51 protein-coding genes and 2 tRNA genes (2 of these 53 running past the window's edge) are annotated in these 57,671 nt (G+C 58.4%); 47 read left to right on the plus strand and 6 right to left on the minus strand.

Features of this window, described 5'->3' with window-relative positions; all coding sequences use genetic code 11:
* Both DW823_RS03865 and DW823_RS03870 read left to right on the plus strand, forming a co-directional pair.
* Positions 1-252: the end of a molecular chaperone Tir gene (locus tag DW823_RS03865; protein ID WP_118080478.1), read on the plus strand. The gene continues 264 nt to the left of window position 1, outside the view; only the last 252 of its 516 coding nucleotides appear in the window; its start codon lies beyond the left edge, outside the window; it ends in the stop codon at positions 250-252.
* A 340-nt stretch (positions 253-592) separates the two neighbouring features.
* Entirely contained in the window at positions 593-1,645 is a 1,053-nt protein-coding gene (locus tag DW823_RS03870; protein ID WP_158567261.1) for an AbiH family protein, read from the plus strand.
* Positions 1,646-1,796: 151 nt separating this feature from the next.
* On the opposite strand, the gene DW823_RS09785 is transcribed toward DW823_RS03870, so the two are convergent.
* Positions 1,797-2,315: a hypothetical protein gene (locus DW823_RS09785; RefSeq protein WP_158567262.1), complete on the minus strand. Its 519-nt coding sequence runs from the start codon at positions 2,313-2,315 to the stop codon at positions 1,797-1,799.
* 25 nt (positions 2,316-2,340) lie between these two features.
* Between DW823_RS09785 and DW823_RS03880 the strand changes: the two genes are divergently transcribed.
* On the plus strand, positions 2,341-4,071 hold the full coding sequence (locus DW823_RS03880; protein ID WP_118080483.1) for an ATP-dependent endonuclease: 1,731 nt from the start codon (positions 2,341-2,343) through the stop codon (positions 4,069-4,071).
* Positions 4,065-5,882 carry a UvrD-helicase domain-containing protein gene (locus DW823_RS03885; protein WP_118080485.1) on the plus strand — a complete coding sequence of 606 codons (1,818 nt, stop codon included), beginning with the start codon at positions 4,065-4,067 and terminating at the stop codon, positions 5,880-5,882. The genes DW823_RS03880 and DW823_RS03885 overlap by 7 nt, the downstream gene beginning before the upstream one ends.
* Positions 5,883-5,967: 85 nt before the next feature.
* Here DW823_RS03885 and DW823_RS03890 read toward each other — a convergent pair whose 3' ends face one another.
* Both DW823_RS03890 and DW823_RS03895 read right to left on the minus strand, forming a co-directional pair.
* A complete protein-coding gene (locus DW823_RS03890) occupies positions 5,968-7,554 on the minus strand; it encodes a DUF4435 domain-containing protein (RefSeq protein WP_147350649.1) in 1,587 nt (528 codons plus the stop codon).
* A gap of 356 nt (positions 7,555-7,910) precedes the next feature.
* Positions 7,911-8,111 (minus strand): hypothetical protein, encoded by a 201-nt coding sequence (locus tag DW823_RS03895; RefSeq protein WP_118080489.1) that lies wholly within the window; start codon positions 8,109-8,111, stop codon positions 7,911-7,913.
* 114 nt (positions 8,112-8,225) lie between these two features.
* On the opposite strand from DW823_RS03895, the gene DW823_RS03900 reads away from it, so the two are divergent.
* From DW823_RS03900 to DW823_RS03955, 12 genes are all read left to right on the plus strand, one after another.
* Positions 8,226-9,314, plus strand: coding sequence for an ATP/GTP-binding protein (locus DW823_RS03900; RefSeq protein WP_158567263.1), 1,089 nt, complete (start codon positions 8,226-8,228; stop codon positions 9,312-9,314).
* A gap of 53 nt (positions 9,315-9,367) precedes the next feature.
* On the plus strand, positions 9,368-9,934 hold the full coding sequence (locus DW823_RS03905; protein WP_118080493.1) for a hypothetical protein: 567 nt from the start codon (positions 9,368-9,370) through the stop codon (positions 9,932-9,934).
* A gap of 589 nt (positions 9,935-10,523) precedes the next feature.
* On the plus strand, positions 10,524-12,149 hold the full coding sequence (locus DW823_RS03915; protein ID WP_118080495.1) for a reverse transcriptase domain-containing protein: 1,626 nt from the start codon (positions 10,524-10,526) through the stop codon (positions 12,147-12,149).
* 369 nt (positions 12,150-12,518) lie between these two features.
* Positions 12,519-12,608 (plus strand): SEC-C metal-binding domain-containing protein, encoded by a 90-nt coding sequence (locus DW823_RS10035; RefSeq protein ID WP_369831698.1) that lies wholly within the window; start codon positions 12,519-12,521, stop codon positions 12,606-12,608.
* Positions 12,609-13,040: 432 nt separating this feature from the next.
* A complete protein-coding gene (locus tag DW823_RS03920; RefSeq protein ID WP_147350650.1) occupies positions 13,041-13,604 on the plus strand; it encodes a hypothetical protein in 564 nt (187 codons plus the stop codon).
* Positions 13,605-13,720: 116 nt separating this feature from the next.
* Entirely contained in the window at positions 13,721-14,128 is a 408-nt protein-coding gene (locus tag DW823_RS03925) for a hypothetical protein (RefSeq protein ID WP_118080499.1), read from the plus strand.
* Between the two features lie 39 nt (positions 14,129-14,167).
* Positions 14,168-14,560 (plus strand): helix-turn-helix transcriptional regulator, encoded by a 393-nt coding sequence (locus DW823_RS03930; protein WP_118080501.1) that lies wholly within the window; start codon positions 14,168-14,170, stop codon positions 14,558-14,560.
* On the plus strand, positions 14,557-15,006 hold the full coding sequence (locus tag DW823_RS03935; RefSeq protein ID WP_118080503.1) for a hypothetical protein: 450 nt from the start codon (positions 14,557-14,559) through the stop codon (positions 15,004-15,006). Before DW823_RS03930 ends, DW823_RS03935 begins: the two co-directional genes overlap by 4 nt.
* A 230-nt stretch (positions 15,007-15,236) precedes the next feature.
* Positions 15,237-16,208 carry a LacI family DNA-binding transcriptional regulator gene (locus DW823_RS03940; protein WP_233542987.1) on the plus strand — a complete coding sequence of 324 codons (972 nt, stop codon included), beginning with the start codon at positions 15,237-15,239 and terminating at the stop codon, positions 16,206-16,208.
* A gap of 184 nt (positions 16,209-16,392) precedes the next feature.
* Complete coding sequence (locus DW823_RS03945) at positions 16,393-17,793, plus strand: PTS transporter subunit EIIC (RefSeq protein WP_118080507.1); 1,401 nt, start codon at positions 16,393-16,395, stop codon at positions 17,791-17,793.
* Between the two features lie 106 nt (positions 17,794-17,899).
* Positions 17,900-19,438, plus strand: a complete 1,539-nt coding sequence (locus DW823_RS03950) for a glycoside hydrolase family 32 protein (protein WP_118080509.1) — start codon at positions 17,900-17,902, stop codon at positions 19,436-19,438.
* Between the two features lie 96 nt (positions 19,439-19,534).
* Positions 19,535-20,527, plus strand: a complete 993-nt coding sequence (locus tag DW823_RS03955; RefSeq protein ID WP_158567264.1) for a PLP-dependent transferase — start codon at positions 19,535-19,537, stop codon at positions 20,525-20,527.
* A gap of 134 nt (positions 20,528-20,661) precedes the next feature.
* On the opposite strand, the gene DW823_RS03960 is transcribed toward DW823_RS03955, so the two are convergent.
* Entirely contained in the window at positions 20,662-21,006 is a 345-nt protein-coding gene (locus DW823_RS03960; RefSeq protein WP_118080513.1) for a winged helix-turn-helix domain-containing protein, read from the minus strand.
* Between the two features lie 193 nt (positions 21,007-21,199).
* Here DW823_RS03960 and DW823_RS03965 point away from each other — a divergent pair, with 193 nt between their 5' ends.
* Both DW823_RS03965 and leuS read left to right on the plus strand, forming a co-directional pair.
* Positions 21,200-22,711, plus strand: a complete 1,512-nt coding sequence (locus tag DW823_RS03965) for an IMP dehydrogenase (protein ID WP_055251158.1) — start codon at positions 21,200-21,202, stop codon at positions 22,709-22,711.
* Between the two features lie 370 nt (positions 22,712-23,081).
* Positions 23,082-25,658 carry a leucine--tRNA ligase gene (gene leuS, locus DW823_RS03970; protein WP_118080515.1) on the plus strand — a complete coding sequence of 859 codons (2,577 nt, stop codon included), beginning with the start codon at positions 23,082-23,084 and terminating at the stop codon, positions 25,656-25,658.
* A gap of 104 nt (positions 25,659-25,762) precedes the next feature.
* Here leuS and DW823_RS03975 read toward each other — a convergent pair whose 3' ends face one another.
* On the minus strand, positions 25,763-26,335 hold the full coding sequence (locus DW823_RS03975; RefSeq protein ID WP_118080518.1) for a hypothetical protein: 573 nt from the start codon (positions 26,333-26,335) through the stop codon (positions 25,763-25,765).
* Between the two features lie 368 nt (positions 26,336-26,703).
* On the opposite strand from DW823_RS03975, the gene rimP reads away from it, so the two are divergent.
* The 25 genes from rimP to ffh all read left to right on the plus strand — a co-directional run bounded on the left by rimP (position 26,704) and on the right by ffh (position 53,637).
* A complete protein-coding gene (gene rimP, locus DW823_RS03980; RefSeq protein WP_118080520.1) occupies positions 26,704-27,198 on the plus strand; it encodes a ribosome maturation factor RimP in 495 nt (164 codons plus the stop codon).
* Position 27,199: 1 nt separating this feature from the next.
* Complete coding sequence (gene nusA, locus DW823_RS03985; RefSeq protein ID WP_118080522.1) at positions 27,200-28,447, plus strand: transcription termination factor NusA; 1,248 nt, start codon at positions 27,200-27,202, stop codon at positions 28,445-28,447.
* Positions 28,448-28,538: 91 nt separating this feature from the next.
* Positions 28,539-31,253, plus strand: coding sequence for a translation initiation factor IF-2 (infB, locus tag DW823_RS03990; protein WP_118080524.1), 2,715 nt, complete (start codon positions 28,539-28,541; stop codon positions 31,251-31,253).
* A gap of 11 nt (positions 31,254-31,264) precedes the next feature.
* Positions 31,265-31,675 carry a 30S ribosome-binding factor RbfA gene (gene rbfA / locus DW823_RS03995; RefSeq protein WP_117799341.1) on the plus strand — a complete coding sequence of 137 codons (411 nt, stop codon included), beginning with the start codon at positions 31,265-31,267 and terminating at the stop codon, positions 31,673-31,675.
* Positions 31,668-32,711 (plus strand): bifunctional oligoribonuclease/PAP phosphatase NrnA, encoded by a 1,044-nt coding sequence (locus tag DW823_RS04000; RefSeq protein ID WP_118080526.1) that lies wholly within the window; start codon positions 31,668-31,670, stop codon positions 32,709-32,711. The genes rbfA and DW823_RS04000 overlap by 8 nt, the downstream gene beginning before the upstream one ends.
* 15 nt (positions 32,712-32,726) lie before the next feature.
* Complete coding sequence (truB, locus tag DW823_RS04005) at positions 32,727-33,659, plus strand: tRNA pseudouridine(55) synthase TruB (protein ID WP_118080528.1); 933 nt, start codon at positions 32,727-32,729, stop codon at positions 33,657-33,659.
* A complete protein-coding gene (gene ribF / locus DW823_RS04010) occupies positions 33,656-34,663 on the plus strand; it encodes a riboflavin biosynthesis protein RibF (protein WP_233542981.1) in 1,008 nt (335 codons plus the stop codon). Before truB ends, ribF begins: the two co-directional genes overlap by 4 nt.
* The gene (gene dnaG, locus DW823_RS04015; RefSeq protein ID WP_118080530.1) at positions 34,656-36,770 is read left to right on the plus strand and encodes a DNA primase; all 2,115 of its coding nucleotides are present in this window, start codon (positions 34,656-34,658) and stop codon (positions 36,768-36,770) included. Before ribF ends, dnaG begins: the two co-directional genes overlap by 8 nt.
* 110 nt (positions 36,771-36,880) lie before the next feature.
* On the plus strand, positions 36,881-38,227 hold the full coding sequence (gene rpoD, locus DW823_RS04020; RefSeq protein ID WP_118080532.1) for an RNA polymerase sigma factor RpoD: 1,347 nt from the start codon (positions 36,881-36,883) through the stop codon (positions 38,225-38,227).
* A 161-nt stretch (positions 38,228-38,388) separates the two neighbouring features.
* Positions 38,389-38,463: transfer RNA gene (locus tag DW823_RS04025), tRNA-Asn, on the plus strand.
* A gap of 32 nt (positions 38,464-38,495) precedes the next feature.
* Positions 38,496-38,570: transfer RNA gene (locus DW823_RS04030), tRNA-Asn, on the plus strand.
* Between the two features lie 161 nt (positions 38,571-38,731).
* Positions 38,732-39,121 (plus strand): Asp23/Gls24 family envelope stress response protein, encoded by a 390-nt coding sequence (locus DW823_RS04035; RefSeq protein ID WP_187361832.1) that lies wholly within the window; start codon positions 38,732-38,734, stop codon positions 39,119-39,121.
* A gap of 27 nt (positions 39,122-39,148) precedes the next feature.
* Positions 39,149-40,810: a DAK2 domain-containing protein gene (locus DW823_RS04040; RefSeq protein ID WP_006234030.1), complete on the plus strand. Its 1,662-nt coding sequence runs from the start codon at positions 39,149-39,151 to the stop codon at positions 40,808-40,810.
* A gap of 10 nt (positions 40,811-40,820) precedes the next feature.
* Complete coding sequence (gene recG, locus DW823_RS04045) at positions 40,821-42,998, plus strand: ATP-dependent DNA helicase RecG (protein ID WP_118080534.1); 2,178 nt, start codon at positions 40,821-40,823, stop codon at positions 42,996-42,998.
* The gene (gene rsmD / locus DW823_RS04050; protein ID WP_229057877.1) at positions 42,995-43,639 is read left to right on the plus strand and encodes a 16S rRNA (guanine(966)-N(2))-methyltransferase RsmD; all 645 of its coding nucleotides are present in this window, start codon (positions 42,995-42,997) and stop codon (positions 43,637-43,639) included. Before recG ends, rsmD begins: the two co-directional genes overlap by 4 nt.
* Positions 43,632-44,129 carry a pantetheine-phosphate adenylyltransferase gene (coaD, locus tag DW823_RS04055; protein ID WP_118080536.1) on the plus strand — a complete coding sequence of 166 codons (498 nt, stop codon included), beginning with the start codon at positions 43,632-43,634 and terminating at the stop codon, positions 44,127-44,129. Before rsmD ends, coaD begins: the two co-directional genes overlap by 8 nt.
* Positions 44,130-44,197: 68 nt before the next feature.
* The gene (locus tag DW823_RS04060; protein WP_022094019.1) at positions 44,198-44,695 is read left to right on the plus strand and encodes a hypothetical protein; all 498 of its coding nucleotides are present in this window, start codon (positions 44,198-44,200) and stop codon (positions 44,693-44,695) included.
* Positions 44,695-45,249 carry a DUF177 domain-containing protein gene (locus DW823_RS04065; protein WP_118080538.1) on the plus strand — a complete coding sequence of 185 codons (555 nt, stop codon included), beginning with the start codon at positions 44,695-44,697 and terminating at the stop codon, positions 45,247-45,249. Before DW823_RS04060 ends, DW823_RS04065 begins: the two co-directional genes overlap by 1 nt.
* Before the next feature lie 64 nt (positions 45,250-45,313).
* The gene (rpmF, locus tag DW823_RS04070; RefSeq protein ID WP_118080541.1) at positions 45,314-45,493 is read left to right on the plus strand and encodes a 50S ribosomal protein L32; all 180 of its coding nucleotides are present in this window, start codon (positions 45,314-45,316) and stop codon (positions 45,491-45,493) included.
* An 88-nt stretch (positions 45,494-45,581) separates the two neighbouring features.
* A complete protein-coding gene (gene plsX, locus DW823_RS04075) occupies positions 45,582-46,601 on the plus strand; it encodes a phosphate acyltransferase PlsX (protein WP_118080543.1) in 1,020 nt (339 codons plus the stop codon).
* 114 nt (positions 46,602-46,715) lie between these two features.
* Entirely contained in the window at positions 46,716-46,958 is a 243-nt protein-coding gene (locus DW823_RS04080) for an acyl carrier protein (RefSeq protein ID WP_035138134.1), read from the plus strand.
* A 3-nt stretch (positions 46,959-46,961) separates the two neighbouring features.
* A complete protein-coding gene (gene rnc / locus DW823_RS04085) occupies positions 46,962-47,687 on the plus strand; it encodes a ribonuclease III (RefSeq protein ID WP_117629289.1) in 726 nt (241 codons plus the stop codon).
* A gap of 10 nt (positions 47,688-47,697) precedes the next feature.
* On the plus strand, positions 47,698-51,234 hold the full coding sequence (gene smc / locus DW823_RS04090) for a chromosome segregation protein SMC (protein WP_118080545.1): 3,537 nt from the start codon (positions 47,698-47,700) through the stop codon (positions 51,232-51,234).
* On the plus strand, positions 51,234-52,151 hold the full coding sequence (gene ftsY, locus DW823_RS04095; RefSeq protein ID WP_055251124.1) for a signal recognition particle-docking protein FtsY: 918 nt from the start codon (positions 51,234-51,236) through the stop codon (positions 52,149-52,151). Before smc ends, ftsY begins: the two co-directional genes overlap by 1 nt.
* A gap of 10 nt (positions 52,152-52,161) precedes the next feature.
* Positions 52,162-53,637: a signal recognition particle protein gene (ffh, locus tag DW823_RS04100; RefSeq protein ID WP_055251122.1), complete on the plus strand. Its 1,476-nt coding sequence runs from the start codon at positions 52,162-52,164 to the stop codon at positions 53,635-53,637.
* A gap of 120 nt (positions 53,638-53,757) precedes the next feature.
* Here ffh and DW823_RS04105 read toward each other — a convergent pair whose 3' ends face one another.
* Entirely contained in the window at positions 53,758-54,522 is a 765-nt protein-coding gene (locus DW823_RS04105; protein ID WP_118080547.1) for a DUF134 domain-containing protein, read from the minus strand.
* 166 nt (positions 54,523-54,688) lie between these two features.
* Between DW823_RS04105 and thyA the strand changes: the two genes are divergently transcribed.
* From thyA to DW823_RS04125, 4 genes are all read left to right on the plus strand, one after another.
* A complete protein-coding gene (thyA, locus tag DW823_RS04110) occupies positions 54,689-55,537 on the plus strand; it encodes a thymidylate synthase (RefSeq protein WP_055251117.1) in 849 nt (282 codons plus the stop codon).
* A gap of 9 nt (positions 55,538-55,546) precedes the next feature.
* Positions 55,547-56,065: a dihydrofolate reductase gene (locus tag DW823_RS04115; RefSeq protein WP_118080549.1), complete on the plus strand. Its 519-nt coding sequence runs from the start codon at positions 55,547-55,549 to the stop codon at positions 56,063-56,065.
* 115 nt (positions 56,066-56,180) lie between these two features.
* Complete coding sequence (locus DW823_RS04120; protein WP_118080551.1) at positions 56,181-57,095, plus strand: RNA methyltransferase; 915 nt, start codon at positions 56,181-56,183, stop codon at positions 57,093-57,095.
* A 125-nt stretch (positions 57,096-57,220) separates the two neighbouring features.
* Positions 57,221-57,671, plus strand: the start of a protein-coding gene (locus DW823_RS04125) for an MATE family efflux transporter (RefSeq protein ID WP_118080554.1). The gene runs 899 nt beyond the window's last position; the window shows 451 of its 1,350 coding nt (coding positions 1-451); its start codon is at positions 57,221-57,223; its stop codon lies off the right edge, out of view.

Consider the following 57,671-nt stretch of genomic DNA (forward strand, 5'->3'; position numbering starts at 1 on the left):
TCGTATCGTCGTGGATATAAGCTGTGCAACGTTGGAAAGTACGTTACGTTTGAGAGCTATATCGAAAACGAATGCAGGATGGCCAAGGAGGCTAGCGTCGAAATCGTAGTTCTCTACAATTCTGCGCGCGTGAACAGGTCTTTGTGTCCTGAAGTTATCAGGGATTGCGGCGTTCATGCCCCAATGAAAAGCCGTCGCAAGGGCTATTTGGACTGGGACTACCAGCAAGTAAAAATGGCGCTTGGGATGTAGGGCTAAGCGTTCGTGCTGATTGGGATTGTCCTGTGAGAGATTTTAGTAATCCTGATTAGCAAAGCTCCATCTATTCTTGATTTCATGCCTATCAATTTGATCTTCCTTGTAGGTACACGCGAATTTATACGGTTGCTGCTGGTTCGGATGAGCATTTGCGCTACTCGCTTGTCGAGCTATTTAGCTCAGGTAACTTCATGATGCACTAAGGATATTTACTTGAATTCAGGGGTGACGTAACCGAATTGATTCTTATCTTAATTTGGATGTCTCCTGGCGCTGGAGGCGTTTTAACATTGAAGCCTTAGGTGATTGTTTCGATATAGATTGGCGGGGCTTGGTGTTTAAGATTCTCTGGATTATTGGTAACGGCTTTGATATAAATCTTGGCCTAAATACGGGGTATCGTTCATTTCTGTTGAATAAATATTTTGCAGACGGCACGTCGAATAAATATCGAGATGAACTTGTCGGACGCTTGGGGGATTTTGATCCAGGGTCTCAATCCAATCTCTGGTCAGATCTTGAGCTGCTATTGGGCGAGACTACCAAGCTTTACGAGGATGATGTCGAGCTATTTCACGAGACGTTTGAGGATATTCAGCAGCAGCTGTTGGAATATGTGGCGCAAGAGTCGCAGCGGCTACCAGATGTGTTCCCTCCGGCCACAATTACAGAATTCAAGGATTCGTTGTGCCTATTTTCTCGACGGCTTGCGCCGTTGGATCGAGTCGATGCTATTTCGGAACTAGCCCCACTGGATAACGCTTGGGTTTCTGCTATTTCTCTCAATTACACTCGTGCTTTCGATTCGTTTTGGAATGCAGCTTGCCAAAACGGCAGATTACACCTGCAAATGCTTGGCGATGAGGTCAATTATTATTATGAGGATCGGCTTCTTCATTTACATGGAGGTGTTGATGATTTGGGCAATGGAGCTTCTCCGGTTTTTGGAGTCTCTGACCATTCTCAGATTTCCTCTGTCCCGTTGTCCAACGATGCTGATTTTACTGAATTGTGGATCAAGAGTCAGCGAAACGCTGGCATATTGCGTAATAACAATACCCAGGATATGGCTGATCTCGTGAGTTCCGCTAATCTCATTTGTATTTATGGGTGCAGTCTTGGTCGCAGTGATGCTTATATTTGGAAAGAAGTCGGAAAGAATATTGTGAGCTCCGTTACCCCTCTATATATTTTTGATTACGAGCTACCCGATCGAAGATCTGGCTCTTATCGGCGTTTCCAAAAACAGCGGCAAATGCTAATCGACACGTTTTTATCTGTCGCCGAAATCAAAGGCTCGGATAAGGAGCTTGCGGTTAAGCGCATTGTTCCAGTCGAATCCTCGAGACTCTTCCGGTTCGGTTCTCGGTTGAAATTGGATGAGTGACCATTTACTCGTTTAGCCACTGAGTATCGCGAAGTTACGCTACCGTTATTGAGCGTAGCGCTGCGAGCGATATCGTATGTGATGCTCTCTTGTTGCCGGCGCCCGGCTTCGTGTCGTTGTTGCATGTCTGTTTCGCCCATGACGAACCAGATTACGTGTGACACGTATGTGCATCTCGCCATACTTTAGTATGAGACGATTTCTCTATCAATTGTCGTATCTTGCCGATAGTCATATTCGGACTGCCGCGCAGTCGAGTGAACGGGGCGTTCGGCCTGCTCATGATTGGCGAGTGGCTGCTCGACAAACCGGATGTCGAGTTCAGGTCGATGCTGCTGGAGCCGACGAAGCTGGGGTACGGTATCGCCTCGACCGTCTCCTGCACCCAGTTCAAGAAGAAGGGCTGCGCTCGCCCCTCGGCGGCGGGCTCCATGCGGACGTCATCATGGACGATATCGCGCACAATGCGGTCTAGGTCGATATGGGTGAGGCCAAAATGGGGAGCGCCGCGGACAGACTGGTAGCAGCAAAATGCATCATGGTCATCGCCGACCCCGGTGCCCAGACACAATAACGGCGGTGACTTTTTGCGATATTCAGCAGTGCTCAAGCGAGCAAATACGCAGCCGCGCTCAGCACAACAAGAAAGTGTTAGATTGTTGAAAGCCATAAAACCTTAACGGTTAGGAGGCTACATGAGGATCTCTAGACTGAGGATTGAGAACTATCGGAATCTCGATGGCGTAGCGATTAGTTTTGACGAGGACGTGACCTATATTGTCGGCGAAAACAACCTCGGCAAAACGAATGTGCTCGACTTGCTCAATACAATCTTCAATCAAGCGACGATTAGCGAAGAGGATTTCGCTAACATTGAAAAGCACTCAGGGGCTCTAGTTACTTTAAAGTTGGACGAGGACGAGATCGGAATAACGGGGCTCGACATCGATCCTACGACCGGAAACACTATTAGCGTCTGCGCCTTTGCTGACGATCCGGATTCTCGAATTGAATTTAAGGTCGAAGGGAGCGGAGAAAGTATTTCACCCTCTCTGATGCGATCCGTTCATATGTTCAGGTACTCTACTGCATCCTTTAATAGGGGAGACTTGGCGTTTGATGGTACCCGAGGTGTCGGCAAAGTTCTCTCCAAACGAATCGCGCTTTACCTGGATAAGGAGGGCAAAAAGGTCTCTGACTTTTTGGATGGGGGTGAGCTCGAAGGTCTGGTCGCTGATCTCGGCGCAATCGTTAGTAACGTTCCCATCCTTTCATCATATGGTGTGAGGACAGGCGTTGATTCATCGGATGGCGGAACGCTCGGAAGTTTGGTTACCTTGCTTGACAAGAGGGGCGTTCATTTTAATAAGGCAGGGGTAGGCTTGCAGTACCTTGCCATTGCCTCGCTCTCGATAATCGAGAGTATTATGCGTCTTTCGCCTAAACGCCTTCAAGAGAGCCTCTGCACGGATGACGACGGCAAGTGCGTGCTGCACGCTGTGCTGGCTTATGACGAACCCGAAGCTCACCTTCACCCGTATATGCAGAGGCGTCTCTCGAAGAGCTTGCATAGGATTTGCGATGGGAGGGACGACGGATTCAATGCTCTTCTAAAGGACTATTTCGGGATTGATTCAATCAAAGCTCAGCTAATCATGGTGACACATTCGCCAAACATTCTGGCTCGCGGCTATAAGAACATTGTGCGATTCGGGCAGGGCGAAGATTCGCCGAAGGTCGTGTGCGGTAGGGATATTGACCTGTCCGACAAGTTTGAAAAGCATCTTATGTTGAATTTTGAGTCAGTGCGTGAGGCTTTTTTCGCTCGGTCTGTTTTGGCTTTTGAGGGGCAGACGGAGTCCGGTGCCATTCCGGTGTTCGCCCGCAACCTTGGGATGGATCTGGATGATTATGGAGTTGTGCCAATCAGGGCTGGCGGGAAAAAGAACGTTGAGCCACTCTGTGAACTTCTGGGCAAGTTCGAGATTCCAAATTATTCCATTGTCGATAGGGATGATGAGCTGCAAGAAACTTCTGGAGACCATATAACGACAACCGGACGGGATTTTGAAGCTGAGGTTGTTGACGCGTTCTTCGCTAGCGATAACCAGGGTGCGTTTATTGCGCTTCTTGAGTCAATTGACCCTTTTCAGAGGGCAACTAGCATCAAGGGGAATTGCAGAGCTCTGAAAAACGCCCGAACTGTCTACGGCGTTAGCTTGCCGGGCGCTGAGTACGATTTTCGGGGGCCGGAGTTTGACGGGCAGTTCGCCGACAAGCCTGAATCGCGTGCGCTTATGTACGCATGGCTTTCATCGAACAAGGGCGTCGCGTCTGGCGTCGCCCTCGCGGAGGCTCTTGGTGCCGAAGGCGTTCCCGACTGTTACAAAAGTATTATTCGCAAGGCCGTGGGGCTTGAATGCTGATGAGCCAGACTGACTTGCTGGATAGCGTTGGGGCCGCGATTGAGGCGCGCTGTGGTGTAGATGCGTCGCAGCGCTCTGCGATTTTTTCACCATCGAAGAGGGTGTTCGTGGAGGCGCCGGCAGGCTACGGGAAGACCACGGTGATGACTGGGCGGGCTTGCTGGCTGCTGGCATCCGGCGAAGTCCGGCCGCCAAAAAAGATTTTGGCCCTGACCTTTAGTGTCGCCGCTGCGCGGAGAGTGCGAGCGGATTTGGGCGCCACTATGTCGACGCTTCCGGGTTCCGTGGCCAAGCGTTTTGAGGACAGTGTCATGGCGACTAACTTCCACGGCTTTGCTTGGGCCCTGCTGCGCAGATACTGGAGATCGCTCTTGCTCCCAGTAAGCGTTGACGAGCTTTCTATGGTCGATGATAGCCACGCCGTTGACGAGCTGGTTTCGCGAGGCGGTAAGCTTTTCTGGGATGAAAAGAATGTTTTCAGCAGCTTCCTCCGCTCCATGAGAAATGGTCAAGACGAAGACCTGAGACACGGCATACGCCCTTTTAATAGGATAATTAAGGATAGGTTCGCGTCGAACGGTCTCTTGCCGTACTCTGGAATGATCTCCCTTGCAATTGAATTGCTTGCCGATTTCTCAAAGTTGAGATCCTATCTGTCGACGGCGTATCCTGTCGTACTCGTCGACGAAGCGCAGGACACGAATGCCCTGTGCTACATCTTTTTAAAAGGCCTGCTTTCCGATGAATCAGGAATATGCATGTTCGGCGATCCTATTCAGCGTGTCTATGGTTTTATTGGTGCAATAGAAGGCTTAAAGACAAGGGCCACTACCGACCTGTGTCTATCGCAGCTGGAGCTCGAACATAATCATAGGTTTTCTGGGGGATCTATTGTCGGGGAGCTCGGTGCTGCGATTCGCTCCAACATAAAGGGTGTCATTGCCGGCGGTACGCCCCGACTTCCCATATTTGTTGGCGCTGCGCAGCAAGATGAAGCGACTGCCATCGTTTCGAAGGTCGCCACTCTCGCTCAAGGAGGTAGCGGTAGGATTGCGATTCTTGTTCGTAAGCGCGGTGCCCTGGCCAATCTCATCACTGACGAGCTGACTAAAGAGGAGATGCCATACTTCAACGGGCTTTTCTCTGATACAGACCCAGAGTTCATTGAATTCAATGCGTTTACTTTATCCAGGATTACCGATGCAGCGTCTGGAGAAAAGGGCGTCAGCCGGTCTGCTGCGGACAAAATAATTGACTCCGTCTCTGATGAACTGCTGACTGGCTCCAGGAGATTCGAGTATGGGCGGTCCTATGCCATGCTTCTTGGAGCGCTGCGGAAACACCTTAAAACTGACTGCGTCGCGATGGATCCGTCTGAGCGCTTCGACTATATCGTTAGCATCTTTTCCGAGGGCTCCCTGCGGCGTTTCTCCGATTACCTTGATGCAGGCATCTCGATCATGACCATTCACTCCGCTAAGGGGCTCGAGTGGGACACTGTTTTCATTCCGGGCGTTACGCGTTTCGATTGGCCTGGAGTGATTTGCTCTCGGTGCGAAAGAGCTGGATTATGCTCGCATTCTGCGTATGGATGCCGGATCGTTGATGCGATGAATATGCCAGACGGGCTTATTGAGGAAATGGGCCTGCTGTACGTCGGCGTCACTCGCGCCCGCAAAGCGGTATATGTCTCCGCTTCTATGCAGCGCAGGACAAATAACGGGAACTATCAGGTTGCTTGCCCCTCTTGCCTAACGTCTCTTCCAGGCATTGAGCCTGTAAGTTGGACGGTCATGGACGAGGAGGAGTGATCTGTGGCGGTATGGAGCGTGCCTACTGTTGGCGCGAGGTCCGGTCAGTGGCCTGGCCGGACCTCGCTGGGTGTGAAGAGGTCGTTCAGTGTGAAATATAGTGCCTTAGGGCTTCGGAAAGTTCGTCTCTCAGGTCGCCCTCCAACAAGGAAATTGCACGATCGACATAGATTTTGTTATCAATACCAAAGTAATGGCCAACGCTTGTTGCAAGAGACTTGTCGTTAAATAGCCCGAGAATCTCATTGTAATCTTGCTCTTCAATGGCCTGTTGATATCTGTTGTTAACGTCCTTTTCTATGCTCGCTATATCAATTAAAGATGCAATGCCGTCGGCAGTCAGCTGCTCATTATCCGAAATAGTTATTCCGGAAAGTACTTCCTTTACGCCTGCTACAAGCGCTTCCGATGTCTGCTTGCTTGTTTGTTTGCTGAATCTTTCAATTACATATGACTTAATACCGGAAAAGGTCTTGCCTGCATCGGCACCGAAACGCTGAGATAGAGCCTGGACCGCTTCTTTGGTGAGAAAGAGATTTTCAATTTCTGCGACCTTGAGGTGGAAAATGCCCTTTTCCTTAAGGGCGTTGAGCTGTTCCTCGGTTTTAAAGTCTCTGTCTATGATGCCCCAGGCCTTTATGGCATGAAGGCCTGGGGTGCGATTATATGCTTTCACATTATTGATGACCTGCTCGCATCCGCCGGAAGGGACTACATAGCAATTGGGGAAAAGCGCGGAATATATTCGTTTGTCGTAGCTTCCTTCGGTTCCCTCAACGAATAGGACCTCTTTTCTATTGCCAAGAAGCTCTATTAAGAGTTCCTTTGGAAGGTCACTATCGGGAAGGGTTTCTAATTCCCATTTGCTGCCATCGAAATTCTTAACCCAGATGATATCTGAGCTTCGATGTGTTGAGGCGAAGTTGACATCGTGGGTTATGTAGATAAAGAGGCAGTCTGGGCGCGACTGCTCTAGGGAAGTCCAGAGTCGCGCCATAAGCGATGGGTGCAAATGAACTTCAGGCTCGTCCATGATGATTATCTTGTCGTTTGGGACACAAAGTACTTGCGCGGCAAGATATAGCACTGAACGCTCGCCGTCGCTCATTTGCGTTGCGCTGTAGCGATCCGTTTTACTTTGTGAGTACGCGTAGAAGGCCGCGTCTTCCTGCTCGATCTTTCTTTGAGGAAAGACTTCATTCCAAATTACCTTAAGCTTATCTAGGGCTGTTTTCGGTAGAGGGGGCCTTTCTGCTGAAATAGACTCCGCATGTTTGCATTCATCAATAAACCGTTGGTTTTCAAGATTTACTTGTGCGATGAGGGCTGCTAAAACATCGTCAAAATCGTCAAGGAGCTTTGTTGTATAGCTTTCACCCCATCCCCATCGAACTTGTTTGTTCTCCTTATATTGGGAGCCGCCGTAAAAAACGTTATCTTCTGCTTCTGTAAAGCTTTTTAAAGGGACTCTCTCAGAAAAATTGATATCACGTTGCGCTGAGATTCTATGGACCTTTTCGAAATCTTGTTGCTCTATCCAAGCGCCGAGTTTTGATTTGCCAGACCCATTTGCTCCGATAATAACAACGGAGTTGACATGGGCAACACGGCAGGACTTTATGTTGTCGGTATTGGGTAGCCAATACTCATATTTTGGTCTGCTTTCTGTCAATTGCCTCACCCAGTTAATGACGATTTTGGACTGATTTAATAATATTATTACTAAGCCCGACGGCCTGATTAAGCCAGCTCTACATGACCATACTCTTCGATTTTGCAGCCAGGTCTGTTCTCGTCAGGTTTTAGGCGCCACTCGACCGGTTGCGATCCGATGATTCGATACTCGCGTTGATACACATATTTGGGCGTTTTTATAGTGAGGCTGCGCGTGATGTCTTGGAGTGCCTCATAGGTGGGGCGTGGAGTTGGGGCGCCATAGAAGACGGAACCGTGCAGAGAAGTATTATTACCAGAAGCGCTCTTCCGATTTAGTGGTCGCTCGGGGCGGCTGTGCCTCACAATGCCGATTCAGCCATCGGCGCACCTGAACTCCTCGATCATTCGCCCGGTAATCACGACGATGCTGACAACGATGTCGCTCTCTCGTACTGTGAACATGCAGTAGGTCGGTAAGATCCAGTTGGCGTAGATGTCCATCCCGTTCGCTAAAGACGCTTCCAATGGATCGTCCTGCTCGCCGGGCAGTAGGTTGACGATATCATCGTTCACGTTCCTGCTACTGCGCACTGGACAACCTGAGTTCGACCATGACGTCCTCTCCGGATCGTCTCCATGTTATACTTGCCGTAAAAACTTTACGGCAAGTATAACATGGAGGTCTCGATGCTAACGCGTTTTGAGGTCGAGGGATTCCGAAACTTCTACCATAGATTTACCTTCAATTTGACCGATGTCAGGGACTACAGATTCAACACGACGGCCATTGAGGGGGGTGTCGTTTCCTGCGGTCTTATCTACGGTAAAAACGCTGTCGGTAAAACAAATTTCTCCAATGCTCTTCTCGATATTTCAGCAAATGTGGGGCGTCGGACCTTCTATTCCAATAAAACTAATTACCTCAGCGCTGTTGATGGAGTCGCGTCAGCGCGCTTTGCTTATACGTTCCGCTTTGGAAATGACGAAGTCGTCTATCGTTACGAAAAGACTGGGATAACAGACTATCTTCGTGAGACAGTGGCTGTTAACGGCAAGATTGCATTTGATTACGACCACCGTGCAGGTAAAGTTCTTGATGGCGATTTGGCCTCTATTGGTGCCGATCGATTGAACTGGGAGTTCAAATCTCCCGGCATTTCTGTTTTGGCGTATGTGTGCAATAACATTCCTTTTGAGAGGGCAATGCCTCTTTTTAAGCTTTATACGTTTGCGCGGTCAATGGATGCCATTGGCGACACACATATGAACGACCGTAGCCTTGTCTCTACCATCGCCGAAAACGTTATTGCGAATGACTTGTTTTCTGAGCTTCAGGCTTTTTTGAATGACTTTGGAATTCGAGAACGCCTTACTGCGCGTGAAACGCCATCGGGTGATATCGCTTTGTACTTTGAAAAAAGTCGACTTATTCCGTTTGCAGAAAACTGTTCAAGCGGCACTGTTGCGCTACTGCGACTGTTTAATTATTTCCATGCTACAAGTGTGCCGTCCTTGCTATTTGTCGATGAGTTTGATGCGTTCTATCATCACGATCTCGCCGAGAAAGTCGTTGACTATTTTAAGTCCCAGACTGGACGCCAGGTGCTTTGCGCATCTCATAATACGGACTTGTTCAGCAATAAAATCCTTAGGCCAGACTGTCTATTCATTCTTTCGGATCACAATCTAATTTCCGCAGCTAATGCAACAGATAGGGAACTAAGGGAGGGGCACAACCTCGAAAAGCTCTATAAGGCTGGCGAATTCGATGTCTAGGAAACAAGTCCTGCTTATCGTTGAGGGTATAAAGCAAGAGGTTAAACTCTTTCATGCTTTTTTTGAGTGCTATGGCCTCGACATTGGCTATGAGATCGTTTCCTATTGATGTTTTGCTGATCTTTGACTATGAGCTCCAAGATAATAGGTTCTCGCCTGAACGGTTGGAGGAAATGCAACGTTACTTTAACGAGAGCACAGACAATGGCAAGCTCTACGTTAACTATCCAATGGTCGAGGCATGTAAGCATTTTCTGAAAATGCCCGACGTGGAATATCTGAAAAGAACTGTTTCCCGTGAAGACGCTCTGAAATACAAGTCAATCGTTGGCAATGCTTCTAGATACCAGAGTTTTGAGAGGCATTTTATTAGGCCTGACGTTGACGATATGATAGAGCTTACTGCCATCAAGGCGCTTCGGTTGTGCGGCCACAACGGCGAGGCCGGTTATGAGTCTGAGTATAGAGATCTTGACCATGAGACAATCGTTAAGGCGCAAAACGATACTTTGCGTTTGGCCGATGAGGTGTGGGTTCTTGGTACCTGCCTGCTATTTATTTTGGATTACTCAACGGCTCTTATTGATTTCGCGGGAATCGAGTCGAAGCTACTTGGCTAGATTTCTGGACGCTGCAGTTTCGTCTAATAGACAGCACGAAGCTCCAGTGCGAGCTGGGCTGGAGGCCGCCGCACACCGACTTCCCCGAGGGCCTGAGGGCCACCATCGACTGGTACGTCGCCAACGAGTCCTTGGTGGCGCCCGGCCAAGGAGGCCACCAAGGCCCGCTACCGCGCGCGGGGGCAGTAGGGGATGTGGTGCTGGCGTTTGAGCTCTGGCTTATAGGACAAATAGTGTGCTCACATTGGGGGCGTCGGTGCTGGTCGATGTCCCCTTGACTATTTGAATTCTATGCCCGTTTTAGCTATTCGAACAGAATGTGTGTCCGGTTTACATTGTGTGTAAACCTCCGAACGATAGGGTATTCGTCAATGTTGAATGATTGATCAAAAAATGAATCTTAAGGTGATCAATAATCATTTATTGGCTATTGCTATTGATTAAATGCTGTAAAATTAATTGAATAGCCGGTTCGAATTCGCGATTGCGCATCGCAATCGATAGTGCATTGTCTGCACATCATGTCTGTTACGTATCCATTTATATGCGGTTCTACGGAGGAGCCGGCTATTAAACTAAGGGTTAGCAGATGGTTGATGAACTTCAAACTAAGAAAGAATTAGCCGACTTTCTAAACTTATCTCTGGATAAGTTGGACTATTTTGTTAGTGCGGATTCATTTTATTCCCTGTACCGGCATAGACTGGTTCCCAAAAGAAATGGTGGTTTCCGAGAACTGCTGATTCCGAGGTCTGATCTCAAAAGAGTTCAAAGAATAATCGCCAAACAACTTGAGAAGCATTATAAGCCGCTGCCTTGTGTTCACGGCTTTGTTAGGGGCCGTTCAATTCGAACAAATGCGGACATTCATGTTGGTTCGCAGGTAATTGTCGGATTGGATATTAAGGACTTCTTTCCATCTATTTCATCTAAGCGGGTTTACGGTCTCCTTAAATCTAAGAAACTTGGACTCTCTTCCGAGGTTGCGTTTTGCCTATCACGGCTTATTTCGACACCAAAGGGACTTCCTCAGGGAGCTCCTTCGTCACCTATTATTTCAAATATGATATGTCTCGGCATGGATAAGCAGCTTATGCACCTGTCTCGTGAGTACCATTATCAATATTCTAGATATGCTGATGATCTCACCTTTTCGTTTGAAAGTTCATATTGGTTTTATCGCCATTTCTATTCGGACAGGAAACTTCGCATACCTAACAAAATTAGAGTTGCGATCACCGAATTTCATGGCAATAAATCGTTTGAGATTAATGAGAACAAATCTTTTTACAGCTGCAATTATTCAAGACAGGTAGTTACGGGCGTTGTTTGTAATAAGAAAACAAATATAAAACGTGAACAGTACCGTCGTCTTCGATCAACGCTTCATCGCTTAAGTATTGGGGATGAGGAGGGGGCGATGGGTTGTTATTATGGTAAGTCTAGTAGCGATCTTTCCGAAGAAGAGAAGGGAACGTTTCGTGCCTCACTCAGGGGTAGTTTGGATTTCTATAAATCGCTTCTAAAAAATCCATGGTCTTCAGGCCCTCTTATGCGTTTGGGCAGTCTATATAATCAATCAAAAGTAGAAGGAGACTCTGTATTTCCAATCGCGCTTCATCAAGATTCAATTCTCTATCTTGAGGGCATTAATTCTAAGGATGAGCCATTTGAGGGATTGGGATTTTATCTACCTAGCTATGGGCTCCTTACGGCATGGCATGTGATTTCCGACGCCGTTTTCGATGATAGGGAAAAGCGAAACATAGGCGTTAAGAGCTCGGCGAAGATCTCGCTGGGAATATTCAGCTTTGGTAAATCGACCGTACAGACAGGTAGACATGATGCCGCAATTTTAAACGACGTCCCTCCAGAGATTATCCAATCCTTCCCTAGGGTTTCGGTTAGCACTGATTTACCCTCTAAGGGCGATAAAGTCTTTGCGTACCAACTTCATCATTCAGAAAACGGCTTCCGCTTCGATTTGCTTGATGGAGAATTGCTTGAAATTGGATCTCCCAGTGAGGAAGGCACTCTTTGCTATACGAACTGTCTCTTCCAGCACGGGATGAGCGGTGGTCCTGTATTTAATGGCATGGGTAAGGTTGTCGGAATCGTGCATTCGGCAACAGAAGATGGGAAATGCGGTTCATTTTTGCCTTTGAGGGATTGCATCAATTCAACCGAGGTGTATGGAATCTGGAAAACATTTTAGACCCTATTTTGCTTGTGGTTCGATGCGTTCGAGTGGGTGTCGATCTCGCTTTTTGCGCATTTTAAAGCCCATGATATCTATTTCGTTGCTTTGCTTTTATTGTCCTTTGTGCCCATCCTATTTCAATAATTGTGATTATTTGTCAAGTGACGATGTGGGTTGCGGGGAATGCCACTTTGTGATTTCGCCTAATGGTCTCCTGTTAGCTGTTCACCTCGACATATCTCGTCGAATGGTTAGATTGCGTTGCTGGGAATCATAGAATCCAGACTTGATGAGCTCTCGGAGCATGATGTTGTCCATACGGCCGAATACGTTCCATCATTGGCGGATGCTCGAAAGCGCTGCATTGGGAAGCAAATTGGAAGATTGTTTGACAGGAATGAATCCTGCCCTTGTAGCAGCGGTAAAAATCTAAAAGAAGTTGCGGTAGATCATTTATTCGTACTTTGGCTTTAGTTGGCTTCGCGTGTGGCCGCCTTCGCCGTCCGCCGACTACAAAAATGATTTACACCGAATTGTTCACTTGTTTCTATTTGCCTGGATATGCTTCGGATTCAACCTCGATACATTAATAGTATCTGCTACCAGGCTATTTCTGGCGCGCCTCTATTGGCTTTCCGTATGGGTCGGAGCGGTCATGTCAGCCGTTTTGTCCAACCATCATCGTCGTCGTCACATTCTGCTTGTTGCTGTGGCCTGCGTATGTGTTTTGCTGGGCGGGCCTCCTTATGTCGCGGGTGCGGATAGCCTTACCATCGCGGGGCAGTCCTACGACGAGCCGGGTGTCTCGGGCCCCGGCTGGGCGGCGCGCGCGTTGTTGCTGCTAGCGGCGGATCGGGCGAGGACTGCCGCTTCTTTGGCGTGTACGCCTCCGATGGCCGGTTTGTCGTGGATGCCCATTGGGTGGATGCGACCGGCGCCAGCGCGGACGTTGCCTGCAAGAGCGGCTCGCTTGCGTCTGCACTGTTTGTGTCGCCGACGGTCGGGGCCTTTGGTAGCTCCAGCGTGTTTGACGTCAGTGGGGTCGTTACTCAGCATGTGGTAATTGAACCCACAGGCGCCCAGCCGTCGGCGGGGAAGACCCAGCCCAGTATCGATGAGCCCACCGGTGGCAATCCCGCGGGGGATACAAGGCACGGTAGCGAAGAAAAGCCCGGTGATGAGACCAAGCCCAGCGAAAACCCGCCCCCCACGCCTGATTCGTCGCCCAAGTCGGACGCCAAGCCCGCGCCCGCGTCCATCAAGACGCCTGCGACCAAGACCACCAAAAAGACCAAGCCCGCAACAACTCAAGCCGCCGCGCTCCCTAAGACCGGCCACGGTGACTGGGCGGTTGCGTGCCTTGCCTTCGTCTTCCTAGGTATGTTGTTGGCCACCATAAAAGTTCGGGCACTTCGCGGGGGCCTTATTTGCCAATGTAGTTTCTACCGCCTCTTTGCCGCATTTCTCTGAGTCAATAATGCAGATTGCTTGAACACGGCTTGGGGCTTGCCATGTATTTGAATTTGACTAAACTTAACTTATAAGTTAATCATATTTGGTTTCATCTGAAGCGGAGGGGGTGGCCTTTGGCTAGTGACTATGAGCTTGTCGAATATGCTGATCCCGAGGGACGACCTTTTTGGGAACTAACCACCTCCCCTGAGAACTCTCAGTTTCAGAAGATGATGTCTGATCCTAAAACGAAGTTTACCGCCCGTAAAATGATCAATCAGATTTCAAAAATCTATGATTACGGGCTAAAGGATGTCACTGGAACGTCAAAGCTTCGATGTATCGAGCCTAAGATTGGGCTATACGAACTCAAGGGTTTTGATGGGGTTAATCGAGAAATGGTCTACGCGATTTGCCAAGGCGTGGACAAGATTGTTTTGCTTTTTTGGTTTAAGGGCCATCAAGGCTCGGGAAATATTTCCAAAGAAATTAAACGCGCAAAACAGTTGGCCCCGATAGCAAAGCAGCTTTTGGAGTCATAGCGTCGGCTTTTTTGCCCGCTTACGAAACGGAGACTTGTAATGGTTAAGGTCGATTTATCAGACTTTTACGCGGAAACGGAAACGAGCGAAACCCGTGCCTATGAGCACGCACTAGATATTGAGTTTATTGTTCATCGCGAGATGCAGCGCTCGGGCTTGAGTAAAAGCGAGCTGGCAAAGCGTATGGGCGTGAGTCTTCAGTCGCTTTCGAAATTGTTGAATTCTCAGCCCAACATGACGCTGAAAACAATCGCAAAGTTTGAGCTTGCGTTGGGTATCAAAATCTTTCCTCAGGTCATTTCCAGTTATTCGAATGAGGCGCCGTTTTCTTCGTCTAATAATTCTGTCCGAGAACAATGGTCTTCATTTAACAGCGACTGCTCGGCTAAACGACTGAACTTTGAGATGATTCCGGGAGGTTTGGCTGCATGAGCAAGGATTTCATTGCGCCTATTCAGATTGTTCATTTGTTTGTTGTCGACTCAACTTTTCATATTGAGAATGAGCCCTCCCAGAATATGGATTTAAAAGTTGACGTTAGCTATCAGGACGTCCATCTATTGAGGAACAAGGCGGGCGAGCGTGCAGACTTAAAGCTGTATGTGTGTGGCAGTCTGATTGATAGAGACGATGCAAAGGAAAAAATGCGCGCTGATGTGACGGTTGCTATTTCGGTGTCAACAAAAATGCCGTTCGACATTTCAGACGATGAAGCGCGCCGTTATCTTCTCTCTAATGCGATTTCCATGGCGTATGGTCACGCTAAGAGCTATCTGATGGTCGTTACTGGACTTTCGCCCATGGGGGCTTTGACGCTGCCGGCAATTCTTCCTTCGGAATTGGCAGCGGACAGCGATGCGTCTTTCCAAAGTGAGTAAGTTGTTCTCGAGTTGGATTTTGCCTGCCACTGTGTGCAAATGTAACGGGGTGCCGAATCGGTAGTTTGACTGATTCGGCATTTATATTTCGAAGTTTCTAGTTGAAGCCCTGCGATGCCCGTGCTACGACAGCTAAATTGACCGTGACGTCCTGTCTTGCGACACGCATGTAGCTCCGCACGGGTATCATGGTGAAAGCGATTTCAACGACAGGGGTGCTCGTGGTAAAGATGAAAGATGTGGCCGAGCTGGCCGGCGTTTCGAGCGCCGCCGTCTCGCGCTACCTCAACGGTGGATATATCTCGACGGACAAGGCCGAGCGCATTAAGAAGGCGATTGAACTGACCGGATACGTGCGGTCCAGCCAAGCTCGCGCGCTGCGCACCGGTTCCACCAAGCTCATCGGCGTCATCGTGCCCAAGATTAACTCGGAGTCCGTGAGCCGCATTACCGCCGGCATTGGCCAGGTGCTCGGTCGCCGTGGCTACCAGATGCTGCTTGCCAACACCGACAACGCGGCCGATCGTGAGCTCGAATACCTCGATTTATTCCAAAACCACCCGGTCGATGGCATTGTGCTGGTGGCAACTATGATTACCGACGAGCACCGTCGGGCGATTGAATCGTGCCGCGTGCCCATCGTGCTGATCGGCCAGAATGTTGAGGGCGCGGCGTGCGTCTATCACGACGATTACGAGGCCGCCTTTGAGCTGGGCCATGCACTTGCGGGTCGCGTGGACGGCAAGATTGCCTATATTGGAGTTACCGAAGAGGACCGCGCGGCCGGTTATGACCGCCGTCGCGGTTTCGAGGCTGGCTTGCGCGCCGCGGGCGTGGCACTTGATCCGAGCCTGATTCGCCAGGGGTCCTTTACGCTCGATTCGGGCTATGGTGCGGCGCGTGAGCTGCTTTCCGTCGCTCCCGATGTTTCATTTATCGCCTGCGCGACCGACACCATGGCGGCGGGCGCGCTGCGTGCCATCGATGAGGTTCGCGGCATGGGCGAGGGCATACACCGCGTGAGTGGTTTTGGCGACAATGCGTTTTTGCGCGCGCTGACGGGCGGCATTCCCACCGTGCATTATGGCTACCTGACCAGTGGCGTCGAGGCGACCAATATGTTGCTCAATACGCTCGATGGCGAGGAGGGGGAGAGCGGTCTCAAGACGCTCAAGCTCGGCCATCAGCTTATGAATGTATAGGTTTTGGGCACGTCTGTCTGCCTCTAAGTCGCCTTGTTTTGCCGTAAAACTACCATTCACCGGCTTTTTCCTACCGTTCACCCTACTATGAAAACGATTGCAGACATATCAAACTGAAATCGATTACAGTGTAAGTGTCAAAGATGGCCGGGTGTAAATGCGCCCGTTGGAGGAAAGGGAAGTCATGGACTACCGTAAATCAGCCCAAGAGGTGCTCGACAACATCGGCGGCGCCGGCAACGTCGTTTCGGCTGCGCACTGCGCCACGCGCCTGCGCCTGGTGATTGCCGACAACGCCAAGGTCGACAAGGAAGCCCTCGAGAATATCGACGGCGCTAAGGGCGTCTTTGAGGCCCAGGGCCAGCTGCAGATTATTTTTGGCACCGGCACCGTCAACAAGGTCTACGAGGAGTTCATCGCGCTCAGTGGCGTTGAGGCTGCTACCAAGGCCGAGGTCAAGGAGGCCGCGGCGCAGCAGCAGAACATCTTTATGCGTGCCATTAAGGTGCTCGGCGACGTCTTTGTCCCCATCATCCCCGCCATCGTGGCTTCGGGCCTGCTGCTGGGCATTATGAGCGCCCTCAACTTTATGGCCTCCAACGGCTTTATCGCGCTCGACACCAATAACTTTATCTATAAGATCGCCGACCTGGTCTCGGGAACGTCCTTTGGCATTCTGCAGATCCTGATCGGCTACTCCGCCGCCAAGGCCTTTGGCGCCAACCCGTACCTGGGTGCCGTCGTCGGCGGTGCGTTCATCAACTCCTCGCTGCAGAGCGCTTACACGGTTGCCTCCGAGGGCGTTCAGACCATGGTCACCGTCATCCCCGGCGTGTACAGCTTTGAGTGGGTCGGCTATCAGGGCCACGTGATCCCCATCGTTATCGCCTGCGCCATTCTGGCCTTCCTCGAGAAGCGCCTGCACAAGATCGTTCCCGAGATGTTCGACCTCTTTGTGACCCCGCTCGTCTCGGTGTTCGTGACCGTGCTCGTGACGCTCGTTGCCGTCGGCCCGATCTTTGTCTGGGCCGAGAACGCCATCCTTGGTCTGATCCAGGCCCTGCTGACCCTGCCCTTCGGCATCGGTTCCTTTATCGTCGGCCTGTTCTATGCCCCCACGGTCGTTACCGGTATCCACCAGATGTACACCGCCATCGACCTGGGTCAGCTCGCCCAGTACGGCGTGACCTACTGGCTGCCCATCGCCAGCGCCGCCAACATCGCCCAGGGTGGCGCCGCACTTGCCGTTGCCTTTAAGACCCGCGATGCCAAGATCAAGGGCCTGGCGCTTCCTTCGGCTCTGTCCGCCTTCATGGGCATTACCGAGCCTGCCATCTTTGGTGTGAACCTGCGCTTCTTTAAGCCCTTCATCGCCGGTTGCATCGGCGGTGGCTGCGGCGCCCTGGTCTGCGCGCTCACCTCGCTGGCCGCCTCCGGCACGGGCGTTACCGGTATCTTCGGCATCCTGCTGTGCCTGGCCCAGCCCGTGCAGTACGCGATCATGTTTGCGGTCGCCGCGCTGGTTTCCTTTGCCGTCTCGTTTGTCCTGTACAAGGACGAGCCCAAGGCTTCCGAGCAGGCCTAAGAGTTTTTGATTGAGGGGTGCCCGCGGGTTGTATGCTCGCGGGCGTTTCCCGTATCTGGTGCCGATCTCTGGCGCCTTGTTACTTTCGATCCGTTAGGACTTTGATATGTCTAATGCCCTTGGTCGCGACCTTGCAAAGCTGGTCGCCGCTGTTGACGCCGCCGCCTCTGAGTGCGGTCATGGCGCGTATGGCCAGCGCTTCCACATTATGCCGCCGGCGGGTTGGCTTAACGACCCCAACGGTCTTTGCCAAGCGTGCGGCGTGTTCCACGCTTATTTTCAATATGCGCCGTTTGATGTCGAGGGCGGCGTTAAGGTCTGGGGTCATGCGACGAGCCGCGACCTTATGACGTGGGACTACGTTGGCGCCCCGCTGCTGCCCGACGAGCCGTTCGATTGCCACGGTGTGTATTCGGGCTCCGCGCTTGCCGAGGACGGTCGCATTCGCGTGCTGTATACAGGCAATGTGAAGCTATCCGATGCGGACGGGACGTACGACTACGTCAATACCGGCCGTCGTGCCGATACTGTTTACGTCGAGAGCGTTGATGGCCTTGCCGGTCGGGAGTTCAGCCAAAAGCGCGTGGTACTGGCGTCCGATGATTATCCCGAGGATTTGACCTGTCATGTGCGCGATCCCAAAGTGTGGCGTGACGCGGACGGGCGTTATCGTATGGTGCTGGGCGCCCGTCGTCGCGTGGATGGGCCGCATGTCGATAGTCGATTTTGCGCTATGCACGGCGAGGGTGCCGGGCGCGATGTGGGCGAGATCTTGGTGTATGGCTCGGCCGACATGTTGAGCTGGGAGCTCGAGAGCCGTGTGTCTACGCCCGAGCGTTTTGGCTTCATGTGGGAGTGCCCAGGTTATATTGAGCTCGATGCGAATGGCGATACCGCTGCATTTTTGTCGTTCTCGCCCCAGGGCCTTGAGGGCGGTCGTTGGGACCGCGGCAATGTGTATGCCGCTGGCTACATGCCTGTATCGGGCGACATTACGGGTGGTGACGGTGCCTATGAGCTGGGCGAGTTCCGCCTGTGGGACGCCGGTTTTGACTTCTATGCGCCGCAGGAGTTTACGTCCGAGGACGGTCGCCACATTTTGATCGGCTGGATGGGCATGCCCGATGAGCCGACCTATGGCAACGATCCCACTGTGGTGTGCGGCTGGCAGCACTGCATGACGGTGCCGCGTGAGCTTACAGCCGGTGACGGCGGCGTGGTGCTGCAGCAGCCGGCGCGCGAGATCGAGCGCCATTATGCCTCGGTGCGTGTGGGGGAGGGCTCGTTGGAGGTTGCCGGCGATACCTGCTTTGACGTTGTTGTTGACGGTGTCGATGGCGCGTTCACCGCAACCGTTGATGGCGAGCTGAAACTGGCGTTTATGCCCGCCGAGGGCGAACTGCCCGCGCGCTTTGAGATGCGATTTACCGATGAAGGTCGCGCTTCTGCCGGCTGCGGTCGTACCGTGCGCTGGGAGCCCGTCGACGAGGTTCGTAACGTGCGCATTGTCGGCGATGTCTCGTCGGTCGAGGTGTTTGTGAACGATGGCGCGCTCGTGTTTTCGACGCGCATCTATCCCGAGGCCTATGGCGTGACCGTTGACGCCCCGGGTGCGAGCGTGAACTATCACATGCTCAACATCTAGGCGATTCGTCGCATATCGGCGCTATACTGCAGCCGTTACCCACGATGCGGGGAACACCCGCATCGTGGGTTTTTGCTTATGAAGGGACGGTGCCGCGTGGATGTACAGCAGCTAGAAGAGGCCTGGGCTTTGAGGTCCAGTGCGCGCGAGGCGGGTCTTGTTGCGGCCCCGCATGTGCCGGCGGCGCTGTCGCTGCTGGGTATTGTGCGTCCCGGTGACCGTCTGGTGGCCTTTGCGGATGACTTTGCCGATGCGTTTGCGCACGGCTTTGAAGGCTGTGATGTTGTGCTTGTGGACCCGCCGTCGGTTGCGGCGTTTACTGCCGCGTCCGAGGATTTTGATGCTTCGTTTGATGCCGAGGGGCCGCACCTGTGGTGGTTTGTGAACTCTATCGGCGGATTTGGTCTGCGCGTGCCCGACCTTCGCGCTCTGGGTCGCGCGGCTCGTGAAGCCCGCGCGCTGCTTGTTGTGGACAACACCGTGGCGTCGGCTTTTGGCTGCGATCCGCTGCGGCTGGGTGCTGTGCTGTCGCTCGAGGCGCTCGACCGCGTGTGCGCCGGTGATGCTTCACGCAAGTTGGTTGCCGTATCGGTTGCGCGCTCGCAGCTCAAGCGCCATCGTGTGGATGCTGCTGCCGAGTGCGCGTATACCCTGCTTGAGGGGTGCGGCTCGTCGGCGCTCGACCTTTCTACCGAGGAGGCCGACGTGCTGGAGCGCGGGCTTTCCTCGTTTAACACCCGCATGCAAGCGCATTTCGACCGCGCCCGTGCGCTGACCGAGTATCTGGCCGCCAACGAGATGGTGCGCAACGTGTGCTATCCCGGGCTGAACTCGCATCCCGACCATGCGGTTGCAACGGGAATCCTCGAGCATGGTTTTGGCCCGGCAGTTGAGTTTGACCTTATCAAGCTTAGCGCAGGAGAGCTGTTCGACGCTTTGCCGGGGGAGTTTCGCACATCGCCTGCCGGCGGCGCAACGACGCGTCTTTCGGCCCCACGCGGCAAGCAGGGGAGCACCATCCGCCTCTTCGCCGGTACCGACAACCCACTGGTTGTAGCGTCAACCCTAGACAACGCCCTTCGCAACTAGCTAAATCATCCTCAACTCCATAAGTTGCGGTGAAATAGGGATTGATTTACGGCTTTATCGGCATAAACAGTCCCTATTTCACCGCAACTTATGAGAAGGGGTTGTGCAGCTAAAAAAGCCCCGTCCCAAATTAGCTACTTTTTGATGCTGGCGATGAGGTCGTTGGCTTTGGTGGCGATGACGTTGTTGATCTCGCTCTGCAACGTCTCGTAGACTTCGATGGCTCGCTCGCCGGCGGGGGTGAGCGTGGATCCGCGGGCGCCGTCGCGCTCGATGAGTTTGCATCCCAGCTGGCCTTCGGCTTCGTTCACAATGCGCCAGGCCTTGGAATACGCCATGCCCATGCTCTTGGCGGCACGGTTGAGTGAGTGCTCGCGGGCGATACCTTGCAGCAGCAAGACGCAGCCGTGGCCGAAGACGCCCGGCAGATCCTTGTCGCACGCTTGAATGACCAGCTTTGCTGTCGTCTTGTACTTCATACGCTCCACGTCTCCCCGCTAAAGTGTTTGCTGGGCAAACGCAATGCCAGCGTCAAACCCTCGTGTGCTCTTCTTAAATCATGCATTGTAGCAGTCAAAGTGCGTTAAGATACTTCCCCAGTATTGGGCGCCCAAGGTTGGGCTGGGTCCTACGAGGCCTGCAGCCGACCGGTCGCATGGAAAAAGGAGAAACATGGCTACGTTCTTTCCCGGTGAGTCCCACACGTTTTCGGAGTATCTGCTGGTCCCTGGTTACTCGTCCTCGCAGTGCATCCCCAACAACGTCTCTCTTAAGACGCCGCTAACCCGCTTTAAGCGCGGTGAGAAGCCGGCAATCACCCTGAACATCCCCATGGTTTCCGCCATCATGCAGTCCGTCTCGGGCGTCGACATGGGTGTCGCGCTCGCTACCGAGGGTGGCCTGTCCTTCATTTACGGTTCCCAGAGCGCCGAGTCCGAGGCCGCTATGGTCAAGGCCGTCAAGGATCACAAGGCTGGCTTCGTTCAGTCCGATTCCACGCTGACCCCCGACATGACCATGGAGCAGGTCATCGAGCTCAAGGAGAAGACCGGTCATTCCACCATGCCGGTTACCGACGACGGCACTCCCAAGGGTAAGCTCCTGGGCATCGTCACCAGCCGTGACTATCGCCCCAGCCGCGATGACCACCAGACGAAGGTCTCCGAGTTCATGACCCCGCGTGAGCAGCTCATCGTAGGCGACAAAAACATCAGCCTCAAGGTTGCCAACGACGTCATCTGGGACAACAAGCTCAACGCTCTGCCCATCGTCGACGACAATGATCACCTCATGGGCATCGTCTTCCGCAAGGACTACGACAGCCACAAGACCAACCCCAACGAGCTGCTCGACGGCGACAAGCGCTACATGGTCGGCGCCGGTATCAACACCCGCGACTATGCCGAGCGCGTGCCGCTGCTCATCGAGGCCGGCGCTGATGTCCTGTGCATCGACTCTTCCGAGGGCTTCAGCGAGTGGCAGAAGCGCACCATCGAGTGGATCCGCGCCAACTACGGCGAGGATGTCAAGGTCGGTGCCGGTAACGTCGTCGACGCCGAGGGCTTCCGCTTCTTGGCCGACTGCGGTGCCGACTTCATCAAGGTCGGTATCGGCGGCGGTTCCATCTGCATCACCCGCGAAACCAAGGGCATCGGCCGTGGCCAGGCCACCGCGCTGATCGACGTCTGCCGCGCTCGCGACGAGTACTACGAGGAGACCGGCGTCTACGTACCCGTGTGCTCCGACGGCGGCATCGTCTACGACTACCACATGACGCTCGCCCTTGCCATGGGTGCCGACTTTATGATGCTGGGCCGCTACTTCGCCCGCTTTGACGAGAGCCCGACCGAGCGCGTCAACGTCAACGGCCAGTACATGAAGGAGTACTGGGGCGAGGGTTCTGCGCGTGCCCGCAACTGGCAGCGCTACGACCTGGGCGGCGCCGCGAAGCTCAGCTTCGTCGAGGGTGTCGACTCCTACGTTCCCTATGCCGGCTCCCTCAAGGACGGCGTGGGCGGCACGCTCTACAAGGTCAAGTCCACGATGTGCAACTGCGGTGCCCTCTCGATTCCCGAGCTCCAGGAAAAGGCACGCCTGACCCTGGTAAGCTCGACCTCAATCGTCGAAGGCGGCGCCCACGACGTTGTCGTGAAGGATTCTCAGCAGAGCGTTTCCTATCGATAAGCGGCTTTCCCAAGAACCGCACCTTGCCGTCCAAACCGTCGCTCGCGTACCAAAGTACGCGTCGCTCCTCTTTCACGGCAATCTGCGGCACTTGGAAAACCCGACCATATTTGGGCGGGTAACAATTAGCGGTTGATTCACAACCACGTTATTTAGATAAAGCGAGATGCCTGCAAGTCGCAGGCATCTCGCTTGTCGTATTTGCTATCATCAGTCAAGTTAACCTTAGGGTCGGTCGGCTTGGCTTTGTTCGCTACAAGTTCCGCACGCAAAGAAGAGCACTAAATGTGCTCTTCGTCTTGCGCAGGACTGTTCGCAGTAGCGAATAAAGCCAAGCCGACCGACCCCAGCTAAGATTAAAGGAGCTGATATGTGCGATTGCACAGATCATAAGGACGAGATCCCTGCCTACGACGCGCAGGCCATTGAGTCCAAGTGGATGAAGGCCTGGGAGGACTCCAACCTCTTTGCCGTCGACACCGACGACAGCAAGCCCAAAAAGTATGTGCTCGAGATGTTCCCGTATCCGTCGGGCGACCTGCACATGGGCCACGCGCGCAACTATACCATCGGCGATGCCATGGCCCGTCAGGCCCGCATGCGCGGCTTTGACGTGCTGCATCCCATCGGCTTTGACGCCTTTGGCCTGCCCGCCGAGAACGCCGCCATCAAGCACAACACGCAGGCTGCCGCCTGGACGTACAAGAACATGGACCAGGCGCTCGCCACGATGAAGCGCATGGGCTTCTCCTACGATCTGGATCGCATGGTCAAGACCTGCAGCCCCGACTACTACCGCTGGGGTCAGTGGATCTTTGAGAAGATGTGGGAAAAGGGCCTGGTCTACCGCAAGAAGAACCCGGTCAACTGGTGCCCCAACTGCAAGACCGTTCTGGCCAACGAGCAGGTCACCGAGGGTAAGTGCTGGCGCTGCGGCACCGAGCCCGAGAAGCGCGACCTTGAGCAGTGGTACTTCAAGATTACCGAGTACTCCCAGGAGCTGCTCGACGACCTGGAGAAGCTCCCCGGCTGGCCCGAGCGCGTCAAGCAGATGCAGGCCAACTGGATCGGTCGCTCCGAGGGCGCCGAGGTTGACTTTACCCTGTGCGACCAGGATGGCGAGCCCATCGAGGGCGACGAGGGCAAGATCACCGTCTTCACCACGCGTGCCGATACGCTCTTTGGCGTGTCCTTCTTCGTCCTGGCTCCCGAGTACGCTCGTCTGCACGAGCTCGTCGAGGGCACGGAGTACGAGGAGGCCGTCACCAAGATCGTCGAGGACTCTAAGCATATCTCTGCAGTCGAGCGTGCCCAGGGCACCCTCGAGAAGCACGGCGCCTTTACCGGCCGCTACGTGGTAAACCCCGTCAACGGCGAGAAGGTCCCCGTGTGGGTTGCCGATTATGTCGTTGCCGACTACGGTACCGGCGCCGTCATGGCCGTTCCCTGCGGCGACCAGCGCGACTTTGAGTTTGCCCGCAAGTACGACCTGCCGATCGTGCCGATCATCCTGGACGATGACGACCGCGCTGCCGTCGAGGCCAGCGGCGAGACCATCGATACCTTCCATGCCGAGACCGTCGACTGGGACTGCGCCCACGCTGCCGAGGGCACGCTCGTCCAGTCCGGCAAGTACACCGGCATGCGCGGCGGCAAGCACTCCGAGGGCGAGGCAGCCATCGTGGCCGACCTCGAGGCCATGGGCTGCGGTCGTCGCAAGGTCGAGTTCCGTCTGCGCGACTGGCTCATCAGCCGCCAGCGTTATTGGGGCAACCCCATCCCGGCCATCCACTGCGAGCACTGCGGCATTGTACCCGTGCCCGAGGACCAGCTGCCGGTGACGCTGCCGGAGAACCTGGACCTGGGCGCCGGCGAGACCCTCGCCGAGTGCAAGGACTTCTACGAGACCACCTGCCCGGTTTGCGGTCGCCCGGCCAAGCGCGAGACCGATACCATGGACACCTTCACCTGCTCCAGCTGGTATTACCTGCGCTACACCGACCCGCATAACACCGAGCTGCCCTTCTCCCGCGAGGCGGCCGACCGTTGGATGCCCGTCGATAACTACATCGGTGGCATCGAGCACGCCATTTTGCACCTGCTCTACAGCCGTTTCTTTACCAAGGCGCTGCGCGACCTGGGCCTGCTGAGCGTGGACGAGCCCTTTACCAACCTGCTGTGCCAGGGCATGGTCAAGGACGAGAACGGCGACACCATGTCCAAGTCCAAGGGCAACGTCGTGCCCCCGAGCTCGGTTATCGAGCCCTACGGCGCCGACACCATGCGTCTGGCGATTTTGTTTATTGCCCCGCCCGAGAAGGACTTCGACTGGGATCCCAAGGCCGTCGAGGGCGCCAACCGCTTTATCAAGCGCGCCTGGCGTATCGTGTGGCAGCTTGTCCAGTCGGGTGACGCCAACGTGGCCTTCGACAAGTCCGTGCTCGACGAGACCGCGATGAAGCTCTACCGCGAGCGTCACCGCACCATTGCCAAGTGCACCGAGGACTTTGATCGCGGCCAGTTCAACACCGCGATCTCGGCCGTCATGGAGCTCGTCAACGCGGCGAGCTCCTACCTCAACGGCACCGAGGGTGCTGACCGCGACAAGGCCCTGTGCTACGGCGTGGCTAAGGACATCGTGAGCGTCCTGGCGCCCATCTGCCCGTTCTGGGCCGACGAGCTGTGGCACGAGGCACTTGGCTGCGAGGGCAACGCCTACACCGCCGCCTGGCCCGACTTCGACCTGGCCGAGTCCATCGAGGACACGGTGCAGATCGTCGTCCAGGTGCTCGGCAAGGTCCGTGGCCGCATTGACGTGGCCCGCGATGCCTCCAACGAGGAAATGCAGGCTGCCGCCGAGGCTGCTGTCGCCAAGTGGACCGAGGGCAAGACGGTCGTCAAGGCCATCTGCGTGCCCGGCAAGCTGGTCAACCTGGTGGTCAAGTAAGCACTGCGAGCATAACTGACGCGTAAAAGACGAGGGGCGATCCAGTTGGGTCGTCCCTCGTTTTGCGCTGTGTGTCCTGTTTGGCTGGTGCCTAGCGCCACCCTCTACGGAATGTGCACCAGGTCCCTAAAGTAGACATTGCCCGTCTGCTCCTCAAACATCCAGATGTTGAGGTAGATATCGTTGAGGTTGCTGTTCACATCAAAGTCCGGATCGTCGAAGGTGCCTACAAAGGTGAGCATCGCGGTCGTTTCTTCGCCTGCGGCGACGGGTTGGCGCATGCGCACGTCGCGGACGACACCGTTGACGTAGGCATAAGCATCGACATCGCCAAACATCATGTCGACATCGGTGTTGTTTGTCACCGCAAAGACCAACACGGCGTCACCGTAGCCATCCGTGTCCTTGCCCACGCAGGCAACATGGACGTTCTCGTCTGCCTCAAGGTCGATGGGGAACTGTTCTTGAGGGTCGGGACCTAAACCCTGGGGATCGACTATATCTTCGTCTATTTTGTCGAAACGCTCCGAAGGCGTCGTTTTCTCGATGGCTTTGGTGCTGCCGAGGTCCGGCTCGCATTGTCCGGTTTTACCATCGATGTTGTTGCAGCCCGCCAGAGCGAACGAGCAGGCAGCGACGACGAGCGCGGTCGCGCAGAGGGTGCCTAGGCGTTTCATGGTGCCTCCTTGCCGTAGAGATACTGGAAGGTTGTACGGTCAATCGTGCGGCAGGCTTTCTCGCTACAGAATGCCTCTCAGCTCTAGTCTGGCCGGTGTGTGCCCAGGGACGGAATGCCCATAGGGCCCGATTGGGTCGGCGCGCTGGGACGCATGGCCCGTTTTGGGGCTTTTGGGGAGCACCGCACAGGAGTCCTCGTCTAATTGTCCTATTCTTGTGGAGAAGCTGTGGGCGCGCTGACCTGCGAATTTCTTTGACGCTTGCACGTTTTCGCAGGTATTGGTATAGTTTGCTTGCAAATGAAGTTGTAATTGAAAGAAGTGGGGTTTCGGCCCCGCTTCTTTTTTGTATGGATGGAGGTGCCGCAATGGTCAAGACCAAGACCGAGCAGGCGATCATCGACGCGCTCGAGGCCGTCGCTCCCCAGCACGATGTCGATATTGTCGACGTTGAGCTCGTGGGCGCCACCAAGGCCCCCTGCGTGCGTGTGCGTATCGAGGGTGCCGAGGGTCAGAGCCTGTCGCTCAACGACGTCACGGCCAATACCAAGTGGGTCGGCGACGTGATCGAGGAGCTCGACCCCATTTCTTCGAGCTACACGCTCGAGGTGTCGAGCCCGGGTATGGCGCGCCCGCTGCGCCGCCCGCGCGACTTTGCCCGCTTTGTGGGCGAGGACTGCGAGCTCACCTCCATCGCCACCGAGGGCCGTCGCAAGTACTCCGGCAAGATTGCCGCCGCGACCGAGACGAACGTGACCCTCGAGCTCGAGGACGGCGAGTCCGTCACCCTCGATTTCTCTGATGTTAAAAAGTGCAAGTTGAAGCCCACCTATGACTTCAAGCCCGCGAAGGAAGGAAACTAACATGGCAGCATCCGACATGATGTCCGCCCTGATGGAGCTTTGCCAGGAGAGGCACATCGACCAGCTCTACCTGATCGACCGCCTGGAGCAGTCGCTCGCCAAGAGCTATGCCGAGATCCTGCATCTTGAGTGGGGCGCCAAGGTGACCATCGACCGCACCACCGGCAAGATCTACGTCTACCGCCTGGAGCCGATCGACGATTCCATGGACGAGGAGGGCAACTTCACCGAGTTCGAGGAGATCGACGTCACCCCCAAGAACACGAGCCGCATCGCCGCCCAGCACGCCAAGGCCGAGATCAACGCCATCGTGCGCAACTCCGCTCGTGAGCAGATCTACGAGGAGTTCTCCGGCCGTATCGGTGACCTCATCAGCGGTACCGTGCTGCAGTCCACGCCCGACTTCACCATCGTCAAGATCCGCGATGGCGTCGAGGCCGAGCTGCCGCATTTTGACCAGCGCCGTTACGAGAACGAGCGTAACGAGCGTCCGATGGGCGAGCGCTACCTGCACAACCAGCACATCAAAGCCGTGATCATCGACGTCCGCGATCCCAACTCCAACCTGCAGCCGGTTCGCGGCGAGCACAGCCGTCCGCCGATCGTCATCTCCCGCACCCACCCCGAGCTCATGCGTCGTCTGTTTGAGCAGGAGGTGCCCGAGATCTATGAGGGCACCGTCCAGATCAAGTCGATTGCCCGCGAGCCCGGCCAGCGCTCCAAGGTCGCCGTCCACTCGCTCGACGACCGCCTGGATCCCGTGGGCGCCTGCGTCGGCCCCAAGGGCAGCCGTGTCCGCGCCGTCGTGGGCGAGCTCCGCGGCGAGCGCGTCGACGTCATCCTGTGGGATGCCGATCCGGCCGTTTACGTCGCCAACGCACTGTCGCCCGCCAAGGTCACCCGCGTCCTCATCGACGAGGAGAAGGCCTATGCCGGCGTCATCGTGCCCGACGACCAGCTTTCGCTCGCCATCGGCAAGGAGGGCCAGAACGCCCGCCTCGCCGCTCGTCTGACCGGCTGGCACATCGACATCAAGTCCGAGACCCTTGCCGCCGACATCCTCAAGAACGTCCCCGTTCACGAGGAGCCCGCCGCCGACCTGATCGGTGACGAGGAGGACGACGATGTCCGTCGCTGCGAGTACGTGTCCGAGGACGGCGTCCAGTGCCGCAACCAGGCCCGTCCGGGCTCCCGTTTCTGCGGTGTCCACGACACCGACGCCTTCGATGATGCGGAGGACCTGATCTAGCGCGCGGTCGCGCCGGGCAGGTCCCGGCGCATCTCCCACGCTCGTTCAGTCTCTAGGCACCCAAGGTGCCAGAAAGGGTAGGTGAAGTCATATGGCAAAAGTCCGTGTGTCCACCCTGGCCAAAGAGTTCGGCATGACCTCCAAGGAACTGATGGGTCATCTCGCCGAAATGAAGATTCCCGCTAAGTCCGCTTCCTCCGCCCTGGAGGACGCTTACGTCGCCATGGTCCGCAAGCAGCTCGCCTCGGTGATCGAGGCCCGCGCCAAGGAAGTCGAGGCCGCCAAGCAGGCCGAGGAGGAGGCAGCCGCCGCCGAGGAGGCAGCGCGCGCTGCCGAGGCCGAGCGTGAGCGCATCGCCGCCGAGAAGGCACGCGAGGAGGAGCGCCGCCAGTTCGCCGCCGCCCAGGCTGCCGAGGAGGCCGCCCGTGCCGAGGCCGAGGCCAAGAAGAAGGCTGAGCAGGAGCGCCTTGCCCGCGAGAAGGAGGAGGCTGCCCGCGAGGCCCAGCGCCGCGCCGTTCCCGCTTCCGACTCCGGTTCGCGCTTCCGTTCGCTGCTCGACCAGATCGCCGCACAGGAGACCGTGCTCAAGGAGAAGAAGGACGCCGAGGCGAAGGCCAAGGCAGAGCGCGCCGCCGAGCGCGGCAACCGTCGCAGCGGCAACAACGAACGTCGCGGTGGCCGTCGTAACGATCGCAACGCCTCCGACAACAACTCCGAGCGCAACGCCTCCGAGAGCCGTCCGCACAGCCATCGCACCAACGCCAGCAACAACGTCGCTGCCGGCATGGACTTCCCCAACCCCGATAAGCAGGGCAAGGGCAAGAAGCGCAAGGGCGGTCACGGCAACGATGAGGACCACTACAGCCGCATGGCTCGCGAGGCCGAGGAGTACAGCCGCGAGAAGGTGCTCGAGGAGGCCCGCGCTGCCGTCGAGGAGGCCTCTCGCGAGTCCACCGGTCGCCGCAAGAAGCGCAAGGAGAAGCGCGAGCGCGAGGCTGCTAAGGCTCAGGAGGAGCGCAAGATTGAGGAGGCGCTGGCCCAGGGCGTGAACCCCGAGGAGCTAGACGCCATCAAGGTCTCCCAGGGCGTTACCGTCCAGGAGCTCGCCGAGGCGCTCGACGTTCCGGCCAACGACATCATCAAGCGCCTGTTCCTGCTGGGCACGCCGCTCACGATGACGCAGTCCATGTCCGACGACCTCGTCGAGCTCGTTGCCGACGACCTGGGCCGTCAGATCAAGATCATCACCCCCGAGGAGGAGAACACCTTCTCGTTCTACGACGATCCCGCCGACCTTAAGCCCCGTGCCCCGGTCGTCACCGTCATGGGTCACGTCGACCACGGCAAGACGAGCCTGCTCGACGCCATTCGTCACACCGGCGTCGCTGCCGGCGAGGCGGGCGGCATTACCCAGGCCATCGGTGCTTCGCAGGTCATGATCAACGACCGCAAGATCACCTTCATCGATACCCCGGGCCACGCCACCTTTACGGCCATGCGTGCCCGCGGCGCCAAGGTGACCGACATTGTCATCCTGATCGTGGCTGCCGACGACGGCGTCATGCCTCAGACCATCGAGTCGATCAACCACGCCAAGGCCGCCGGCGTACCCATCGTCGTCGCCGTCAATAAGATTGATAAGCCGGGCGCCAATCCCGACCGCGTGCGCCAGGAGCTCACCGAGTACGGCATCATCCCCGAGGAGTGGGGCGGACAGAACATGTTCGTCAACATCTCGGCCAAGCAGAAGATCGGTATCGACGACCTGCTCGAGACCGTGCTGCTCCAGGCCGACGTGCTCGAGCTCAAGGCCAACCCGGACACCTTTGCCTCCGGTAACGTCCTCGAGGCTAAGCTCGACAAGGGCCGCGGCTCGGTTGCTACCGTGCTGGTGACCCGCGGTACCCTGCACGTGGGCGATACGCTGGTCGCCGGCCTTACCTATGGCCGCGTCCGCGCCATGCTCGATCCCAAGGGCAACGCCGTCACCGAGGCCGGCCCCTCCGATGCCGTCGAGATCTTGGGCCTTCAGTCCGTGCCCAACGCCGGCGACGAGTTCCGCGTTTTCGAGGACGAGCGCGAGGCTCGCGCCCTGGCCGATGAGCGTTCGCTTAAGGCACGTATCGAGGAGCAGAGCCGCGTGAAGCACGTCACGCTCGAGAACCTCTTCGAGACCATCGCCGACGCCGAGGTCAAGGAGCTCAACCTGATCATCAAGGCCGACGTCCAGGGTTCCATCGAGGCCCTTCAGGACTCGCTCGACAAGATGGATCAGTCCGAGGTCCGCATCAACACGATCCACTCCGCCGTCGGCGCCATCAACGAGACCGACGTCGTCCTGGCCGATGCCTCCAACGCCATCATCATCGGCTTTGGCGTGCGTCCCGACGGCAAGGCCCGCTCCGCCGCCGAGCGCGAGGGCGTCGAGATCCGTTGCTACGACGTTATCTACAAGTGCCTCGAGGAGCTCGATGCTGCCCGTATCGGCATGCTCAAGCCCACCGAGGTCGAGGTTTCCACGGGTACCGCGACCGTCCTGGACACCTTCAAGGTGCCCAAAGTCGGTATCGCCGCCGGTGTCCGCGTGGAGGAGGGTGAGATCGCCGCGACCGATTCCGTGCGCCTGGTGCGTGACGGCATCGTGGTCTTCAACGGCAAGATCGCCTCGATGCGCCACTACAAGGACGAGGCCAAGAGCCTCAAGAGCGGTTCCGAGGGCGGCATTGGCCTGGAGAACTTCCAGGACATCAAGCCCGGCGACCAGATCGAGGGTTACCGCATCGACCAAGTTGCCCGCACCGAGTAGGGGGTAGCGCTATGAAGCAAACGCAGGCAACCCGCCGTTTGGGCGAGCAGCTTCGCGAGAAGCTCGGTTATATCCTGCTCTTTGAGGTTTCCGATCCGCGTCTCGACCTGGTCACCCTGACCGCGGTCGAGGTCGCGGTAGACCGTTCGTTCGCGCGCGTGTATGTGTCGTGTGATGCGAGCCGCTACGATGAGGTCATGGAGGCTCTCGCCAGCGCCAAGGGCCGTATTCGCAGCCTGTTGGCTCGCTCGCTCGATTGGCGCGTCACGCCCGAGCTCGATTTTCGCATCGATCGCTCGACCGATGAGGCCGAGCGCATCACGCGTGCGCTGGAAAACGTTCCGGCCACGCTTGCGATCGAAAAGGACGAGGACGGCTACCCCATAGCGGATGCCGTCCAGGAGGCAGCTTTAGATGACTAATTCCGCCGATCTCGCCTCGTGCGAGTCTGCAGATATTAAACGACGCATCCTCGAGCTCATCGAGGGTGCGTCCTCCATTGCGATCTCGGGTCACACCTCTCCCGACGGCGATGCCCTGGGCTCCGTGTTGGGCCTGGGCCTTTCGCTTATGAAGGTGTTCCCCGACAAGGACATCGCCCTGCTGCTGGCAGATGACGATCCCGTTCCTCGCATCTACCGTTTTATGGAGGGCGCCGATCTGCTGGTGCCGGCATCTACCTACACCGGCAACCCGGACCTGTTCATCTCGGTGGACGTGCCGGTCGTCGAGCGCCTCAATAATTCCGCCGAGGTGTTGCGTCGTTCGGCCCATGTGGCGTGCTTTGACCATCACCCAGCGCGCGAGGAGTTTGCCGAGGTCAGCCTTAGGTGTGTCAATGCCGCTGCTTGCGCCATGATTATCGACCGCTTTTTGGCCGATTGCGGCATTACTGCAAGCGACAGCATTGCGACCTGCCTGCTGTGCGGCCTGGTCACCGATACCGGTCGTTTTCAGTATCAGAACGCAGACGCCGCCGCGTTTCATGCCGCCTCGCGTCTGGTGGCGCACGGTGCCGATCCGGCTCGCGTCGCGCTCGAGGTCTATCAGAGCATGCGTGTCGAGTTCTTGCACCTTAAGTCCATTGTCATGGGTCGCATTAAGACGGTCGCGCACGGGCGCGTGGCATATAGCTACGCGTATGAGAGTGACCTCAAGGAATGCGGCGTCACCTCGGATGAGTGCGACGGCCTGGTCGATGTGGTGCGCTCGGTGATGGGCGTCGAGGTCTGCCTGTTCCTTAAGGGCATCGAGGGCGATACCAAGGTGCGCGGCAACCTGCGCTCCAAGGGCGAACTTGATGTTTCCGAGATTGCGGCCAACTTTGGCGGAGGTGGGCACCACGCTGCCGCCGGCTTTACCAACGCCGGAACGATTTCCGAGACGCTCACCGCGGCACTTCCCATGCTGGCCGAGCTGGTAGGGGAGGATCCCGCTTCGGTGACCGTCGAGCTCTAACTTTTTGGATGGTACATGGCTCGTCGTACACCTTCTCAACTTAATCTGCTGCTCGCCGTCGATAAGCCGGTGGGCTGCACGTCCCACGACGTGGTTTCGCAATGCCGACGCGCCCTCCATGAGCGGCGCGTCGGTCATGCCGGAACGCTCGACCCCATGGCATCGGGTGTCATGGTGGTGGGCGTGGGCCAGGCAACGCGTCTGCTGGGCATGCTCACGCTCGATACCAAAAGCTACGTCGCCGACATTTCGTTTGGCGTCGAGACCAATACCGATGATGCGGAGGGCGAGTCCGTTCGCACGGTGCCCATTACTGCCGACTTGCGCGATCCGGCCTATGCCCGCGAGCGCCTGTGCGCCATGCTGGGCCCGCAGATGCAGGTACCGCCGGCGTTTTCGGCCATTTCGGTCAACGGCGTGCGCGCCTATAAGGCTGCGCGCGAAGGTAACGCCGTTGAGTTGCCCCCGCGTCCGGTCGAGGTGTACTCCGCTGACCTGATTGCCGTGAGCGGCGAGGGCGACGTTTGCGTTTGGACCGTGGCGTTTTCGGTGAGTAAGGGCACCTATATCCGTGCGCTCGCTCGCGACCTGGGTCGTGCCTGCGACAACGCGGCGCATATTTCTGCTTTGCGCCGTACGGCCTCCGGTGTTGTTTCCATCGGTGCCTGCCATGCGGTCGAGGAACTTTCTGCCGAGTCCGCTGCCGGCTTTGCCCTGGATCCCGTTGCGGCACTGGGCGCCACGCGCGTCGACTTGCCGGGTGATCTTGCCGACGATCTGCTGTGCGGACGTCGTATTCCTATTGAGCGCGCGCTTGCGAGCTTCGATGCGTCGAAGGCGCCGTTTGCGCTGGTGCTCGATGGCGGGCTCAAGGCGCTTGCCCGTATCGAGGGCGGCCGCTTTGTTATGGAGCATGTCTTTCCGCAGGCGATCGGCGGTGTTCGATGATGCTGGCCTCCCACGAGCTCGCGCGTATTTTTTTCGCGGGCGAGTCGGATGAGGCCCGCATCGTTCCCGCCGATGCGTTTGATGATTGCGCGTGCCTGGGTGCCGCGTCGATCGCCATCGGCGTGTTCGACGGCGTGCATCGGGGGCATCACGAACTGATCGACGCGGTCGTTTGCGATGCGCGCAACCACGGCTGCAAGGCGGTCGTGGTCACCTTCGATCCCGACCCGGACGTGGTGGTGAGCCCCTCGCCCGCTCAAAAACTGATGACGACGGCCGACCGTCTGCATGCCCTGGCTCTCACCGGGGTCGATGCGGTCGTAGCCGTTCCCTTTACTCCTGCGGTGGCGGCACTCGACCACGTAGGCTTTCTTAAGCTGCTGTCGTGCGTCGTCGATATCCGCTCGATTCGCGTGGGTAGCGACTTTAGGTTGGGCCGCGGCGGTGCCTCGGGCGTTGCCGAGATGCAGGCATGGGGAGCCGAGCGCGGCGTTGATGTCTATGGCCACGAGCTGCTGTGCGTCGATGGGCAGACGATCTGCGCCACCCGTATTCGTCAGGAGCTCCGCCAGGGACATGTTGAGCTTGCCGCCGAGCTGCTCGGTCGCCCGTACATGCTGCGAGGTATTGTTGCCGGCGGTCGTCATCAGGGTTCCGACATGGGTTTTCCCACGGCAAACATCCAGGTGCCCGAGGGCATCCAGGTTCCTGCCGATGGCGTCTACGAGGGCCTGGTGCTGGTCGACGATACTGTGTGGCCCGCTGCCGTCAATGTGGGCCTGCCGCCGACGTATGCCGACGATGCCGCCTCGGCGCATCTCGAGGCCAACTTGATCGGGTATGCGGGCGACCTGTACGGTGCCTCGGTGTCACTGGCGTTTACGCGTTGGCTGCGCCCCTCGCGTGTGTTCGATTCGCTGGACGAGCTTATCGCGACCGTCGAGGGTAATATTGACGATATCCGTCATCATTTGGGTGAGCAGGGGGTGAGCATCCGTGATTAGCGATGAGGAAAAAGACCAGGTGCGCGCTGCGTCCGACCTGGTTGCCATCGTGCAGGAAACGGTTGAGCTCAAGCCCCGCGGCCATGAGTTTTGGGGTTGCTGCCCCTTCCATGGCGAAAAGACCCCGTCGTTTCACATTATCCCCGCCACGCAGGTGTGGCACTGCTTTGGCTGTGGCGAGGGCGGCGACGTCTTCTCCTACATCATGAAGCGCGAGAACCTGAGCTTTCCCGAGTCGATTCGCTACCTGGCCGACCGTGCCGGTATTGAGCTGCACGATACCGGTGCTTATCGCGAGCGCGGCACCAAGCGCGCCCGCATCTATGACCTGTGCGCCGAGACCGCCCAGTTCTATCACACCATGCTTATGCGCGGTAAGGACAGCCGTCCGCGCGAGTATTTCGCCAGCCGCGGTATGGGCGGCGACGTCTGCCGCCGCTACTGCTTGGGCTTTGCGCCGGGTCGCAACGCGCTGGTGTCGCATCTGTCGCAGGCTGGCTTTACCCCGCAGGAGATGATCGACGCTAACGTGGCCGTGAGCCGTGGGCGCGGGCAGCTTGCCGACCGTTTTTACGACCGCGTGATGTTTCCCATTTTTGATGAGCAGGGTCATAACATCGCCTTTGGCGGGCGCATTATGGGCGACGGCCAGCCTAAGTACCTCAACACCGCCGAGACGAGCGTGTTCCATAAAAAGCGAAACCTCTACGGCTTTAACTGGGCTAAGGAGTTTATCGTCGCGCAGGATACCGCTATCGTGGTGGAGGGATATACCGACTGTATCGCCTGCTGGGAGGCGGGGATCAAAAACGTCGTCGCCACGCTGGGCACGGCGCTGACGGAACATCATGTAAAGACGCTCACCCGTTTTGCCAAGCGCATTGTATATATGTTCGATGGCGACGCCGCCGGTCAAAAGGCCGCGCGACGCGCGATTCAGTTTATCGAGCAGGATTCGATGGACCTGCGCTGCGTGGTGCTTCCCGACGACAACGACCCCATGGAGTTCATCACGGCGCATGGTGGCGAGGCGCTGCAGGCGCGCATCGACGCCGCCGAACCCCTCATGGACTTTGTGTACCGCTCACTGCAGGAGTCGAGCGACATTACCACCCCGGGCGGCCGCGCCAAGGCCCTCGAGGATGCGCTGACGCTCATCTATCCGCTGCGCGATAGTTACATGATCGATACGTACTTTATCCAGATTGCCGACCTGCTGGGGTTGGATCTGGAGACGGTGCGTTCGAGCTCAGGCCGTGTGTTTCGCGATGTTGCCAAGCGTGAGGACGCCGAGCGTCGTCGCGAGCAGAACTACGAGCGCCAGCGGGCGCAGGCCGAGCGCGCAGGCAGCGCAGGCGGTCGGGCGTCTGGTTCGCAGGGGGTGTCTCGCGGCACCTGGGCGTCGGGTGCGACGCCGCCGGTGTCCACACCGGTCGAGGAAGAGCCGTACGACTATGTGCCGCTCGAGGCCTATGGGGCCGCGCCGGTCGAGGTCGTCGACGACATGCCTCCGATCGATGTGCCGGTTGGCATGGATGGCGCGGCGCCGGTTGCCGGTGCAACGGACGCGTCTGTGGCACCGACGATGCCGATCGTGCTGACCGACCTGGAACGAAAGTCTTTGGCGGGGGAGCGCGAGCTGCTGACGATGCTCACGAGCTATCCCGACCTGTTCCGCACGTATGCCGACCGCATCTGCTCGATCGAGTGGGTGGATCCGCGCCACGAGTCCATCGCGTGGGCCGTGCTCGCGACGCCGCCGGGCACCGACCCCACGGCGTGTATGGATGCGGCGCGCGCGGTGTGTCCCGAGGCGGCGTCGCTTGTCAGCGCCGGACGCATTTCATCGACGAGTAAGCACCCCACCGAGACGAACATCGTGTTTATGCTCGATACCCTCGAGCTCTACACCATCAAGCGCCGCATGCGCGCCGCGCAGGCAAAGCTTCGTCAGGACCGGTCACTCGACGATGAGGCGCGCCGTGTGCTGACGATGCAGGCGATGCAAGATTCTCAGCGCCAGCGCGAGCTCCAAAAGTCGATCGGCGGCGTGGCTGACCCGTTCCGTTTGATCGGTTTGGAGACAGCGGGCGCCGATCAGGCCTAGATGTTGTGGTCAACCAGCGTATTCGCGCCTATATCCAGTCTGAATTTTGGGTATAGACGTCAATGTGTGTGCTAAAGTAATGAGTCCTGTGGACTATGAAGGGAGAATCTGTGCCAAAAAAGAGTGAGAGCACGGGTACTGGGCTGGAATCCTACGTTGCAAAGCTCATGGGCAACGGCTCAAACAGGACTTCGGTAACCGAGGACGAGATTCAGGTCGCCCTGAAGGATATCGATGTGTCTGACGAGCAGCTCAACGCGGTGTATTCCGCGCTGCGCAACAGCGGCATCCAGATTATCTCCGCGAGCGGAAACGACGACGCCCCCATGGACGTCGACGATGACGATAACGATAGCGATACCGACGATTTCGATGACGACGAGCACGATTCCGGCTCGCTCGACGATCACGAGCTTAAGATGGCCCGTCAGGCCGACGCCGAGATGGGTTCTTCCAAGAGCAAGAAGAAGCGCACCGTGCGCACGTCCCGTTCGCGTTCGCGCGTGCGTGGCATCGATGCCTCCACGGTGATGCTGACCGGCGACCCGGTTCGTATGTACCTTAAGGAGATCGGTAAGGTCGACCTGCTGACCGCTTCCGAAGAGGTCGATCTGGCCATGAAGATCGAGGCTGGCCTTGACGCCACCGAGAAGCTCGAGGCTGCCGAGGCGGGCGAGATCGAGCTCACCCGCGCCGAGATGCGTCGCCTGACCCGTATTGAGAACGTGGGTCTCGAGGCCAAGCAGGCGCTCATCAGCGCCAACCTGCGCCTGGTCGTCTCCATCGCCAAGCGCTATGTCGGCCGCGGCATGCTGTTCCTGGACCTGATCCAGGAGGGCAACCTCGGTCTGATCCGCGCCGTCGAGAAGTTCGACTACCAGAAGGGCTTTAAGTTCTCCACGTACGCCACGTGGTGGATCCGTCAGGCCATCACGCGTGCGATTGCCGACCAGGCCCGTACCATCCGTATTCCCGTACACATGGTCGAGACCATCAACAAGCTCGTCCGCGTGCAGCGTCAGCTTCTCCAGGACCTGGGTCGCGACCCGACCCCCGAGGAGATCGGTGCCGAGATGGACATGAGTGCCGACCGCGTCCGCGAGATCCAGAAGATCTCGCAGGAGCCCGTGTCTCTCGAGACCCCTATCGGCGAGGAAGAGGATTCCCAGCTGGGAGACTTCATCGAGGACTCCCAGGCTATCGTTCCGCCCGATGCCGCCAGCTTCTCCATGCTGCAGGAGCAGCTCACCCAGGTGCTCGACTCGCTTGCCGATCGTGAGCGCAAGGTTATCGAGCTGCGCTTTGGCCTTGTCGACGGACATCCCCGCACGCTCGAGGAAGTCGGCCGCGAGTTTGGCGTCACGCGCGAGCGTATCCGCCAGATCGAGTCCAAGACCCTGGCCAAGCTCCGCCATCCCAGCCGTAGTAGCAAGCTGAAGGACTATATCGAAAGCTAGTCAAGCAAGAAGCGCCCTCAAGTACATCCGCTTGGGGGCGCTTTCATGTAGTCGTTGGGGACGTTCTTAAGCGACTAGGTCGGAAAAATTCTCAAAAAAGTTCTTGCCCTGAGCTGATTCGTCCGTATAATAAACTTCGTTGCTTGAGAGCACGCACCTATTCCTCGGTAGCTCAATGGTAGAGCACGCGGCTGTTAACCGCGCTGTTGTAGGTTCGAGTCCTACCCGGGGAGCCAGAATTTCCAGCCCTTTCTGTTGGGCTTTAAATTCCTCGGTAGCTCAATGGTAGAGCACGCGGCTGTTAACCGCGCTGTTGTAGGTTCGAGTCCTACCCGGGGAGCCAGGTTGTAAGACCCGTCGCTTATGCGGCGGGTTTTTTCTTGCCGCGATAGACTGGCGCGAACGTTGCCATATCAACATTTCGTGTCGAGGATGTAATCCCGCGACCCACCACCTCAACATGGCGCGCTCGTTGTAGAATATTGCAATGATTGCTCCCACGAGATGGTGCCGCGAGCACCAGATAAGGAGATTCTTGTGTCTGAGACCATTAACGGCAGCCTGAGCGTCTCGAACGACGTTATTGCCGATATTGCCGGTTATGCCGCGATGACGTGCTATGGCGTCGTCGGTATGGCCGAACAGCTCCAGGGCGCCGAGAGCGTACGTCTGCTTGCCGGTCAGCGCCTTCGCAAGGGCGTGCTTGTCTCCGCCGACGAGAACGGCCTTACGGTCGATCTTCACGTCGTGCTCGAGAACGGCGTCAACATGAAGTCCGTCTGCCACAATCTTTCGAGCTCCGTTGCCTTCACCCTGCAGGAGATCGCCCAGATCGATCCTGCCAGTCTTAAGATCGGCATCCACATCGACGCGCTCAAGAGCCGTCTGAACTAGCATCCGAAAACGGAGATTCAAATACCCATGATTGCAAAGACCATTCGCACCTGTTTTCCGATCGCTGCGGCTGCCGTTTCCGACAAGGCCGAGGAGATCAACAAGCTCAACGTCTTCCCCGTACCCGACGGCGACACCGGCACCAACATGTCGCTCACGCTTGCCTCGGTGACCAAGGAGCTTTCCGCCCTTCCCGCCGATGCCGATATGGAGGCCATCGCCGGCGCCATCACCCACGGATCCCTGATGGGTGCCCGCGGCAACTCCGGCGTCATCACCTCGCAGATCCTGCGCGGCGTGGCCGAGGGCCTCGTCTCTGCCGACGAGCCCATCACGTCTGCCAACATCGCTTTCGCCTTCCGTCGCGCCGTCAAGGTCGCCTTCCAGGCTGTCCGTAAGCCCATCGAGGGCACGATCCTCACGGTCCTGCGCGATGTCTCGACCAAGGCCGATGAGTGCGAGAAGAAGAAGTTCTCGGCCGAGGACGCTCTCGATGCCATCGTCGTCGAGGCCTATCAGTCCGTCGCCCGCACGCCCGACCTGCTGCCCGTTCTGAAAGAGAACGGCGTAGTCGACTCCGGCGCCTTTGGCTTTGCCATCTTCTTGGAGAACTTTGTTGCCGCCGCTCTTGGCCGCAGCACCGTAGTCGAGGATTTCTCCGCCACGTTTGATTCCGCCGGCTCTGCCCGCGACGCGGCCCTTGGTCGCGTTGAGATCGAGGCCAACGACGACTGGGAGGGCTCGGAGTTCCGCTACTGCAACGAGTTCCTCTTTAAGGCCGACGCTCCTTTTGACGAGGACGAGTGCCTTAAGTTCCTGGGTTCCATGGGCGACTGCGAGCTGCTCGTGGGTGCCTACCCCGACTACAAGATCCACGTGCACTCCAACACCCCCAACCTGGTGCTCGAGCACATGCTGCAGCTCGGTCAGATCTACGAGGTCTTTATTCACAACATGGAGATGGAGGCCCACGACCGTACCGCCAAGATTCATGAGGATCAGGAGAAGGCCGCCGAGCCCGCCAAGGCGTTGGGCTTTGTCGCCGTTGCCGCTGGTTCGGGCGAGGCCGATATCCTCAAGTCCCTCGGCGTCGACGTGATCGTCTCGGGTGGCCAGACCATGAACCCCTCGACCGCCGACCTGCTGGGCGCGGTGGACCAGGTCAACGCGACCTCGGTCATTATCCTGCCCAATAACGGCAACATCCGCATGGCTGCCGAGGCCGCCGCTTCTGCTTGCACCGACAAGAAGGTCGCCGTCGTTCCCACCAAGACCGTCCCGCAGGCGTTCTCCGCACTGTTCGCGGTCCTGCCCGATTCCGAGCTCGAGGACGCCGTTGCCGCTATGGTCGACGCCATCAGCGAAGTTCGCGATGGCGAGGTTACCCGTGCCGTGCGCGATTCCAGTGCCTCTGACGGCTCTCCGATTCACTCCGGTGACGTCATGGGTATCATTGCCGGTTCCATCGACGTGGTCGGCTCCGATGTTAAGCAGGTCACGCTCGACTGCATCAACCGCATGCAGGAGGAAGAGGAGGGCGATGCGCTGACGATTCTGGCCGGCGAGGAGCTGTCCGATGAGGCCTTCCAGGAGATCGTCGACGCCATCGAGGAGGCTCAGCCCGACTTGGAGATCGACGCTCATCGTGGCGAGCAGCCGCTCTATCCCGTGATCTTCTCGATCGAGTAGGCATCTGCCCATGTCCGAGCTGTGCTCCGTGCCGCGCGTCTCGGAGCGCTTTGCCCAGAGCAATGCGCTCGACGAGGATATCGCGCGACTCAAATATGTTTCGGGTAAACGTGAGGAGGCCCTTCGCCGTCTGGGAATTCGGACGGTGGGGGACCTCCTTCTCCATATCCCTCACCGATATCTCGACTTTACGCGCTCCTGGTCCATTGAGATGGCGCCCATCGGTACCGTGTGCACGATTGTCGCCACGGTCGATCGTATCGTTCAAAAGCAGCCCCGTCCGCGTATGCAGGTGACCGAGGTCTCGCTGGTGGACGAGACGGGGGTGCTGCAAGTCGCCTTTTTCCGTCAGCCCTGGATTGCCCAGCAATTTAAGCAGGGCGACCGCCTGGCCGTGATGGGTAAGGTCGAGTTTGCCTACGGCTTTAAGCAGATGGCCTCTCCGCATTTCGAAAAGCTCGAGGAAGGACGTGCCGCGGGTACTATCCTGCCGGTCCATTACGTGAGCGATGGCGTGAGCCAGGCATGGATGCGCCGCATCGTTAGCGGTGCGCTCGAGGTTGTCGGCAATCCCTTCGACCCGATTCCCGCCCGCTTACGCGCCAAGCGCCGCCTGATGAGCAATGCCCGCGCGCTGCGCTCAATTCACTTTCCCTCGAGCATGGCCGAGCGCGATATCGCGCGCCGCCGCCTTGCCTATGAGGAGTGCCTCTGCCTTCAGCTGGCGCTGCGCCTGCGCAACGACGGCGGCTTGGTCGAAGTCGCTCCCTACGCCCATACCGCGGGCGAGCACCTGGCGGCGCTCAGGGAAGCCCTACCGTTTTCGCTGAGCGACGAGCAGGAGGGCGCGTTCCAAGACATCCTGAACGATATGCGTGATGGCGGGCGCGTGATGAACCGCCTGCTTCTGGGCGACGTCGGTACCGGCAAGACGGCCGTCGCCGCCTGCGCGCTGGCTGTCGCGGCCGATTCGGGCACCCAGTCCTGCGTTATGGCGCCAACGGGCGTGCTGGCGCGCCAATATGCCGATAAGACCGGTCCCTTGCTCTCGCAGGCTGGTATGTCCTGGGCGCTCCTGACGGGTGCCACGCCGGCGGCCGAGCGCGAGCAGATCCATGCGCAGTTGGAATCGGGCGAGCTTGACGTCCTCTTTGGCACTCACGCGGTCCTTTCGGATGACGTGGCGTTTAAGCATCTTTCGCTTGTCGTCATCGACGAGCAGCACCGCTTTGGTGTGGGTCAGCGCAATGCCCTGCGTGCCAAGGGCCCGGGTGCCGATCTGCTTGTTATGACGGCGACACCGATTCCGCGCACGTTGGCGCTCTCGGTCTACGGCGACCTGGACACGAGCATCATCCGCCATCGGCCTGTTCCGGGGGCGGGCGTTACGACGCGCGTGCTCACCGAGTCGAGCCGCGACCTTGCCTACGGCGCCATTCGCGAGGCGCGCGAAAAGGGCCAGCAGGCCTACGTGATTTGCCCGCTCGTGGAGCCGAGTGACTCGGCCGATGAGCTGGAAGACGTGCCCGGTATCGCCCGCGACGACGAGGGCCGCGTGACCGTCCCCGTGCCGCTGCACGATACGGCAACCGAGCTCGAACGACTGCGTCTGGCCCTGCCGGGACTTACCATCGAGCGCCTTCACGGCCGCATGCCGGCGGGGGAGAAGGACCGGGTCATCGATGCCTTTAAGCGTGGCGAGATTGATGTGCTCGTCTCGACCACGGTGGTCGAGGTGGGCGTCGACGTGCCCAACGCCACCGTCATGGTCATCGAGAACGGCGAGCGCTTTGGATTGGCGGCCCTGCACCAACTGCGCGGTCGCGTGGGCCGTGGCAGCGTGTCGGGCACCTGCCTGGTCATGACGCACTCCAAGGGCAATGGCGGCGCATCGGCGGCGCAAGACCGTCTCCAGTCGCTCGAAAAGACCTCGGACGGCTTTACGCTCGCCCAGATGGACCTGCGCCTGCGCCACGAGGGCGAAATCCTGGGCTACCGTCAGCACGGCGGCGTGACCTTGCGCTTTGTGGACCTGGATGCCGACGAGGATCTTATCGAATGGGCCCATTTGGACGCGGTCGAGCTCTTGCGGTATGCTTGCAACCTTGACTCCGTGGCGACGCGCCCCTTGCGCGACGCGGTCGCCACACGCTATCGACATATCTTTAAGGAGGTCAGCGGAGGATGAGAATCATCGGCGGTGAATGGCGCGGCCGCAAGATCGAAGAGCCGCGTGGGCGCGATGTCACCCGTCCCACGACCGATCGCGTGCGCGAGGCATGTGCTTCCATGGTCATGTCGGCGTTCGACTTCGATTTGGACGAGGTCCGCGTGCTGGATGCCTTTGGCGGCTCCGGCGCCCTGGGAATCGAGATGCTCTCGCGTGGCGCCCGCTCGCTCACCACGTTCGAGATCGATCGCAATGCCGCTCGTCTGATCACCAAGAATATCGAGTCGCTGTGCCGCGACCGCTCGCGCTGGCGCGTCGTTACCGGCGATGTGCTGGCGAGCGCTTCGCGCGGCCGCGTGCCAGGTGGTCCTTTTGATCTGGTCCTGCTCGATCCACCGTATGCCTTTGGCGCCGAGCCGGTCGAGGAGCTGCTGCAAAATTTTTCCCAGCAGGGACTGCTGACGCCCGGGGCCTTTGCCCTGTTTGAGCATGCCGCAACCGATGCGGGCGCTCATCCAGCTGGTTTTGAGACTGTACGAGAGAAGCGCTACGGCATTACCTCGGTTGACTTGCTGCACTGGGTGACCGAGGACGAGAGCGACCATGCTGACGAGAACGAAAATGACGAGGATGCGCCTTCGGAGGACACCCATGAATGACACCATCAACCGCGTGATCGTCCCGGGCACCTTCGATCCCATCACCTTTGGCCATATTGACGTGATCCGCCGAGCCCGCCGCATCTTTCCCAGCGTGATCGTCGCCGTGGCCGAATCGCAGGGTAAAAACGGCGTGGGCACCACCTTTATGCTCGACGAGCGCGTGGCGCTGGCCCGCGAGGCCCTCGGCGATTTGGACGGCGTCGAGGTGCTGCCCTTCACCGGCCTGCTGGTCGACTTTGCACGTGAGCAGGGGGCAGGTGCCGTCGTTAAGGGTCTGCGCGCCATGACCGACTTTGAATACGAGCTGCAGCAGGCCGACCTCAACTATCGCCTGGATTGCGAGCTGGAGTCCATCTTTGTCATGAGTGCTCCGCAGTACGGGTACATCTCGAGCTCGGTGGTGCGCCAGATCGCTTCGCTTGGCAGCGATGTATCGACGTTTGTGCCGCCCAACGTGGTCGCAGCGCTCAAACATCGCTTTTCGTGACGTTTTTTATTGCCTGGTGGCATGTGGTAAACTAACACGATGATATGTTACCTATGAAAGGAGACCGGATGCCGGGCGAGAATTTTCCTGGCGACAGGATCGTGAGTCTTGTCGACGAGCTCGAGGGGCTCATCGAAGAGGCTAAGACGCCGTTCGGCAAGAACGCCCAGATGAAGGTTATCGACGCCGACGTCTTCTTTAACATCCTCGATGAGATCCGCATGAGCTATCCCGAGGAGTGGCAGAAGTCCCGCCGTATCCTCAAAGAGCGCGAGGAGCTTATGGCCTCCGCCGCCGCTCAGGCCGATTCCATCATTGCCGATGCTCAGCAGCAGGCGCTCACCATTGCCGGTGAGCAGGAAATTGTCCGCTTGGCACAGCAGCAGGCCGACGACATCCGCGACCGTGCCCAGCAGTACGAGCGCGAGACGCGCTATGCCGCCGAGGATTACGCCGAGCAGGTCTTTACGCACCTCGAGGAGAACCTTAAGAGCCTGACCGGCACCGTCACCCGTTGCCGTCAGCAGCTCAACGAGGGCGCCGCTCAGCAGAACGGTCAGTGGTAATGGCCGAGTTCCCGAGCGTAACCGTCGATCTTTCCGAGCAGCTCGAGTTTCCCGGAGACTCATACCCGCTGACCGGCAAGGTCGATGTCGCCACCTACACGGTGGGCGAGAAGGAGTACCAGCTGCAGGACGGCATTGACTACGACGTGGTCTTTACCAACGCCGGTACCGGTGTTCTGCTTTCGGGCATGGTCCGCGCTCACGCCACCGGCGAGTGCGATCGCTGCCTGGAGCCCGCCTCGTTTGATATCGCAGGCGAGATCGAGGAGTTCTACCTCTTTGAGGAGCCCGAGGACCCCGAGGCCTACGAAGACGGCTACGAGTTGCTGGGCGAGGATCGCATCGTCGATCTGGGTGAGCCCATCAACGACGCGGTCGTCATGGACACGCCGTTCGTTGTCCTGTGCAAGCCCGATTGCCGCGGCCTTTGCCCCACCTGCGGCAACAATCTCAACGTCGAGCAATGTGAGTGCGCCGCCAAGGCGGAGGCCGAATGGGCCGCTGCCACGGAAAATCCATTTGCAGCATTGAAGAATCTCAAGCTTGACGAGTAAAACTGTGGTAGTATCGCTACTTGCGCGTAATCGCCACACTGGATAGTTCATAAGGAAGGTCACTATGCCCGTACCTAAACAAAAGCAGGGTCGTATCCGCACCCATACCCGTCGTTCCGCCAACATGAAGATCTCGGCTGCGGCTCAGTCCACGTGCCCCCGTTGCGGCGCTGTTAAGCTCCCGCACCACGTGTGCCCCAACTGCGGTTTCTACAAGGACCGCGAGGTTATCGTTACCGAGTAACTGTATACTCTGGATACGATGCCGTTCCAACTGGAACCACAATGGCCGGCTCAATGAGTCGGCCATTTTTGTATAAGGAGCATATGAAATGAGTAACGTTCGCGTTTGTGTAGACGTTGTGGGCGGAGACGAGAGGCCCCAGGTTGTCCTCGACGGTATCGAGGCTGCGCTTGCGGCAGATCCCGAGATTGAGGTCTTGGCCGTCGGTCCCGCTGAAATCGTCAACCCCTTTGCAGCGGCGCATGCCCGCGTGGAGGCCTTGGAGGCCCCCGACGTCATCAGCATGGAGGACGATCCCATCCGCGCCGTGATGACTAAGCGCAAGTCCTCGATCGTGCTTGCATGCCGTGCCATTAAGAAGGGCAATGCGGACGCGTTTTTCTCGGCCGGCTCGACCGGTGCCATGACCGCTGCCGCCACGGCCTACGTCACGCCGTTTAGGTATTTGGCGGAGGGCAAGAAGCAGCCGGTCCGTCCGTGCCTGACTAACGCACTGCCTAATCGCGCCGGCGGCCTGACGGTGCTGTGCGATATGGGCGCCAATCCCGATGTCACGGTGGACGACATGGTGCGTTTCGCCCAGATGGGTGCTGCCTATGCCCGCGTGGTTTTGGACATTGAGCATCCGCGTGTGGGCCTGCTTGCCAACGGCACCGAGGACGAGAAGGGCTCCAACTTTACCAAGGCGTGCTTCCCGGCCATGAAGGCCGCGGTTCCCGGCTTTGTGGGCAACTGCGAGGGCACCGATCTTACGTCGGGCAATTTTGACGTCGTGGTCGCCGACGGTATGTCGGGCAATATTGCGCTCAAGGCCACCGAGGGCGCTGCCAAGTTTTTGCTGCAGGAGCTCAAGGGTGCCTTTATGTCTTCGCTCGGCACCAAGATCGCCGCGCTGCTCATCAAAAAGCAGATGCGCCAGATTAAGGCCAAGCTTTCGGGCGACGCCAAGGGCGGCGCGATTCTGCTGGGCCTGCGCGGCGTCGTGTTGATCGGCCACGGTGCCACGTCGGTCGAGGCCGTCAAGAACGGTACGCTTGCCGCGGCCCAGGCCGTGCGCGCCGGGCTTGTCCAGGACGTTGCCAATTCTATGGACGGTATCGTTTTCTAAAGGCCGCGTTACGTGGCTCAACCTGTACCGCGTGGGGTAGAATCGGAGCCGTATTGCAACGCGGCTCCGATTGCCGTGTTGTGTTGTGTTCCATGACATACGAGAGGAAGCGCTATGGATCGCTCCGAAATCTTCGATAAGATCGCCGAAGTCGCCGCTGACGTGCTGGGTGTCGATGTCGCCGACATTAGCGACGAGACCACTTTTGACGATCTCGATGCCGATTCGCTCGAGCGTCTGCAGCTGGTGACGGCCATCGAGGACGAGTTCGACCTCGAGATCGATGACGAGACCCTGCTGTCGCTCAACTCTGTCGCCGACGCTGTCGACGCTATTGAAAACGCCAAGGAGGCCTAAGTCTTGGCTTTGTCTGAACGACTCACGCGCGCCCAGGAGATTCTGGGCCATGAGTTCAATAATAAGGTGCTGCTGCGCGCGGCGCTCACGCATCCCTCGGCCGTCGAGGGTCAGCCGGTCTCTGCCAGCTATGAGCGCCTTGAGTTTTTGGGCGATTCCATTTTGGGCGCCGTGGTGGCCCGTTCGCTCTTTGAGTCCTATCCCGAGTTTGACGAGGGTAAGCTCACGCGCCTGAAGGTGTCCCTTGTCTCGGGCGCTACGCTGTCCGAGGTGTCGCACGAACTGGGTATCGACGACATCATCATCTTTGGTGCCTCCGAGACCGGTACCGGCGCCCGCGGCCTGCATTCGGCGCTCGAGAACGTCTACGAGTCGCTCGTGGGTGCGTTGTATCTGGATGCCGGTTGGGATGCGGCGGCGGAGTTCATCCACCGTACGCTCAAGCCGCACCTGGCCTCCGAGCGTGCCGAGCACCCCGCGAACCCCAAGTCGTTCTTGCAGGAGTGCGTGCAGGCAGACGGCCACGAGCCTCCCGCGTATAAGCTGGTCGGCTCCGAGGGCCCCGCGCATGCGCCCACCTTTACCGCTGTGGTGCTCATCGACGGTATTCGTCAAGGCCGCGGCACTGGTTCCTCCAAGAAGGAGGCCGAGGGAGCCGCTGCGCTCGAGGCGCTCGACCGCATGGGCTACACCACCAACGGCGTGATTCTCAACAAGAAGCCTGTTTAAGCGAGGAACCGTGTATCTCAAGTCCCTCACGCTCAAAGGGTTCAAGTCGTTTGCCGACCGCGCCCATATGTCATTTGAGCCGGGCCTGACCGTCATCGTCGGTCCCAACGGCTCGGGAAAATCGAACATCTCCGACTCGATTCTGTGGGTCCTGGGCGAGCAGAGCGCCAAGCAGCTGCGCGGCCAGGCCATGGAGGATGTCATCTTCTCGGGCTCGTCGGCGCGCAAGCCGGTGGGTGTGGCCGAGGTTACGCTGGTGCTCGACAACTCGGACCATATGCTTCCCGTCGACTTTGAAGAGGTGGCTATCACCCGCCGCATGTATCGCTCGGGCGAGAGTGAGTACCTCATCAACTCGAGCCCGTGCCGCCTGATGGACATTCAGGACATCCTGCACGATTCGGGCCTGGGCAAGGATACGCATTCCATCATCAGCCAGGGCAAGCTCGATGCCATTTTGCAGAGCCGCCCCGAGGAGCGCCGCGCTCTTATTGAGGAGGCTGCCGGCATCTCCAAGCACAAGCGCCGTAAGGAGCGTGCGCTCAAAAAGATCAAGTCGATGGACGAGCACCTGACCCGTGCCCGCGACATCAATAAGGAGATCGCCCGCCAGCTGCGGCCGCTGGAGCGTCAGGTCGATCGCGCGCGCAAGTACAAAGAGCTGTCCTCGCGCGCGAACGAGCTTACGCAGATGCTGGCCGTCGACGAGCTTCGTTCGCTGCAGTCGCAGTGGAACGACTTGGAGAGCCGCTCTAAGGAGGGCGCCGCCGAGCTGGAGCTCGCGCAGTACCGCCTGGGTGAGAAAGAGCGCGAGCTCGAGAAGCTCCAGGTTATGCTCGAGGAAAAGGGCCTGTTTGTGGGCGATCTGGGCGAGCAGCGCCGCCATATGCAAGACGTGGTCGGCCGCATCAATTCCGATATGCGCCTGCTCGAGGAAAAGGGCCACAACATGGTGTCGCGCCTGTCCGACATGCGCGGCCAGATCTCGAGCTCCGAGCATCAGCGTCGTCGCGTTGTCGAGGAGCTCGAGGATGCACGTGCCCAGCTTGAGGAGGTGACCGGTGCGCACATGCAGGCCCAGTCCGACGTTGACGCCGCCGGTCCTGCTGCCGCCCAGCTCCACGAGCGTCGCGTTGCGCTTGACAATCAGATTTCGCAGCTCACGCGCGAGCAGCGCGATGTGCAGCGTGTGGCCGACAACGCCGCGCTCGAGCTTGCCAAGGTGAAGGACTCGCTGAGCAACGCCGAGGTCGAGGACAACATGTACGCCTCGCGCCTGGAGCAGATCGACGAGCAGCTCGAGGAGGTCACGGCCTCGCTCGAGAGCCGTCGCGACCGCGCTGAGGAGCTCGAAGGCGCGCTCGATCAGGCCCGTCAAGCCCAGGTCGATGCGCGTGAGGCCACCGAGGTCGCTCGTGCGGCGTTGAAGGACTTGCGTAATCGCGAGAGCGAGGCGCGCAACAAACTGTCCGAGGTTCGCTCTGAGCTCGCGAGCCAAAAGAAGCTCGATGCCCGCATGGCAGACAGCTCGCCGCTGGTGAGCCGTCTGATGGGTGCGCTGGGCGATGATGTCTCGGGTCGTCTGGGCGACGTGCTCGAGGCTCCTCGTGAGCTCGAGGGCCTGGTCGAGCAGCTGCTTTCTGGCGATATCGATGCTCTTTTGTTTGATGATGCCGCTACGCTTGAGCGCGCCGGTCGTGCGGCTCTGGACCAAAAGAAGGCCTCGGGCGAGGCGCTGCTGATGGCGCGCGGCGTGAGCGGCGGTGCTGCTGCTAAGGGTGCTGCCGGTTCGCGTCTGGTCGATCGTCTGTCCGTGCGCTCCGGTTATGGCCCGGTTGTCGAGGCCCTGCTCGGCGGCTATTACGTGGTCGATGACTTGGCCGCCGCGCTGGCGGCACCAGTCGTTGACGGTGTGACCTACGTGACTCCCGATGGCGCCCGCGTGAGCTGTGGCGGCCTGGTGCGCGTGGGGCTCGATGCCGGCGAGGCTTCGGGTGCCTTGGAGCGCAAGCGTCGCATTCGCGAGTTAGAGGGCCTGGAGCCCGATCTGGCTGCCGTGTTTGAGCATGTGTCAGACCAGGTCGTCGAGGCCAATGCGGCCGTCGAGGAGGCGCGTGCCGCCGAGGGCGATGCCGCCGGCGAGATCGCCCGTCTTGAGGGCGAGCGCCGCTCGCTGCTTTCCGAGATCGGCCGCTTGGAGCAAAGCGCCAACAATGCCGAGGTCGAGCGCGTGCGCATCTCGAAGCGCCGCGAGCAGGCCGCCGAGGCCGTCCGCGCTGCGCGTCCGCGCGTTGACGAGCTCACCCGTTCGCGCGACGAGGCCCGTGCGCAGGCAAGCGACCTTGGTCTTCAGATTGCCGAAGCCAACGATGAGCTCGATCGCGTGCGCCGTGACGATTCTGAGGCAGCCGGTAAGCTCGCCGATGCCAAGGTCCGCCTGGCTCAGACGAGCGAGCGCCTGCGTTCGCTGAAGGGCCGCGTGCCCGATCTTGAGCATCGTCTGGAGGGCATCGACCGCCGTATCCGCGGAACACGCCAGGCCTCGCGCTCGCTCGAGTTGCTGCGCCTGCGCGTCGACCCCATGCACGAGCGCTATTCGGCCCTGCTGGAGCGCGCGTCGGATTGGGCCGCGCGCCTGCGTGACCAGGCTTCGCTCGAGGAGGCGGACTCGGCCTCGCTCAAGAAGACCATCGAGGACGCCAAGGCCGAGGTCTCCCGCGCCAAGGAGCGGGTCGATGCCGCCACGGCGACGCAAAACGAGTTCAAGGTCGCACGCGGCAAACTCGAGGTGCAGGTAGAGGCGGCCATCAAGGCCATTACCGCCGATGGCACCACGGTGCTCGAGGAAGCTCTCATGCTTCCTGCGCCCACCGACCGCGACGCCGCCGAGCGCGAGCTCAACCAGCTCGTGCGTCAGATCAACAACCTGGGCCCTGTGAACCAGGTTGCGATGGAGGAGTACGAGCAGCTCAAGCGCCGCGCCGATTATATCGAGGAGCAGCTGGCCGATCTGGAGAGCGCGCGCAAGGCGCTCACCAAGATTACCGTGGCCATTGACCGTAAGATGCGTAAAGCCTTCCTGGTGACCTTTGAGAAGGTCGATGCGAACTTCCGCGAGATCTTCGCCATGCTGTTCCCGGGTGGCCAGGCGCATCTGGAGATGACCGACCCCGAGCATCCTGCCGAGACGGGCATCGAGGTCGTGGCGCAGCCGCGCGGCAAGCGCATCACCAAGATGATGCTCATGTCGGGCGGCGAGAAGAGCCTGACGGCGCTCGCCTTGCTCTTTGCCGTGTATCGCACGCGTACGGTGCCGTTCTATGTGCTGGACGAGGTCGAGGCGGCACTCGACGACGCCAACCTGTCCAAGCTCATCGGCGCGCTCGATGTTTTGCGTTCCGATACGCAGCTCTTGGTTATCTCGCATCAGCGCCGTACTATGGAGGACGCTGACGTCCTCTACGGCGTCTCGATGCAAGCCGACGGCGTCAGCCGCGTCGTCTCGCAAAAACTTGATCGCGAAACCGGAAAGGTCGTGAATGCATAATGGGATTCTTCGATGCTCTCTCGCGCGGACTTGAGCGCAGCCGCGAGGCCCTCAACGAGGTCTTTTACTTTGGCGGCGAGGTCGATGAGGATTTTTGGGAGGATCTAGAGGACACCCTCGTCATGGGTGACATGGGCGCCGAGGTCGCCATTCAGGTCTCCGATGACCTGCGCGATACCGCGGCCAAGAAGAACCTCAAGACCGCTCCGCAACTCCGTCGCGCCCTGGCCGAGCAGCTCGAGCAGCATTTTGTGCCCGCCGAGCGCGATCCGTTCTCCGACACGCCGAGCTGCGTGCTGTTTGTGGGTATTAACGGTGCCGGCAAGACCACGACGGTCGGCAAGATCGCGAGCGCTATGGCTGCCCGCGGCAAGAACGTCGTGATCGGTTCGGCCGATACCTTCCGCGCCGCCGCCATCGAGCAGCTCGATGTGTGGGGCCAGCGCGCCGGCGTTCCCGTCATCAAGCGCGACCGCGGCTCCGATCCGGCGAGCGTGTGCTATGACGTGCTCGATGAGGCCGACAAGCGCGGCAGCGACCTGGTGCTTATCGACACTGCCGGCCGTCTGCACACGAGCCCCGAGCTCATGCGCGAGCTTGCCAAGGTGGTCAACGTGACGCGCAAGCGCGCCGCCAATATGGCCGCCGGTCCCATGCCGGTCTCGGTTGTCCTCGTGATCGATGCCGCGACGGGCCAAAACGGCCTGAACCAGGCGCTCGAGTTTAACGAGGCGTTGGGTCTGGACGGTATTATCATGACAAAGCTGGACGGCACGGCTAAGGGTGGCATCGCCATGGCCGTGGCCGAGAAGCTCAAGCTCCCAATCCTGCGCATTGGCGTGGGCGAGCAGGTCGATGACCTGCAGGAGTTCAATGCCAAAGATTTCTGCCGCGCCCTGGTGGGCGAGTCCAATTAAGGAGTGACTAGTGTTTGATTCTCTGAGCGATCGCCTCAACGACACATTTGACCGCCTGCGCGGCAAGGGTAAATTGACCGAGGCCGATATTACCTCGGCCATGCGCGACATTCGCATGGCGCTGCTCGAGGCCGACGTCAACTTCAAGGTCGTCAAGGAGTTCGTCGCCAAGACCAAGGAGCGCTGCATGACCGCCGAGGTCATGGAGTCGCTGTCGCCGGCGCAAAACGTCGTCAAGATTGTGCTCGACGAGCTCACCGAGATGCTCGGTTCCACCGAGAGCAAGCTCGTCTTTAGCAACCGCATTCCCAATGTCATCATGCTCGTCGGCCTGCAGGGCTCCGGTAAGACTACGGCTGCCGTAAAGCTGGCCTACCTGCTCAAGAAGCAGGGCCGCTCGCCGCTGCTCGCCGCGTGCGATGTCTACCGTCCCGCCGCTGCCGACCAGCTGGCCACGCTCGGCGGAGAGATCGGCGTGCCGGTCTTCCGCGGTGACGGCGAGCACCCGGTCGATATCGCCAAGGGCGCCATTCAGGAGGCCGTCGACCACCTGCGTGACGTGGTCATCGTCGATACCGCCGGTCGTTTGCAGATCGACGAGCAGATGATGCAGGAAGCCGTGGACATCAAGAAGGCCGTCAAGCCCGATCAGGTGCTGATGGTCGTCGATGCCATGACCGGCCAGGATATCGTCAACGTCGTCTCGACCTTTGCCGAGCGCACCGACTTTGACGGCGTGATTATCTCCAAGCTCGACGGCGATGCCCGTGGTGGCGGCGCGCTTTCTGTGCGCCAGGTGACCGGTAAGCCCATTAAGTTCGTGAGCATGGGCGAGAAGCCCGATTCGCTGGAGCCGTTCTACCCCGACCGCATGGCCAAGCGCATCTTGGGCATGGGCGATGTTGTCGGCATCATCGAGAAGGCCCAGGAGGCGGCCGACGCCGAGCAGCTCGAGGCTGCCGAGCGTATGCTGCGCGAGGGCTTTACCATGAACGACATGCTCGACCAGATGAAGGCCGTCAAGAAGATGGGCGGCATGAAGGGCATTCTGGGTATGCTTCCCGGCGGTCAGCGCGCGCTCAACCAGATGGGCGGCAACCTGGACGAGGGCATCTTCGATAAGAACGAGGCCATCATCATGTCGATGACCAAGGAGGAGCGCCTGCGTCCCTCCATCATCAACGGCCAGCGCCGCGCGCGTATCGCCAAGGGCGCCGGTGTGACCCCCACCGAGGTCAATAGCCTTATGAAGCAGTGGGGCGAGATGAACAAGATGATGGGCCGCATGCGCACGATGGCCAATCAGGCACAGGCCGGCGGCAAGAAGGGCAAAAAGGGCAAGAAGGGCAAAAAGATGCGCATGCCCAATATCCCTGGGCTGGACGCTATGGGTCTGGGCGGTATGGGCGGCCTGGGTACGGGCGGTCCCAAGTCCGATATGGAGCTGCTGCGCCAGATGGAAGCGCAGATGCGCAATAAGAAATAGGGCTGTAATTCCAGCTTGATATGGCAAAGGCCACTCGGAAGTTACCGGGTGGCCTTTGTTGTTGGCTTTGATAGTTGGGCTGCGTTCAGTGTCGCGCCCCGAGCTCGCGGTGCCGTGCCGTTAGTGGCAGCCGCAGCCCTCGTGGCCCTCGTGCTCGTGATGGCCGTGGCAACTGCAGGACTCGCCATGTTCGTGGGCGTGGTCGTGGTCATGGCCGTGGCAGTCGCAGGTGGCCTCGCCGGTCTGCGCGAGCGTACCGGCAATGAGGGCTTCGACGCAAGCGTCGCAGTTGCCCTGGGCTCCTGCATAGACCGTGATGCCGGCCTGGGCGAGCGCGTTGATGGCGCCGCCGCCGATGCCGCCGCAGATGAGCGTGTCAACGCCACCGTTGGCAAGCAGGCCCGCCAAGGCGCCGTGGCCGGTGCCACCGGTGTTTACGACCTGCTCGTTGAGCACCTTGCCATCCTGGATGTCGTAGATCTTGAACTGTCCGCTGCGGCCAAAGTGCATAAAGATGCTGCCGTTGTCGTACGTCGTTGCCACCCTCATGGTGTCGACCTCCTTTGCTGGCCATGCGGCCGTCGTCGTGGTGATGGGGGAATACGCGATGTTGCCGCCTTCGATGACAATCGCCCGTCCATTGACCAGCGCGTTTGCCACCTTGCGATGTGCGCGGCTGCAGATGGCCGCCACGGTGGCGCGAGCGATACCCATTTGTTGGGCGACTGCCTCCTGATTGAGTCCTTCCAGGTCGCACAGTCGCAGGACCTCGAGTTCGTCGACCGTCATGTCGATGGCATCTCCGCTGGCAAGGCCGTCGGGGGTAAAACCGCGATATTCGGGGATGATCCCAACGCGGCGCAATTTTTCTCGTCTTCCCGCCATTCACTCTCCTTATCTGACATATGTCAACAATAGAATATCGAACGTGCGGATATGCGCAAGGAATTTCTGGCATATGTCAGAAAATGAGGGCTTATGTTTGGGCTGTGGGGTCGCGTGCGCCTAGGCTACAATGAATTTCGCTTATAGGCGACTGACAGGAGGGTCAATGAGCAAGGCTGATCAACAGTTTGTAACCATGTGCCGCGATATCTTGGACCATGGCACCACCACCGAGGGCCAAAAGGTCCGACCGGTGTGGGAGGACGGCACCCCTGCCTATACCATTAAAAACTTTGGCGTTACGGCTCGCTACGACCTGCGTGAGGAGTTTCCCGCGCTCACACTGCGTCGCACGGCGCTTAAGTCTGCCATGGACGAGATCTTGTGGATCTATCAAAAGAAGTCAAATAACGTCCGCGACCTCAACAGCCATATTTGGGATGAGTGGGCCGACGAGACTGGCTCCATCGGCAAGGCCTACGGGTACCAGATTGGGCAGAAAAGCCATTATGCCGAGGGTGACTTTGACCAGATGGACCGCGTGCTGTACGACCTTAAGAACACGCCGTACAGCCGCCGCATCATGACCAACACGTACGTGTTTAGCGACCTGTCCGAAATGCACCTGTATCCGTGCGCGTACAGCGTGACCTATAACGTCACGCAGCGCCCGCAGGACGATAAACCCACACTCAACATGATTCTCAACCAGCGCAGCCAGGACATTTTAGCCGCCAACAACTGGAATGTGTGCCAGTACGCCATTTTGCTGATGATGGTCGCGCAGTCGGTCGATATGATTCCCGGTGAGCTGCTGCATGTGATTGCCGATGCCCACATTTACGACCGTCATGTCGATATTGTCCGTGAACTTATCGAGCGTCCGCAGTTTGCGGCGCCCAAGGTAACGCTTAACCCCGACGTGCACGATTTCTATGCGTTTACGACCGATGACCTCATCGTCGAGGGCTACGAGCACGGCCCGCAGGTCAAGAACATTCCCATTGCGGTGTAGGTGGCGCTCATGACGTGTAAGCTTTCTGCCATCGTCGCCGTGTGTGACGACTGGGGCATTGGATGTGAGGGCGACATGGTGGTTTCCAATCGCGCCGACATGCGCCATTTTGTGGCCTGCACCAAGGGTTGCCCGGTCATTATGGGGCGCAAGACGCTACTGAGTTTTCCTGGTGGGCGTCCGCTCAAAAACCGCCGCAATATCGTGCTCACCCGCGACGAGAGCTTTGCTCCCGAGGGCGTCGACGTGGTGCATAGCATCGACGAGGCGCTCGCTGCGGTTGCCGATGAGCCCGTTGCGTGGGTGATCGGCGGTGGCGAGGTGTATCGGCAGTTTTTGCCGTATTGCGTGGAGGCCGAGGTCACGCACAACCATTGCGTCCATCACGTGGACACGTACTTTCTCGACTTGGATGCCGATCCCGCGTGGGAGATTGCGCGGGCCAGCGAATCGACGGTTGTCGCTGCCGGAGAGGGCGATGAGGGCCTCAATTATGAGTTCGTGACGTATCGTCGCGTTGATGCGTAAACCCGATTATCCCTTCGGTATTATCGGGTTGGAATGAGTGGCGGGGCAGCGCATGGCGTTGCCCCGATATTTGTATAGGTATAGGTGCTGCAAAGAAGGGTGCGGGCAGGCTGCTATGACTGATGCCGTTGAGGTTCTGCGAATTGATTCGCTCGAGGACGAGCGGCTCGATGCCTACGTGCGACTGACCGAGCGCGAGCTGCGCTGCGTGCTGGAGCCGCAAAAGGGCATCTTTATCGCCGAGAGTGCCAAGGTCATCGAGCGTGCGGTTCGCGCCGGATACGAGCCGGTGAGCTTTCTTTTGGGCGAACGCTGGCTCGACCAGATGACGCCGCTGTTTGAGCGCCTGGTTGTGCGCGAGGGCGCAGGTCCGGTTCCTGTGTTCGTGGCTTCCATGGAACTCATGGAGCAGCTGACGGGCTTTAACGTGACGCGCGGTGCGCTCGCGGCGTTTCGTCGCCCGCGACAGATTCCGGTTGATGAGTTCTTGGGTGGCGTCGTCGAGGCGGCGGGGGAGCGCCCGGTGCGCGTGTGCGTGCTCGAGGGTATTGTCGACCACACGAACGTGGGTGCGATTTTCCGCTCGGCCGCCGCGCTCAATGTCGACGGTATTTTGGTCAGTCCGACGTGCTGCGACCCGCTGTACCGTCGCTCGGCCCGCGTGAGCATGGGCACGGTGTTTCAGGTGCCGTGGACGCGTATTGGCAGCGAGGCTCGTGTGTGGCCGCACGATGGCCTGGCGGCACTGCACGAAGCCGGTTTTTCGTGCGCTGCGATGGCGCTGACGGACGACTCCGTTTCGCTGGACGATCCCGCGCTCCAGGAGATTGACCGCCTGGCAATCTTTATGGGCACCGAGGGTGCTGGCCTGGGCGCCAAGACCATCGCGGGCTGCGACCGGGCCGTGCGCATTCCGATGGCGCACGGGGTCGATTCGCTCAACGTGGCCGCGGCGAGTGCCGTCGCCTTTTGGCAGCTGTGCCCGCATGTGAGCAATGAGTATCACTACCAGCCGGGTTTGTATCACTAAGCAGATAGTTCGCACCGGGCTCTGACTCGGGGTGTTTCGGTCGACGCCGGTCGGTGCTAAGCTGCTATTGGTTTTGGCCTTAAATTGCCGTTTTGTTGTTTGACGTATGCTGGTGGGGAGGGCGTGTGGCTAAGAAATCTACGGCTATCGATGTAACGCAGGGTGTTATTTGGCAGCAGCTGCTTTCGCTGTGCGTTCCCATCTTCTTTAGTTCGTTTTTTCAACAGGCCTACACGCTTATCGGTACCTATATCGTCGGCCAGTTTGGCGGCAAGCTTGCACTGGGTGGCATTCAGGCCACGATGGTGCTCACCGAGCTCTGCATTGGCTTTTGCGTTGGCGTCGGCGCCGGCTGCGCGGTCATTACCGGTCAGTATTTTGGCCAGCACGATGATGAGCGACTGAGTCGTTCGGTCCATACGGCCATGACCCTCGCGCTGGTGGGCGGTATCGTTTTCTCGATTCTTGGCATAGTGTTCGTTGAGCCCATGCTGGTGCTTATGAACACACCGCATGAACTATTGGCCGAGGGCGTGGCCTATGCTCGTTGCTATTTTGCCGCCATGGTTGCGGCGC

This window comes from Collinsella sp. AM34-10, assembly GCF_003469185.1.
Taxonomy (GTDB): Bacteria; Actinomycetota; Coriobacteriia; order Coriobacteriales; family Coriobacteriaceae; genus Collinsella.

Bases quoted from the DNA above. Each gene is read 5' to 3' on its own strand.
- DW823_RS09785 (WP_158567262.1), bottom strand. From the start codon at position 2,315: ATGGCTTTCAACAATCTAACACTTTCTTGTTGTGCTGAGCGCGGCTGC.
- DW823_RS03880 (WP_118080483.1), top strand. From the start codon at position 2,341: ATGAGGATCTCTAGACTGAGGATTGAGAACTATCGGAATCTCGATGGC.
- DW823_RS03885 (WP_118080485.1), top strand. From the start codon at position 4,065: ATGCTGATGAGCCAGACTGACTTGCTGGATAGCGTTGGGGCCGCGATT.
- DW823_RS03900 (WP_158567263.1), top strand. From the start codon at position 8,226: ATGCTAACGCGTTTTGAGGTCGAGGGATTCCGAAACTTCTACCATAGA.
- DW823_RS03905 (WP_118080493.1), top strand. From the start codon at position 9,368: ATGCTTTTTTTGAGTGCTATGGCCTCGACATTGGCTATGAGATCGTTT.
- DW823_RS03915 (WP_118080495.1), top strand. From the start codon at position 10,524: ATGGTTGATGAACTTCAAACTAAGAAAGAATTAGCCGACTTTCTAAAC.
- DW823_RS03930 (WP_118080501.1), top strand. From the start codon at position 14,168: ATGGTTAAGGTCGATTTATCAGACTTTTACGCGGAAACGGAAACGAGC.
- DW823_RS03935 (WP_118080503.1), top strand. From the start codon at position 14,557: ATGAGCAAGGATTTCATTGCGCCTATTCAGATTGTTCATTTGTTTGTT.
- DW823_RS03940 (WP_233542987.1), top strand. From the start codon at position 15,237: ATGAAAGATGTGGCCGAGCTGGCCGGCGTTTCGAGCGCCGCCGTCTCG.
- DW823_RS03945 (WP_118080507.1), top strand. From the start codon at position 16,393: ATGGACTACCGTAAATCAGCCCAAGAGGTGCTCGACAACATCGGCGGC.
- DW823_RS03950 (WP_118080509.1), top strand. From the start codon at position 17,900: ATGTCTAATGCCCTTGGTCGCGACCTTGCAAAGCTGGTCGCCGCTGTT.
- DW823_RS03960 (WP_118080513.1), bottom strand. From the start codon at position 21,006: ATGAAGTACAAGACGACAGCAAAGCTGGTCATTCAAGCGTGCGACAAG.
- DW823_RS03965 (WP_055251158.1), top strand. From the start codon at position 21,200: ATGGCTACGTTCTTTCCCGGTGAGTCCCACACGTTTTCGGAGTATCTG.
- leuS (WP_118080515.1), top strand. From the start codon at position 23,082: ATGTGCGATTGCACAGATCATAAGGACGAGATCCCTGCCTACGACGCG.
- DW823_RS03975 (WP_118080518.1), bottom strand. From the start codon at position 26,335: ATGAAACGCCTAGGCACCCTCTGCGCGACCGCGCTCGTCGTCGCTGCC.
- rimP (WP_118080520.1), top strand. From the start codon at position 26,704: ATGGTCAAGACCAAGACCGAGCAGGCGATCATCGACGCGCTCGAGGCC.
- nusA (WP_118080522.1), top strand. From the start codon at position 27,200: ATGGCAGCATCCGACATGATGTCCGCCCTGATGGAGCTTTGCCAGGAG.
- infB (WP_118080524.1), top strand. From the start codon at position 28,539: ATGGCAAAAGTCCGTGTGTCCACCCTGGCCAAAGAGTTCGGCATGACC.
- rbfA (WP_117799341.1), top strand. From the start codon at position 31,265: ATGAAGCAAACGCAGGCAACCCGCCGTTTGGGCGAGCAGCTTCGCGAG.
- DW823_RS04000 (WP_118080526.1), top strand. From the start codon at position 31,668: ATGACTAATTCCGCCGATCTCGCCTCGTGCGAGTCTGCAGATATTAAA.
- truB (WP_118080528.1), top strand. From the start codon at position 32,727: ATGGCTCGTCGTACACCTTCTCAACTTAATCTGCTGCTCGCCGTCGAT.
- ribF (WP_233542981.1), top strand. From the start codon at position 33,656: ATGATGCTGGCCTCCCACGAGCTCGCGCGTATTTTTTTCGCGGGCGAG.
- DW823_RS04035 (WP_187361832.1), top strand. From the start codon at position 38,732: ATGGTGCCGCGAGCACCAGATAAGGAGATTCTTGTGTCTGAGACCATT.
- DW823_RS04040 (WP_006234030.1), top strand. From the start codon at position 39,149: ATGATTGCAAAGACCATTCGCACCTGTTTTCCGATCGCTGCGGCTGCC.
- recG (WP_118080534.1), top strand. From the start codon at position 40,821: ATGTCCGAGCTGTGCTCCGTGCCGCGCGTCTCGGAGCGCTTTGCCCAG.
- rsmD (WP_229057877.1), top strand. From the start codon at position 42,995: ATGAGAATCATCGGCGGTGAATGGCGCGGCCGCAAGATCGAAGAGCCG.
- coaD (WP_118080536.1), top strand. From the start codon at position 43,632: ATGAATGACACCATCAACCGCGTGATCGTCCCGGGCACCTTCGATCCC.
- DW823_RS04060 (WP_022094019.1), top strand. From the start codon at position 44,198: ATGCCGGGCGAGAATTTTCCTGGCGACAGGATCGTGAGTCTTGTCGAC.
- DW823_RS04065 (WP_118080538.1), top strand. From the start codon at position 44,695: ATGGCCGAGTTCCCGAGCGTAACCGTCGATCTTTCCGAGCAGCTCGAG.
- rpmF (WP_118080541.1), top strand. From the start codon at position 45,314: ATGCCCGTACCTAAACAAAAGCAGGGTCGTATCCGCACCCATACCCGT.
- plsX (WP_118080543.1), top strand. From the start codon at position 45,582: ATGAGTAACGTTCGCGTTTGTGTAGACGTTGTGGGCGGAGACGAGAGG.
- DW823_RS04080 (WP_035138134.1), top strand. From the start codon at position 46,716: ATGGATCGCTCCGAAATCTTCGATAAGATCGCCGAAGTCGCCGCTGAC.
- ftsY (WP_055251124.1), top strand. From the start codon at position 51,234: ATGGGATTCTTCGATGCTCTCTCGCGCGGACTTGAGCGCAGCCGCGAG.
- DW823_RS04105 (WP_118080547.1), bottom strand. From the start codon at position 54,522: ATGGCGGGAAGACGAGAAAAATTGCGCCGCGTTGGGATCATCCCCGAA.
- thyA (WP_055251117.1), top strand. From the start codon at position 54,689: ATGAGCAAGGCTGATCAACAGTTTGTAACCATGTGCCGCGATATCTTG.
- DW823_RS04115 (WP_118080549.1), top strand. From the start codon at position 55,547: ATGACGTGTAAGCTTTCTGCCATCGTCGCCGTGTGTGACGACTGGGGC.
- DW823_RS04120 (WP_118080551.1), top strand. From the start codon at position 56,181: ATGACTGATGCCGTTGAGGTTCTGCGAATTGATTCGCTCGAGGACGAG.